This window comes from Nonomuraea dietziae (assembly GCF_014195505.1).
GTDB classification, from domain to species: Bacteria; Actinomycetota; Actinomycetes; order Streptosporangiales; family Streptosporangiaceae; genus Nonomuraea; species Nonomuraea roseola.
The window spans coordinates 994,005-1,049,048 of record NZ_JACIBV010000001.1; the positions used below are offsets into that span (position 1 = coordinate 994,005).

Annotated in this window: 56 protein-coding genes and 6 pseudogenes (2 of these 62 running past the window's edge); 29 read left to right on the top strand and 33 right to left on the bottom strand. The window is 69.9% G+C overall.

Annotated elements, in window-relative coordinates; translation table 11 throughout:
* Positions 1-120, bottom strand: the beginning of a protein-coding gene (locus FHR33_RS05050) for a YihY/virulence factor BrkB family protein (RefSeq protein ID WP_183644183.1). 954 nt of this gene lie to the left of the window's left edge; only the first 120 of its 1,074 coding nucleotides appear in the window; the start codon lies at positions 118-120; its stop codon lies beyond the left edge, outside the window.
* 237 nt (positions 121-357) lie between these two features.
* On the opposite strand from FHR33_RS05050, the gene FHR33_RS05055 reads away from it, so the two are divergent.
* The 3 genes from FHR33_RS05055 (at position 358) to FHR33_RS05065 (ending at position 2,523) form a co-directional block, all read left to right on the top strand.
* Positions 358-618, top strand: coding sequence for an AbrB/MazE/SpoVT family DNA-binding domain-containing protein (locus tag FHR33_RS05055; protein WP_246451664.1), 261 nt, complete (start codon positions 358-360; stop codon positions 616-618).
* Positions 615-1,658: an alpha/beta fold hydrolase gene (locus FHR33_RS05060; RefSeq protein ID WP_183644186.1), complete on the top strand. Its 1,044-nt coding sequence runs from the start codon at positions 615-617 to the stop codon at positions 1,656-1,658. The genes FHR33_RS05055 and FHR33_RS05060 overlap by 4 nt, the downstream gene beginning before the upstream one ends.
* Before the next feature lie 454 nt (positions 1,659-2,112).
* Positions 2,113-2,523 (top strand): DoxX family protein, encoded by a 411-nt coding sequence (locus FHR33_RS05065; RefSeq protein ID WP_183644188.1) that lies wholly within the window; start codon positions 2,113-2,115, stop codon positions 2,521-2,523.
* An 11-nt stretch (positions 2,524-2,534) separates the two neighbouring features.
* Here the strand turns inward: FHR33_RS05065 and FHR33_RS05070 are convergent, their stop codons facing one another.
* The 5 genes from FHR33_RS05070 to FHR33_RS05090 all read right to left on the bottom strand — a co-directional run bounded on the left by FHR33_RS05070 (position 2,535) and on the right by FHR33_RS05090 (position 5,982).
* The gene (locus FHR33_RS05070; RefSeq protein ID WP_183644191.1) at positions 2,535-3,305 is read right to left on the bottom strand and encodes an arylamine N-acetyltransferase family protein; all 771 of its coding nucleotides are present in this window, start codon (positions 3,303-3,305) and stop codon (positions 2,535-2,537) included.
* Positions 3,302-3,529, bottom strand: coding sequence for a hypothetical protein (locus tag FHR33_RS05075; protein WP_183644194.1), 228 nt, complete (start codon positions 3,527-3,529; stop codon positions 3,302-3,304). The genes FHR33_RS05070 and FHR33_RS05075 overlap by 4 nt, the downstream gene beginning before the upstream one ends.
* A gap of 142 nt (positions 3,530-3,671) precedes the next feature.
* Positions 3,672-4,223: an SIS domain-containing protein gene (locus tag FHR33_RS05080; RefSeq protein ID WP_183644197.1), complete on the bottom strand. Its 552-nt coding sequence runs from the start codon at positions 4,221-4,223 to the stop codon at positions 3,672-3,674.
* A 320-nt stretch (positions 4,224-4,543) separates the two neighbouring features.
* Complete coding sequence (locus FHR33_RS05085; RefSeq protein WP_183644199.1) at positions 4,544-5,149, bottom strand: CAP domain-containing protein; 606 nt, start codon at positions 5,147-5,149, stop codon at positions 4,544-4,546.
* A 269-nt stretch (positions 5,150-5,418) separates the two neighbouring features.
* Positions 5,419-5,982, bottom strand: a complete 564-nt coding sequence (locus FHR33_RS05090; RefSeq protein ID WP_221240942.1) for a hypothetical protein — start codon at positions 5,980-5,982, stop codon at positions 5,419-5,421.
* A 545-nt stretch (positions 5,983-6,527) separates the two neighbouring features.
* Between FHR33_RS05090 and FHR33_RS05095 the strand changes: the two genes are divergently transcribed.
* Together FHR33_RS05095 and FHR33_RS05100 are read left to right on the top strand one after the other, a co-directional pair.
* A complete protein-coding gene (locus FHR33_RS05095) occupies positions 6,528-7,082 on the top strand; it encodes a hypothetical protein (protein ID WP_183644203.1) in 555 nt (184 codons plus the stop codon).
* A gap of 49 nt (positions 7,083-7,131) precedes the next feature.
* A pseudogene (locus FHR33_RS05100) lies at positions 7,132-7,437 on the top strand (Tn3 family transposase); the annotation flags it as partial.
* Between the two features lie 153 nt (positions 7,438-7,590).
* Here the strand turns inward: FHR33_RS05100 and FHR33_RS05105 are convergent.
* The 5 genes from FHR33_RS05105 to FHR33_RS05125 all read right to left on the bottom strand — a co-directional run bounded on the left by FHR33_RS05105 (position 7,591) and on the right by FHR33_RS05125 (position 11,582).
* Positions 7,591-8,244 (bottom strand): response regulator transcription factor, encoded by a 654-nt coding sequence (locus FHR33_RS05105; RefSeq protein WP_183644206.1) that lies wholly within the window; start codon positions 8,242-8,244, stop codon positions 7,591-7,593.
* Positions 8,241-9,314 carry a sensor histidine kinase gene (locus tag FHR33_RS05110; RefSeq protein WP_183644209.1) on the bottom strand — a complete coding sequence of 358 codons (1,074 nt, stop codon included), beginning with the start codon at positions 9,312-9,314 and terminating at the stop codon, positions 8,241-8,243. Before FHR33_RS05110 ends, FHR33_RS05105 begins: the two co-directional genes overlap by 4 nt.
* A complete protein-coding gene (locus FHR33_RS05115) occupies positions 9,311-9,892 on the bottom strand; it encodes a DUF998 domain-containing protein (RefSeq protein WP_183644212.1) in 582 nt (193 codons plus the stop codon). The genes FHR33_RS05110 and FHR33_RS05115 overlap by 4 nt, the downstream gene beginning before the upstream one ends.
* 86 nt (positions 9,893-9,978) lie before the next feature.
* Positions 9,979-10,350: a hypothetical protein gene (locus FHR33_RS05120; protein ID WP_183644215.1), complete on the bottom strand. Its 372-nt coding sequence runs from the start codon at positions 10,348-10,350 to the stop codon at positions 9,979-9,981.
* Positions 10,347-11,582: an MFS transporter gene (locus FHR33_RS05125; protein ID WP_376773105.1), complete on the bottom strand. Its 1,236-nt coding sequence runs from the start codon at positions 11,580-11,582 to the stop codon at positions 10,347-10,349. The genes FHR33_RS05120 and FHR33_RS05125 overlap by 4 nt, the downstream gene beginning before the upstream one ends.
* An 85-nt stretch (positions 11,583-11,667) precedes the next feature.
* Between FHR33_RS05125 and FHR33_RS05130 the strand changes: the two genes are divergently transcribed.
* The 3 genes from FHR33_RS05130 to FHR33_RS05140 are packed head-to-tail and all read left to right on the top strand — an operon-like array spanning position 11,668 to position 14,577.
* Positions 11,668-12,693 carry an ABC transporter substrate-binding protein gene (locus FHR33_RS05130; RefSeq protein WP_183644218.1) on the top strand — a complete coding sequence of 342 codons (1,026 nt, stop codon included), beginning with the start codon at positions 11,668-11,670 and terminating at the stop codon, positions 12,691-12,693.
* A complete protein-coding gene (locus FHR33_RS05135; RefSeq protein WP_183644221.1) occupies positions 12,683-13,786 on the top strand; it encodes a FecCD family ABC transporter permease in 1,104 nt (367 codons plus the stop codon). The genes FHR33_RS05130 and FHR33_RS05135 overlap by 11 nt, the downstream gene beginning before the upstream one ends.
* Positions 13,783-14,577 carry an ABC transporter ATP-binding protein gene (locus FHR33_RS05140; protein WP_183644224.1) on the top strand — a complete coding sequence of 265 codons (795 nt, stop codon included), beginning with the start codon at positions 13,783-13,785 and terminating at the stop codon, positions 14,575-14,577. Before FHR33_RS05135 ends, FHR33_RS05140 begins: the two co-directional genes overlap by 4 nt.
* Before the next feature lie 678 nt (positions 14,578-15,255).
* On the opposite strand, the gene FHR33_RS51560 is transcribed toward FHR33_RS05140, so the two are convergent.
* Positions 15,256-15,381, bottom strand: coding sequence for a hypothetical protein (locus FHR33_RS51560; RefSeq protein ID WP_281388144.1), 126 nt, complete (start codon positions 15,379-15,381; stop codon positions 15,256-15,258).
* Between the two features lie 186 nt (positions 15,382-15,567).
* Between FHR33_RS51560 and FHR33_RS05145 the strand changes: the two genes are divergently transcribed.
* Positions 15,568-16,125 (top strand): carboxylesterase family protein, encoded by a 558-nt coding sequence (locus FHR33_RS05145; protein ID WP_183644225.1) that lies wholly within the window; start codon positions 15,568-15,570, stop codon positions 16,123-16,125.
* Entirely contained in the window at positions 16,122-17,009 is an 888-nt protein-coding gene (locus FHR33_RS05150) for a GNAT family N-acetyltransferase (RefSeq protein ID WP_312895370.1), read from the top strand. The genes FHR33_RS05145 and FHR33_RS05150 overlap by 4 nt, the downstream gene beginning before the upstream one ends.
* Positions 17,010-17,200: 191 nt before the next feature.
* On the opposite strand, the gene FHR33_RS05155 is transcribed toward FHR33_RS05150, so the two are convergent.
* From FHR33_RS05155 to FHR33_RS05170, 4 genes and pseudogenes are all read right to left on the bottom strand, one after another.
* Positions 17,201-17,887 (bottom strand): hypothetical protein, encoded by a 687-nt coding sequence (locus FHR33_RS05155; RefSeq protein WP_246451670.1) that lies wholly within the window; start codon positions 17,885-17,887, stop codon positions 17,201-17,203.
* Between the two features lie 169 nt (positions 17,888-18,056).
* Positions 18,057-18,560 (bottom strand): annotated as a pseudogene (locus FHR33_RS53175) (DUF4158 domain-containing protein); the annotation flags it as partial.
* A gap of 71 nt (positions 18,561-18,631) precedes the next feature.
* Complete coding sequence (locus FHR33_RS48965) at positions 18,632-18,775, bottom strand: hypothetical protein (protein WP_221240943.1); 144 nt, start codon at positions 18,773-18,775, stop codon at positions 18,632-18,634.
* A 96-nt stretch (positions 18,776-18,871) separates the two neighbouring features.
* Positions 18,872-19,279 (bottom strand): VOC family protein, encoded by a 408-nt coding sequence (locus tag FHR33_RS05170; protein ID WP_183644234.1) that lies wholly within the window; start codon positions 19,277-19,279, stop codon positions 18,872-18,874.
* Between the two features lie 227 nt (positions 19,280-19,506).
* Between FHR33_RS05170 and FHR33_RS05175 the strand changes: the two genes are divergently transcribed.
* Positions 19,507-20,466 carry an IS481 family transposase gene (locus FHR33_RS05175; RefSeq protein WP_183644237.1) on the top strand — a complete coding sequence of 320 codons (960 nt, stop codon included), beginning with the start codon at positions 19,507-19,509 and terminating at the stop codon, positions 20,464-20,466.
* A gap of 621 nt (positions 20,467-21,087) precedes the next feature.
* Complete coding sequence (locus FHR33_RS05180) at positions 21,088-21,318, top strand: hypothetical protein (protein WP_183644239.1); 231 nt, start codon at positions 21,088-21,090, stop codon at positions 21,316-21,318.
* A 180-nt stretch (positions 21,319-21,498) separates the two neighbouring features.
* Here FHR33_RS05180 and fxsT read toward each other — a convergent pair whose 3' ends face one another.
* Positions 21,499-24,027: an FxSxx-COOH system tetratricopeptide repeat protein gene (gene fxsT / locus FHR33_RS05185; protein WP_221240944.1), complete on the bottom strand. Its 2,529-nt coding sequence runs from the start codon at positions 24,025-24,027 to the stop codon at positions 21,499-21,501.
* 148 nt (positions 24,028-24,175) lie between these two features.
* Between fxsT and FHR33_RS05190 the strand changes: the two genes are divergently transcribed.
* Both FHR33_RS05190 and FHR33_RS05195 read left to right on the top strand, forming a co-directional pair.
* Positions 24,176-24,349 (top strand): hypothetical protein, encoded by a 174-nt coding sequence (locus FHR33_RS05190; protein ID WP_183644242.1) that lies wholly within the window; start codon positions 24,176-24,178, stop codon positions 24,347-24,349.
* Positions 24,350-24,528: 179 nt separating this feature from the next.
* Entirely contained in the window at positions 24,529-24,825 is a 297-nt protein-coding gene (locus tag FHR33_RS05195) for a relaxase domain-containing protein (protein ID WP_183644256.1), read from the top strand.
* Here the strand turns inward: FHR33_RS05195 and FHR33_RS05200 are convergent.
* Positions 24,822-25,635 (bottom strand): annotated as a pseudogene (locus FHR33_RS05200) (IS5 family transposase). The gene FHR33_RS05195 and the pseudogene FHR33_RS05200 overlap by 4 nt on opposite strands.
* Positions 25,636-25,734: 99 nt before the next feature.
* Here FHR33_RS05200 and FHR33_RS05205 point away from each other — a divergent pair.
* Together FHR33_RS05205 and FHR33_RS05210 are read left to right on the top strand one after the other, a co-directional pair.
* Positions 25,735-26,175: a hypothetical protein gene (locus FHR33_RS05205; RefSeq protein ID WP_183644259.1), complete on the top strand. Its 441-nt coding sequence runs from the start codon at positions 25,735-25,737 to the stop codon at positions 26,173-26,175.
* A complete protein-coding gene (locus FHR33_RS05210; protein ID WP_183644262.1) occupies positions 26,172-27,095 on the top strand; it encodes a hypothetical protein in 924 nt (307 codons plus the stop codon). Before FHR33_RS05205 ends, FHR33_RS05210 begins: the two co-directional genes overlap by 4 nt.
* Before the next feature lie 420 nt (positions 27,096-27,515).
* Here FHR33_RS05210 and FHR33_RS05215 read toward each other — a convergent pair whose 3' ends face one another.
* From FHR33_RS05215 to FHR33_RS05230, 4 genes are all read right to left on the bottom strand, one after another.
* Positions 27,516-27,917: a hypothetical protein gene (locus FHR33_RS05215; protein ID WP_183644264.1), complete on the bottom strand. Its 402-nt coding sequence runs from the start codon at positions 27,915-27,917 to the stop codon at positions 27,516-27,518.
* Positions 27,918-28,038: 121 nt separating this feature from the next.
* Positions 28,039-28,677 carry a hypothetical protein gene (locus FHR33_RS05220; protein WP_221240945.1) on the bottom strand — a complete coding sequence of 213 codons (639 nt, stop codon included), beginning with the start codon at positions 28,675-28,677 and terminating at the stop codon, positions 28,039-28,041.
* 516 nt (positions 28,678-29,193) lie between these two features.
* Positions 29,194-30,036, bottom strand: a complete 843-nt coding sequence (locus tag FHR33_RS05225) for a hypothetical protein (protein WP_183644267.1) — start codon at positions 30,034-30,036, stop codon at positions 29,194-29,196.
* A 176-nt stretch (positions 30,037-30,212) separates the two neighbouring features.
* Positions 30,213-30,686 carry a pyridoxamine 5'-phosphate oxidase family protein gene (locus FHR33_RS05230; protein WP_183644270.1) on the bottom strand — a complete coding sequence of 158 codons (474 nt, stop codon included), beginning with the start codon at positions 30,684-30,686 and terminating at the stop codon, positions 30,213-30,215.
* Between the two features lie 124 nt (positions 30,687-30,810).
* Between FHR33_RS05230 and FHR33_RS05235 the strand changes: the two genes are divergently transcribed.
* The 3 genes from FHR33_RS05235 to FHR33_RS05245 are packed head-to-tail and all read left to right on the top strand — an operon-like array spanning position 30,811 to position 33,324.
* Positions 30,811-31,197 carry a hypothetical protein gene (locus FHR33_RS05235; protein ID WP_312895996.1) on the top strand — a complete coding sequence of 129 codons (387 nt, stop codon included), beginning with the start codon at positions 30,811-30,813 and terminating at the stop codon, positions 31,195-31,197.
* Positions 31,198-31,221: 24 nt separating this feature from the next.
* Complete coding sequence (locus FHR33_RS05240; RefSeq protein ID WP_183644276.1) at positions 31,222-32,931, top strand: chondroitinase-B domain-containing protein; 1,710 nt, start codon at positions 31,222-31,224, stop codon at positions 32,929-32,931.
* 27 nt (positions 32,932-32,958) lie between these two features.
* A complete protein-coding gene (locus FHR33_RS05245; RefSeq protein WP_312895372.1) occupies positions 32,959-33,324 on the top strand; it encodes a recombinase family protein in 366 nt (121 codons plus the stop codon).
* A 242-nt stretch (positions 33,325-33,566) separates the two neighbouring features.
* On the opposite strand, the gene FHR33_RS05250 is transcribed toward FHR33_RS05245, so the two are convergent.
* Positions 33,567-34,496: a hypothetical protein gene (locus FHR33_RS05250; RefSeq protein ID WP_183644279.1), complete on the bottom strand. Its 930-nt coding sequence runs from the start codon at positions 34,494-34,496 to the stop codon at positions 33,567-33,569.
* A gap of 174 nt (positions 34,497-34,670) precedes the next feature.
* Positions 34,671-35,324 carry a hypothetical protein gene (locus tag FHR33_RS05255; protein WP_183644282.1) on the bottom strand — a complete coding sequence of 218 codons (654 nt, stop codon included), beginning with the start codon at positions 35,322-35,324 and terminating at the stop codon, positions 34,671-34,673.
* 131 nt (positions 35,325-35,455) lie between these two features.
* Between FHR33_RS05255 and FHR33_RS05260 the strand changes: the two genes are divergently transcribed.
* Together FHR33_RS05260 and FHR33_RS05265 are read left to right on the top strand one after the other, a co-directional pair.
* Positions 35,456-37,495: a sensor histidine kinase gene (locus FHR33_RS05260; protein ID WP_183644285.1), complete on the top strand. Its 2,040-nt coding sequence runs from the start codon at positions 35,456-35,458 to the stop codon at positions 37,493-37,495.
* Entirely contained in the window at positions 37,488-38,138 is a 651-nt protein-coding gene (locus FHR33_RS05265) for a response regulator (protein WP_183644288.1), read from the top strand. Before FHR33_RS05260 ends, FHR33_RS05265 begins: the two co-directional genes overlap by 8 nt.
* Before the next feature lie 217 nt (positions 38,139-38,355).
* Here FHR33_RS05265 and FHR33_RS05270 read toward each other — a convergent pair whose 3' ends face one another.
* A complete protein-coding gene (locus FHR33_RS05270) occupies positions 38,356-38,733 on the bottom strand; it encodes a FadR/GntR family transcriptional regulator (protein ID WP_183644291.1) in 378 nt (125 codons plus the stop codon).
* Between FHR33_RS05270 and FHR33_RS53650 the strand changes: the two are divergent.
* A pseudogene (locus FHR33_RS53650) lies at positions 38,709-38,762 on the top strand (hypothetical protein); the annotation flags it as partial. The gene FHR33_RS05270 and the pseudogene FHR33_RS53650 overlap by 25 nt on opposite strands.
* A gap of 380 nt (positions 38,763-39,142) precedes the next feature.
* Positions 39,143-40,900, top strand: coding sequence for a serine/threonine protein kinase (locus tag FHR33_RS05280; RefSeq protein ID WP_183644294.1), 1,758 nt, complete (start codon positions 39,143-39,145; stop codon positions 40,898-40,900).
* Positions 40,901-40,949: 49 nt separating this feature from the next.
* Here FHR33_RS05280 and FHR33_RS05285 read toward each other — a convergent pair.
* Together FHR33_RS05285 and FHR33_RS05290 are read right to left on the bottom strand one after the other, a co-directional pair.
* Positions 40,950-41,057: pseudogene (locus tag FHR33_RS05285) on the bottom strand (DinB family protein); the annotation flags it as partial.
* A gap of 149 nt (positions 41,058-41,206) precedes the next feature.
* Positions 41,207-41,833, bottom strand: a complete 627-nt coding sequence (locus FHR33_RS05290; RefSeq protein WP_312895373.1) for a DedA family protein — start codon at positions 41,831-41,833, stop codon at positions 41,207-41,209.
* A 543-nt stretch (positions 41,834-42,376) separates the two neighbouring features.
* On the opposite strand from FHR33_RS05290, the gene FHR33_RS05295 reads away from it, so the two are divergent.
* The gene (locus tag FHR33_RS05295) at positions 42,377-42,598 is read left to right on the top strand and encodes a hypothetical protein (RefSeq protein ID WP_183644296.1); all 222 of its coding nucleotides are present in this window, start codon (positions 42,377-42,379) and stop codon (positions 42,596-42,598) included.
* A 150-nt stretch (positions 42,599-42,748) separates the two neighbouring features.
* Here the strand turns inward: FHR33_RS05295 and FHR33_RS53185 are convergent.
* A pseudogene (locus tag FHR33_RS53185) lies at positions 42,749-43,608 on the bottom strand (SDR family NAD(P)-dependent oxidoreductase).
* A gap of 519 nt (positions 43,609-44,127) precedes the next feature.
* Entirely contained in the window at positions 44,128-44,370 is a 243-nt protein-coding gene (locus FHR33_RS05305) for a hypothetical protein (protein ID WP_183644299.1), read from the bottom strand.
* Between the two features lie 167 nt (positions 44,371-44,537).
* Between FHR33_RS05305 and FHR33_RS05310 the strand changes: the two genes are divergently transcribed.
* Entirely contained in the window at positions 44,538-45,203 is a 666-nt protein-coding gene (locus FHR33_RS05310; protein WP_183644302.1) for an AIM24 family protein, read from the top strand.
* Positions 45,204-45,287: 84 nt separating this feature from the next.
* On the opposite strand, the gene FHR33_RS05315 is transcribed toward FHR33_RS05310, so the two are convergent.
* Complete coding sequence (locus FHR33_RS05315; protein ID WP_183644305.1) at positions 45,288-45,641, bottom strand: VOC family protein; 354 nt, start codon at positions 45,639-45,641, stop codon at positions 45,288-45,290.
* Positions 45,642-45,765: 124 nt separating this feature from the next.
* Between FHR33_RS05315 and FHR33_RS05320 the strand changes: the two genes are divergently transcribed.
* Positions 45,766-46,440, top strand: a complete 675-nt coding sequence (locus FHR33_RS05320) for a DUF1345 domain-containing protein (RefSeq protein WP_183644308.1) — start codon at positions 45,766-45,768, stop codon at positions 46,438-46,440.
* A gap of 34 nt (positions 46,441-46,474) precedes the next feature.
* Here the strand turns inward: FHR33_RS05320 and FHR33_RS05325 are convergent, their stop codons facing one another.
* From FHR33_RS05325 to FHR33_RS05335, 3 genes are read right to left on the bottom strand one after another with little or no spacing between them, the layout of a single operon-like run.
* Complete coding sequence (locus FHR33_RS05325; protein ID WP_183644311.1) at positions 46,475-47,701, bottom strand: acyltransferase family protein; 1,227 nt, start codon at positions 47,699-47,701, stop codon at positions 46,475-46,477.
* A gap of 2 nt (positions 47,702-47,703) precedes the next feature.
* Positions 47,704-48,123 carry a DUF1707 SHOCT-like domain-containing protein gene (locus tag FHR33_RS05330; RefSeq protein WP_183644313.1) on the bottom strand — a complete coding sequence of 140 codons (420 nt, stop codon included), beginning with the start codon at positions 48,121-48,123 and terminating at the stop codon, positions 47,704-47,706.
* Positions 48,124-48,141: 18 nt separating this feature from the next.
* Positions 48,142-48,819: a phosphotransferase gene (locus FHR33_RS05335; RefSeq protein ID WP_183644315.1), complete on the bottom strand. Its 678-nt coding sequence runs from the start codon at positions 48,817-48,819 to the stop codon at positions 48,142-48,144.
* Between the two features lie 176 nt (positions 48,820-48,995).
* On the opposite strand from FHR33_RS05335, the gene FHR33_RS05340 reads away from it, so the two are divergent.
* The 3 genes from FHR33_RS05340 to FHR33_RS05350 all read left to right on the top strand — a co-directional run.
* Positions 48,996-49,826 (top strand): ABC transporter ATP-binding protein, encoded by an 831-nt coding sequence (locus FHR33_RS05340; protein WP_312895997.1) that lies wholly within the window; start codon positions 48,996-48,998, stop codon positions 49,824-49,826.
* Entirely contained in the window at positions 49,816-50,601 is a 786-nt protein-coding gene (locus FHR33_RS05345) for an ABC transporter permease (RefSeq protein ID WP_183644321.1), read from the top strand. The genes FHR33_RS05340 and FHR33_RS05345 overlap by 11 nt, the downstream gene beginning before the upstream one ends.
* A gap of 101 nt (positions 50,602-50,702) precedes the next feature.
* Positions 50,703-55,044 carry the 5' portion of a type I polyketide synthase gene (locus tag FHR33_RS05350; RefSeq protein ID WP_183644324.1) on the top strand. 362 nt of this gene lie beyond the right edge of the window, so the window shows 4,342 of its 4,704 coding nt (coding positions 1-4,342); its start codon is at positions 50,703-50,705; its stop codon lies off the right edge, out of view.

The window sequence follows — 55,044 nt, forward strand, 5'->3', positions numbered from 1 at the left end:
GAAACGCACGAACGAGTCATGGGCGAGGCGGCGCATGCCGTACTGCTTGAGGGTCGTCCACGCGTCGTCGGCGGAAAGCTCCATCGTGCGCGTCTGGGGGACGAGGGTTGCGGATCCCACGGGGTAAAGCTACCCATCCCCAACCGAACGTTACATTCCGGGTGGCCGGGCACCGCCGCGCGGTGCCCGGGACGATCGCTGATCACACCGACGCCGACCTCTTCGACGACTTGTGCCGGCCTTCCCCAGCTGAGATCTCTGGTCGTGAGCTCTCTCGAACGAGGGCCGCTGAGGTCGGGTGCGAAAAGTAGGAAAAGTAGGTAAAGTCGTACCCAGGATACTGGGAGGGGTGGGCGCATGGCGGGGAAGATGATCGAGGGGCCGGACGGCCGTTACATCGTGGGCACCGTGAAGATCGGCGAGAAGGGGCAGATCGTCATCCCGAAGGATGCGCGCGACCTGCTCGGCCTCCAACCGGGCGACACCCTGCTCGTGCTCGTGGACCGCGAGCAGGGCATCGCGCTGGTCGACAACGAGAGGTTCCGGAACTTCGCGACAGGTGTCCTCGCCGTGCAGGAGGAGGCGTCCGCCGATCCCGGCCGGGAGAAGGACCGGTGACCGGTTACCTCAACCCCTTCGAGGGGCAGCGAGAACCGTTGCCGTCCGAGCTGGTCGGAGCCGGCTTCCGCCAGGAGTTCGCCGAGTTCGACGGCGTGCTCATCAGCTACGTCCGCGGCCCCGAAGTGGGTGTGCCCCTCCTCCTCGTCCCCGGCCAGATGAGCTTGTGGAGCAGTTACCGCCTGGTCATGCCGAAGCTCGCGCGGCGGTTCACGGTGTACGCCGTCGATGTCCGCGGGCACGGGAACTCCTCCTGGACGCCAGGGGACTACTCATGGGACTCCGCGGGCACGGACGTGGCGCACTTCCTGCGGCAGGTCGTCGGGAGACCCGCGATCGTCAGCGGGAACTCCTCCGGCGGCATCCTGGCCCTGTGGTGTGCCGCCCGTGTCCCGGAACAGGTCGCAGCGATCGTTCTGGAGGACCCGCCGATCTTCTCGGCCGAGCTGCCGCGCTTCCGTGACCGGGACCGCTGGGTCCACAGCAGCCTCGCTCACGCCGTACAGGTGCTCGGTGACCTCGATCATCAGCGTGTGGCCGACATCCTTCGCCAGGAGATCCCCGTCTCCGAGACCAGGACCGTCCGGATGCCGGATCGCTTCATCGACTTCCTCGACCGCCTGGTGACCCGTCACCGACGGCAGCACCCCGGCCGCCCGGCCGGTCTCGGCGTTCGGTGGCTGCCACGGTCGCTGAGCGAGCCGATCCGGGCGGCGTCGATGTTCGACCCCGACTTCGCCAGGGCGTTCGTCGACGGCCGTTTCTACGGCGACTTCTCTCACGAGGCAGCCCTACGGGCGACGACCGTCCCCGTCCTGCTGTTGCACGCCAACTGGAACCGGTACGACAGGTACGGACTCGTCGGCGCCATGGATGATGATGACGCCCGCAGGGTACGTGAGCTCGTCCCTCAGACCGTTTACCGCCGGATCGACGCCAGGCATGTCATCCACGACGACGAACCTCGCGAGTTCATCGCCGCCGTGACCGGTTTCGCCGACACGCTCCCGTCCTTGATCGGGTCCCCTCCCAGGGGATGACGGCCCGCGCCGCATCACGCAGCCGATGAAATCCGCCGCGTGGTGAACCGCCTGCGCAAGCGAGGGCGCGCCGCCCGGCCTGAAGGTCCACGTTGACCACAGGCCCCGTCTCGCCGGCCTGCTCCCGCGGCGGCTGGAACCCGTTCCTTCGCCGGGCCGGTTGTCCCGACACGGTGGCGCCGTCGGCCCCAGGGAGCCGAGGCGCGTGAGAACCGCGGCTCGACGTCGTCCGCCCGCGTGGTCGCCGCGTTGCCCGCGCGTTCGAGTTCGAAGAGGCGCCCCGCCATGTCGCGCGCGGTCGAGTTCGAAGAGGTGCTCCCGCCATGTCGCACGCGGTCGAGTCGAAGAGTGCCCCGCCTTGTTTTCGCGGGTCGGTCAAATACCCGGCAAATGTCCTTTGGACTGCCAGAGCGCTTCTCGCCGAACGGGCAGGGCCACCTGAAGAGGAGCCATCATGAACTTTCTGGAGAAGGCCAAGCCGTACGTCCTGTCGATATTCCGCATCGTCGTCGGACTGCTCTTCGCCTGCCACGGCGCAGCCAAGCTGTTCGGCGTGCTCGGCGGCGAGGCGGTCCCCGTCGGCGTCTGGCCACAGTGGTACGCGGGCATCATCGAGTTTGTCGGAGGAGGCCTCGTCCTTCTCGGCCTCGCCACTCGAATCGCGGCGTTGATCTGCTCGGGTGAGATGGCCTACGCGTACTTCGTCGTCCATCAGCCGCGAGCCCTGTGGCCGCTGCAGAACGAGGGGGAGCTGGCCGCCGTCTACTCCTGGTCGTTCCTGCTGATCGCGGTGCTGGGCCCAGGGGTGTGGGCGCTCGACACGTTGCTGGGCCGTGCCCGCAAACGAGCTCCGGCCAGGACCTGAACCAACGACGTCTATCTTCCGATGGAGGGAAGGCGGTCGAGCGAGATCGCGAAGTGGTCGGCGTAGGCGGGAAGGAGGTCGCCTTCCCGCAGGACGCGTTCGGTGCGCTCACCCGAGGCGGTGTGGATCAGCTTGCTGCCGCTGATCGTGATCCGGCCCTCGTCGGTGCGCATCGAGCAGACCGGCGATCTGGTGAAGTGCGACTCCGGAGAGGTCGCCTGCCACCAACACATCGGGACGAAGTCCTCCAGCTCGTACGGCCGGGCGGTCAATCGGTAAGCCGGGTCGCCGTTGTGCACGACGTCGAGGTCGCCGTGGCCACTGGGGGCGGGCCCGATCTGAGACACACCAGCGTCGTCCTTCTGCTCCGCGCGCTCGTCGAGGCGCAGCGGAGCGTCGGCGAAATCCCCGAAGCCGACGTCGACCAGCCACGGCTCGTCGAGCTCGACGCGCAGCGCCAGGTGGTCGAACAGCGGGCCCGGTCGGCTGCCCTTGAAGACCCGTGCGGCCAGCAGCGTCACCCGGTAGCCGAGGGCGGTCAGCAACTCGGCGAACAACCCGTTCAACTCGTAGCAGAAGCCACCGCGGCGGCGCTCGACGATCTTGTCGAAGAGCGCCTCGGACTCGAGCGAGATCGGCTCGCCGAGATGGATGCTCAGATTCTCGAACGGCACGGCCTTCAGATGCGCGAGTTGCAGGGCCCGTAGGCTCTGCGCGTCCGGCACCGCGGGCCGAGCGACGCCGAGCCTGTCCAGATAGCCGGTGATCCGCGACTCGTTCATCGATACTCCTGAAGCGTGGCGACCCCTGGATCCATCCGCGGGGTACAGGCGACGACGACGGCGCGCTCGGTGCGGTACCGGCCGTCGACGATCCGGATCATGCCCCTGGCCGCGCGGCCGGCGAACGCGGCGCGCGCCACCTCGGCCAGGCTCTCACCGGACCGGCCCAGGTCGGAGCGCCGCTCGACCATCTCGCCGTCCCATCGGTCGATGATCTCCTCCATGAACGTCAAGCTGGTCCGTGTTCGCCCCGCGACCGCCGCGGCTTGATGAATCATAAGCTTTCCGGCTCACGCTGAGCCGTGTGCTCGCTCGCCTGTCCCCTGGCGCGGACGACGCCGTAGCCGTCATGCATGGACGGCCTGCTCACTCCATGTTGGTGTGTCTGGCGCGCATCGCCTCGCCCGTCGCGCCGGTCAGCGTCCTGAGCTTCAGCACCATCACCTCGAACAGCACGAACAGCGCGCCCTCGTAGACCGAACCCATCGGCAGGACCTGCCCTTCGCCCTGATCGCCGGCCATGGTCTGTGCCGGGATCACGAGCACGAAGTCGGCCAGCATTGCCGCGCCGCTCTCAGGCTCAGCCGTGAGCAGAAGGTTCGTCGTGCCCGCCGCTCTCGCCGTCCGCATCAGCGCCAGCACCGTGGATGTCTCGCCTGGACCGGAGGTGACGAGGAGCACATCACCGTGTCCCAGCGCCGGCATGGTCACGTCGCCGACCACCCCCACCGGCAGGCCGAGGTGGAACAGGCGCATCGCGAACCCTTTGATCTGCAGCGCCTCCCTGCCGCAGCCGTAGACCCCGATCCTTCTCGCGTCAGCGATCATCCGGCAGGCCGCGTCGATCAGCCTGTCGTCCACCTTCGCAAGCGCAGCGCCAAGCTCGTCGAGCGCGGCGCGCATGAGGGTGTCGCTCATGGCAGCTCCGCCATCAGGTCCTTGGTCTGGCGATGGTGATTCTTGGATACCCGGCGCTGTCGCTCCTAGACGGCATGGATCTGTCAGGCTTCTGCCGCAAGGTCCTTCCCCGTCACCGTCGGAGCATGGCGAGGCCCGTGGCCGGAGGCTCAACAGGTGCGGCGCTTGTCCCATGCCGGCGCCGTCGCTCGGGTGGCGCGGCGTTACGGATGGGCGGAGCCGACCACACACGACCGCTCGTGGGTGGGGCGGCACGCCGATGACGAGCCGTGGGCGGGTTGAGGAGCGGTGGGAGAGCCTTCTCGTCAGGTCCGCAGGGGTCAGCTGGGCCTCTTGCCGAGCCTCTTGCCGATGACCTTGTCGCCGAAGGTGACCGTCCAGTGGGTCTTGTCGCCGTTGACCGCCCGGCCGACACCGAACGACTTCAGGCCGGGGTCGAGCAGGATGTCGCGGTGACGGAGGCCGAGCTTGGGCGACTCCACCGTCCACCAGTGCATCGCGTCGGCGGGCCGGCTCGAGCCGCCCCACCCGTAGTAGTTGATCTCACTGACCCGGTTGAGGCCTGTGACCCCGCACTGCGTCAGCCGCGTGGGGATGTCGCGGCCCAGCGTGTCGACGTGATCCTTGGGTGAATGCCCGCGCGCCGCGCTGTCATGGCTCGCCCAGGCCGCGGCGCGTTGCAGGCTCGTCGCGGAGATCAGCTTCGGCACTCCGTTCGCGGCGCGGAACCGGTTGATCTGCGCGTGGAGTTCGCTCTCTACCTGGTCCAGGTACAACGCCCGCAGGTCCTGCAGAGAGTTGGTGCTCATCCTGCAGTTGGTGATCGGTGCGGCCGCCTGCGCAGGGCCTGCGACCAGAGCGCCGACGCCGAGGGCGATCGCTGGGGCGAGAACCGTGATCCGGGTCGTCCGGTGGCGCTGCTTCATCTCTACCTCGCTGATGGGCTCGGCTGGCGGTGATGCCACTGTGCGGCCGTCCACCTGCAGTGCGCCTGCTCCCCGCTTGCACGGACGCCACCGCGGAGGCGTCCCCCGGCATCGCCGCTTCGCCGAGAATCCGCAAAACGTGCCATCGTCGCCGCTTCACCGAGGATCCGAACGCGTCCGAGGTGTCCCCCTCGTCGCCGCTTCACCGAAGGTCCAGACAGCGGAAGGGGCCATCCCGCCGTGGCGGGATGGCCCCTTGTCAGGATGGGTCAGGCGTCGGCCTCGCAGGAGGTCTCCGCCTCCGCGTCGCAGAGATCGGTCCCTGCTCCGCCGAAGACCTGGTCGAAACCGCCGTCGTTGCCGAGAAGGATGTCACTGCCTCCGTTGCCGTCGATGATGTCGTTGTCGCCGTCCCCGGAGACGAAGTCGCGGGCCGAGCCGCCGGAGAAGACGTCGCCGCCGGGACCGAGGAAGCCCCTCAACGGCAGCGTGGTGTTGTTGCGCACCGTGTCGGCTCCGCCCTGCGTGTTGACGAGGATGTTGGTGATCCCCGCGCTGTTGCAGCGGACGGTGTTGGCGTCGAGATTCGCGCAGGTGAAGCTGCCGGCGAGGAGGGTGTCCTTGAAGTTCCTGACCACCAGGAACCCTCCCTCCACGCTGATGTTGATCTCGTCGCCGATGTTGCTCGAGTTCACTGAGAGCTTCCCGCTGATCGCCACCACATTGGTGGCGGCCATGGCGGGTGTGGCGCCGACGGTCGCGAGCGGGATGGCGAGCAGTGCCCCCGTCGCCAACGCGCGTAGACCGGTCCTGCGCCCGAGGTTGAGCTTCACTTCTACTCCTTTGAGTTATGGGCCCCCTGTCACGACGTGGAGTACATCGCGATTCCCGCCCAAGGAGTGCGTACGAATGCACACAACGAAGCGGTCCTTTTACCGGTTGACCGCTTCCGCAGGTCGGGGCGGCTCCAGGCGACGGAGCGCCGGGCAGGCCGGCCAGCCGTACCGGTCGGCCTGAGGAGGGGTTGAGCGGCGGCGCCCCCGGTCCCGTCATCCGCAGGAGTTCGGGACGGTTCGAGAGGACCACTAAGTAGCTCAACCTGACGATGCCCTCGGCAGCTCCCCGCTGCCGAGGGCATCTCTCTGCCCGCCGTGACCACCAACAGAGGAGACCTGCTGTGAAGACGCACCACCCTGCCGCTGCGTTCGGGGGTGAGCTGTGATGGGCATGCACACGATCACCTGCGACGCAGGCATCGTCGCCGTCGACCTGTTCTCGGCCAAGAGCCCGGCCCGACCTGTTCGACGGTGAGCACCTTGGCCAGGACGGCCCCACCCACGCGCTCGTCCTCGAGGTCGTCCGCGATGACGGCGAGCTGGTGGTGCTCGGCGACCACCGCACCATCGCGGCGCTGGTGCGCCGCATCATCGTTCGCGCCCGTACCGCGCTGGCCGGCAGCGGCGCCCGCGTCCTGCCGGACGTGCCGCTCCGGCTCGGGGTCATCGCTGCGGAACTGCAGCGGGCCGGGCTGGGCCTGGACGACGCCGCGGCGGTGATGCTGGCCGACCAGGTCGACGAGGCGCTGCACCGGGCGGGCCTGCACGTCACCGAGCGGGAGCATGAGCAGTCTGCCGCGACGGACGCCAGGCACCAGCTGCAGCCCGGGGCGGTGGTCCGTCGCTACACCGAGCCCTGCAGGGGCGGCCTGTGGGCGGACATGCCGTGCTGCGACCGGTGGGCCAAGCCGGTCGTCGGCCGCGACGAGCACTGCGACCTGGAGGAGATCGAGCAACTGGTGACGTGCCAGTCGTGCCCCTTGGCGTACAAGGTCCGGCTGGAGCGCGAGTACGACGGCGGCTACCTGGCCATCTTCACGGTCCTCGACGGCGCGTTGGCGGCGTCCCGCATGAGGCCACCCGGCGCAGGTAGTTAGATCACCGCCCGTAGAAATGTCTCCCACCAGAGCCCCCTGGACTGCGCCCGAGACCGAGTCCCGGCTGAACGTCGTCAGGTTCGGCAAGAGGGGCGAGCTGGCCTCCAATCGGCGCGAGGAGCAGGAACTGGGCACGCTCTGCCTGATGATCTTGAAAAGCAGCCTCGCCTACATCAACACCCTCATGATCCAAGACACCGTTGCCGAGCCCGCATGGGCCGACGTGCTGACCGACGTCGACCGGCGCGGCCTGACGCCGCTCTTCCACACCAACATGACGCCGTACGGGACGGTGCAGCTTCGACCCGACCGGCGGCTGGACTTGACTCCGCCACCGCCCGCCCCGGAAGGCTGATATGCGACAGGGAACTAACGATTCCCTGCGCACCTCTAGGGTCGAAGGCAACACCCCGTGACGAAGGGCGGCCATCATCCGGACGCCGAGGACATCGGCCCAGCCGAGAAACTCCGATCATGGGCACGCGCGAACTAACCGGGTCGCCCCCTCTCACCAGCCCGGCCGTACCAGCCCGCTCTCGTAGGCGAGGATCACCAGCTGCACCCGGTCACGGACGTTCAGCTTCATCAAGGCACGGGTGATGTGCGTCTTGGCGGTCAGCGGGCTGATCACGAGCTTTGCGGCGATCTGATCGTTGGACAGCCCTTCGGCCACCAAGCGGACGACCTCGCGTTCACGGGTGGTGAGTACGGTGAGCTTGTCGCCGCTCACCGGGGCGGGCCGGTGGGCGAACTGCTTGACGACTCGCCGTGTGACGCTCGGTGACAGCAGCGACTCTCCTGCCGCCACGACGGCGACGGCGCGGCGCAACTCGGCTGGTTCGACCTCTTTGGTGAGGAAGCCGCTGGCGCCGGCGCGCAGCGCGGCGAAGACGTGTTCGTCGGTGTCGAACGTGGTGAGGATGATGACCTTGGTCGCCGGGCGTTCGGCGAGGATCCGGCGCGTGGCCTCGATGCCGTCCATGCCGGGCATGCGGATGTCCATGAGGATCACGTCGGGCTGGGTGGCGCGGGCCTGCCGTACGGCTTCGTCGCCCGTGGCGGCCTCGCCGACCACAGTGAGCTCCTTGGAGCGGCGGAGCAGGCTGCGAAAGCCCGCCCGGACGAGGGCTTGGTCATCGGCGAGCAGCACTTTGATCGTCATGTCCGCAAAGGGATGCTCGCCCGTACGGCGAAGCCCCCGCTCCCTTCGATGCTCAGGGTGCCGCCCAGGGTGGTGACGCGCTCGCGCATGCCGGTCAGGCCGTGCCCCTCGGCGTGAGCCGTCACTCCATGGCCGTCGTCGACGACCTCGACCGTCAGGTCGGTGCTCGTGTAGCGCAGCCGTATCGACACGTGGGTGGCGTTCGCGTGCTTGATGGTGTTGGTCAGCGCCTCCTGCACGACCCGGTGGGCCGCGACGGCCTGGGGTCCGGTGACGGTCGTGGGATCGCCCTCCTCCTCCAGTGCGACATTCAGGCCGGCCCCTCTGGCGGCGGTGACGAGGGCGGTGATCGCGCCCAGGTCCGGCTGAGGGGCCGCGTCACCGTCGATGCGCAGCACGCCGATGAGGGAGCGCAGGTCGGCCATGGCCTTCCCGCGCACGTCCATCGCGGTGCGCAACGCCTGGTGCGCCTCCTCGGGTGACTCCTCGAGCGCGTCGGCGGCCACGTTGAGGTGGACGCCGACCACGGCCAGCGTGTGGGCGACGATGTCGTGCAGTTCGCGGGAGATCTCCAGCCGCTGTTCGGCAAGGCGGCGGCGGGCGTCCGCCTCGCGCGTTTCCTCCATCTGAGCGCGCCAGCGCGCCTGAAGATTGCGGCTGTTGCCGATCGCCAGCACAAACGCCAGCCAGAGCGCCTCAGCCCCACCCGCCGCGAGCGCCCGGGCCGGAGAACCACCCGTGACGACCCAGTCCCAGGCCAGCGCATATGCCAGCAGGAACACTCCCACACCGACCGCCCAGCGGGTTCGGCCCGCTGCGGCGACGGTGTAGCAGGCCACCGTCAGCGGCCACACCCAGCCGCCCTCGAACAGTCCCGCCCCCTGAAAGGCGATCAGCATGGCTGCCGACGCCAGCAGGACGCCGACCGGCCATCGCCGCCGTACTACCAACAGCCCGCCGAGCAGGAGCCCCAGCGTGACCACCGGCCAGCCGATCGGGGCCCCGACCGCCGCCAGCCCGGTCAAGACCGCGACGGTCGTGAGGATCGCGGGCACCAGGGTGACGATCATTTGCTGTTGCGGGGCAGGCGGAGGGCCGCCAAGGCCATCCAGCCAAGGTTGGCGGCGATGGCGATGCGTTCTGTCAGCCCTACCACCGGGGGCAGCGAACGGGCGACCATGACGTCGACGAGGGTGATCACGAACATAATCATCCCAGCCACCACGGCTACGGTGGCACCGGTGAGCAGGGCGTCGCGCGGCCACGCTCTGGTGAGCACCACGGCGGCCACCATGAAGGCCAGGAAGGCCGCCCAGGCGGACAAACCGTGGACGGTCTCGGAGACCGATGGGTTGTCCCAGCGCCCCGGCGGGTCGGCGGGAAAGATCGCGGCCACGAGGACACCCGCCGACCAGATGCCAAGCAGCCAGGTCCCCGCACGGCTCATGCCGGTGCGAGCCAGCGCCACCGTGAGGGCCGCCGCGGCGAGCGCGACGGCGACCAACCCGAGCGGGACCAACCAGCCTGCGCCCGCGTTGACGAACCTGCTGACCGTCTCGCCAACAGGGCTCAGTTCCCTGTTGACCATGTCCGAAATCGCGAAAGCCGCGGCGCCGACACCGACGCCGGCAAAAACTATCTTCTTCATGGCTCCGACGCTAGGGACCGAGCATGGTCCCCGGCGTCGTCCGTCCGCAGACACCTGCGGGTACACCAATCGATGTATGAGCTGTTCTAGATGGCCAAGGCGTTGGAGCGGGTGGAGGAGATCTCCGCATTCGGGCCGGGCAGTCTGAGGCTGGCGCATGTGCCGCCGAATCGGCTGGCGGCGTTGGCCCGCTGTGGGCTGGGCAGCAAGTCTCCGAACCTGGCTCGGGCGCCCGAGCCCAGATGCACCGGGCCCGAGTCGCGGGACGGCCTGCTGCGGTAGGGAAACACCTGACGCAGCCGGTGGCCCAATGCGAGCGCCGCGGCGACGGCCAGCGCGTCCGGCGTGGGCTCGAGCCCGGTGAGGATGACCGCGCCCGTCTCGGCAAGCAGGCGACCGGCTCGATCGGCGTTCTGGCTGCCGACACGGGCCGGGACGACGCCGAAGGACATCTTCACTTCCTCTCCTGACGGGAGAAGCCGCGGCTGCTGGGGACCAGAGCCGCCGCGGCGGGGGCCAGGAAACACACCAGCGCGCAGGCAGCCAGCACCGGCTGCCAGCCAAAGGCGTCGATAGCGGGGGCGAGGAAGGCCAGGCCGACGGGAGCCAGGCCGTAGGAGATGAGGAAGTCCAGCGACGACACCCGGGCGAGCAGGCGCGGCTCCACCTCGCGCTGGGTGGCGGTGAACCAGGGCACGTTGAACAGTTCGATGCCCAGGCCGGCCAGCGCATAGGCGGCGAACACCACCGCCGGGTGAACCGGTAGCAGGAGGCTGAGCGGCGCGAAACCGTACAGGGCCAAGCCGACCAGCGCGGCCCAGCCCTGAGCGCGTGGCTTCCACCGGGCCATGAGCACGGCTCCAATGAGCGCGCCGACGGTATAGGCCGTGAGCGCGCCCGCCAGCACGGCCTCGGTGCCGTAGCGGTCGCGGCTGATCAGCGGGAGCGCCACTCCGGTGGCGGAGTAGCCGGTGAAGATGACGGCGGCCAGCGCCGCCAGCCCGGCGAGAAACCACGGATGCCTACGCGCTTCGCGCACGCCCTCGCCGAACTCCTTCAGCGGCGGCGCCCGGTCGGCCGTAGGCGCGGGCGCGCGCAGGCCCTGGGGCGGTAGCAGCGCCGCGAGCAGCCACAGCAGGCCGGTGCCGACCAGCAGCGTCCACGTGTTTAGCACGACCGCCAGCAGCGCGGTGGCCGTCGGCGCGGCCAACGTCGTAACGCGCACCGCCAGCGTGATGGCGGCATTGGCGGGCTGGCGCCGGTCGGCGTCGACCACCTCGGCGGTCAGCGCTTGGAACGCCGGGCGGCAGGCGCCCTGACCAGCCCCTACGACCGCCGCAGCCAGGCTCATGAGCAGGACCGAACGGCCGAGCCCGAGCGCGATCACCGGAGAGGCGAGCGCCCCGGCCAGGCCGGCCCACAGCACGACGGCCCGGCGCGAGTACCGGTCTGCCAGAACTCCGCTGATCGGCACAGCGACGAGGAAACCCGCGGTCCGGGTGGCCAGGACGACCCCCAGGCCGGCGGCGGTGAGCGTGCGGTCCAGGACGGCGAGCCCGAGGATGAAGGGCAGCGCCCAGGTCGCCAGGCCGGAGGCGGTGGTACCGCACCACAGCCGGATGAATCGCCTCTCGCGCAGGATGGACCGAGGGTGGGGGGTGTCCGAGGCGGTGGGCGTCGGGGCGGTCACAGGGGATGTCCTCCGTACGGACCTAGGTCGGGTATTGAGACGGGCTCGCCAGAATGTTAGTGATAACCACTATCATTCCTGAACTATGAGGATCTCCCCCAAATCCCGCAGCGCCGCCGTTTTCGCCGGGCTCGTGCTGTTGCTCGAGACGACCGGCTGCGGCGGCAGCGCCGATTCCGCATCCCCCTCGTCGGCTGCTCCCGCCGCGGCGGTGAAGGTGGGGAGCTGCGGTCAGGAACTCTCATTCACCAGCACTCCGCAGCGCGTGGTCACGCTGGACCAGTCCTCGACCGAGACTCTGCTGGCGCTCGGGCTCCAGGACCGCATGGTCGGAACCTCCAATCTGAAGACCAAGGTGGCGCCGCAGTACAAGACCGCCTACGACAAGATCCCCGTGCTCAACCCCAAGATCCTCACCGCCGAGCAGCTCCGCGCGGCAACCCCGGACCTGGTCGTCTCCTCCTTCACCGCGCTGTACACCAAGGACCGAGTCGGCACCCGCGACGAGCTGAGCCAGCTCGGGCTCCCGTCCTACGTGAGCGCGGTCGACTGCCCGGAGGCCGGCGAGTCCGGCCTTACCCCGTTCGACTTGCTGCTGCGGGACTACGAGCACATGGGGCGGATCTTCCGGGCCGAGGACCGGGCCGCGAAGCTGATCGCCGACCAGCGCCAGGCCATCGACCAGGCCGCCAAAGTCCGCTCCAGCGTGACCGGCGAGCCCACGGTCGTCTGGCTGTACTCGGTGTACGCCGGTCTGCCGTACGTCGCGGGCAACGGCGGCATGCCCAGCGCGATGAGCAAGCTGGTCGGCGTCCGCAACGCCTTCGACGACGTGAACGAGGACTGGCCCGAGGTGTCCTGGGAGGAGATCGCCAAGCGCGACCCGGACATCCTAGTGATCGGCGACCTGTCCGAGCGCGGAGCACCCGGCGACAGCGCGGCGGAGAAACTGGACATGATGCGCAAGGAGCCGACGATGTCGAAGCTCACCGCTGTGAAGGAGAACCGCATCGTGCAGGTTCCCGGCATCGAGATGGACCCATCGGTCCGGACGGTGCACACGCTCGGCCTCTTCGTCGAAGGGCTACGGAAACTCGGCCATGTCCGCTAGCGGCGTCGACCTATCGGTTCTCCACCCCACCGCCAGGGACCGCACGCCGCCCGCCGACCTGCCCCCTGCCCCTCCGGACCGGTCGGGGACGCCCGTACCGGTGTTGCTCCTGGCCGAGCTGGTGCTACTGATCGCCTCCGTGGCGGCCTCGGTGCTGATCGGCACCTCTGAGGTCGGCGTCGCTGATCTGGGCCGCGTCCTCGGCACCCGCCTCGGCTTGCCGGTGGAACCGCTGCCCGGCCTGCTCGACTCGCTCATCTGGGACCTGCGCGTGCCGCGCGTGCTCCTGGCGGCGCTGGTGGGCGCCTCGCTTGCGCTGTGCGGCGCGGTGCTGCAGGCGGTGACCCGCAACGGGCTGGCCGACCCCTACCTGCTGGGCATCTCCTCCGGCGCGTCCACCGGCGCGGTGGCCGTCGTCGTCCTCGGCCTCGGCGCGGGCTCGTTCTCCGTGACCGGCGGCGCGTTCGCCGGGGCGCTGCTGTCGTTCGGCCTGCTCATGCTGTTGCTGAGGCGCAGCGGCCTGGGCTCCATGAGGATCGTGCTGACCGGCGTCATCGTCGCGGAGCTCTTCGCCGCGATCACCGCACTCGTGATGATCGCCTCTGGCGACGCCGACACCACCCGCGCGATCCTCCACTGGCTGCTCGGCTCGATGGCCTCCGCCCGATGGGACGCGGTGATCGCCAGCGTGGTCGTCACCGTCGCGGGACTGTGCGTCATCTGGCCGTACGCCACCGCCCTGGACGGGTTCTCCTTCGGCACCGACACCGCCTCTTCCCTCGGCATCGATGTGCGAACGACCCGCATCGTGCTGCTGGGCGTCACGGCGCTGCTCACAGCGGTGGCTGTGGCCAGCGTGGGCGCCGTCGGCTTCGTCGGCCTGATCGTGCCCCACGGCGTGCGTTTCCTGGTCGGGCCGCTGCACCGGGTGCTGCTTCCCTTCAGCGCCCTGGCCGGGGCGATCTTCCTAGTGTGGACGGACGCGCTGGCCCGCGTCACCTTCGCCCCGCAGGAAGTCCCGGTCGGCGTGTTCACCGCGCTTCTCGGCGTTCCACTGTTCCTCCTGATCCTGCGCAAGCGAGGTGAGCTGTGAACATCGAAGTCGACCACCTCGAGTGGGGCATCCCAGGCAAGACCATCGTCCGGGACGTCACCTTGCGCATCCGGTCAGGGGAGACCGTAGGCCTGATCGGGCCGAATGGCTCCGGCAAATCCTCCCTGCTCCGCTGCATCGCCGGACTTCGCAAACCCACCTCAGGCGTGATCCGCTACGACGGCCAGGACATCCAGGGCTGGAACTCCCGGCAGATCGCGCAGCAGGCCGCCTTCGTCGAACAGTCCGCCGACTCCGACAGCGACCTGCGGGTCGCCGACGTCGTCGCACTCGGCCGCACCCCCTTCCGAAGCCCGTGGAAGGCCCTCGACCGGACCGACCAGATCGTCATCGACGCCGCGCTGGAACGCCTCGAACTGACCGAACTACGATCCAGAGAGTGGAAGACCCTCTCGGGCGGCGAACGCCAGCGCGCCCACATCGCACGAGCACTCGCCCAGCAGCCCTGGTGCATCCTGCTCGACGAGCCCACCAACCACCTGGACATCAAACACCAGCTCGCGCTGATGGACCTGCTGGCCACCACGGACCAAACCATCCTGGTGGCGCTGCACGATCTCTCCCTGGCAGCCCGCTACTGCGATCGCCTGGTCCTGATGAGCGGCGGCACTGTCATCGCCGACGGCACCCCGGGTGAGGTCCTCACCGCAGAACGGCTGCGCAACGTCTTCGACGTCGAGGCCCACATCACTTCTGACCCGCTGGGCAACCTGACGATCTCTTACTCCCGTCCTGGTGTGACGATTGCCACTCCTGGGCCGACCGGCTGAGGGCAACCATGTGCCAGAAGAAAGGCCGGACTACGGTCACCGCGGAGGCAATCAGGGAGACCACGGGCCGGCTCATGCCGTGGCTGTACGCGACCTGTTGATCCATATGCACTATTTCACGACCGCATGCCACTATGACCAGATGCATATCGGTCGGCCCTTCTTGCGCACGATGTGCCGCGGGGGTCGCGGCGGCATGCGTGCTGTCTCGGCCGCCTTGCATGGGCTGGCCGGAGGCGAGCCAGTGCGTACCTTTATCGCGTACATCGCGGTTGGTCGAGGCGCCCGAGAAGGTCCACCTCGTCCGCGGCGATCGTCCTGCGAGGGAGTCCCCACAAGAAGGCTTGGTTAGGGCACTATGCGCTCGATAGGCAGGCTTCCAAGATCTTGGATCCCTGGTGATGAGCGCCAGTGTTCCTACCAGGGACTCCCGCCAGGCCGCCAACCGGTCGACGATCTGAGGCAGCGGCCGAACAGCGCCACCTCATCCAGCAGCGCGTCCGGAACGGCGGCGATCGCCTCCGCGGCGTTACGCCCGGCCCGCTTGAGGCCTTCGTCCAGTGGTGTGGTGATGGCCGCCTCGCGCTCGGGCGGGAGTTTGCCGTCGCCAGCGTTGACTCCGTCGACGGCAGCGCCGGTGGCGACCGGTATTGGGGCTGGGCCGCCGCCCGCCGCGGATCACGGTGTGGTGGTGAGGACGGGCATCCAGTTCGGAAGGCTGAGGGCGCCGGTCCAGCCGGTGAGCGGGGCGACCTCCTGCTTGTGGCAGGCCGGGGCCGCCTGCTCAGAGATGGTGCGGGGCATGGTCGCCGTCAACGGCGCCTTCGGCGTCGGGGGGTCGGTGGGACTGCTGTCAAACCCGGTTCACGCGATTCCGTTGGCCCTGGCCGGCGGTTACGCCGCTCAGCCGTTCGGGAGACAACCATCGGTCGGTGAACCGCAACCTCTGGCCGTACCGGCGGAGGGTGAGCCGTATCCAACGTGCCAGACATGAGTGCGCTACCAAACGTGATCACCAGAGGTGCGGCCTGCTTGAGCGCCATGGCGCTGCTGTTCGTCCAGGGATGCGGCGCGGCGAAGGCCCGGGAGGAGCCAGCGACGGTCCCGGGCCTCGAGGTCGCACTGGACAGTGGGATGATTCGAGGGGTCGACGACGGAGATGTCCTGAGGTATCGCGGCATCCGCTATGCGCGTCCGCCGGTCGGCGAGCTGCGCTGGCGGCCACCCGAGCCGGTGGCCAGGTGGCGGGGTGTCGTGCCCGCGACGGCGTCAGGTCCCGCCTGCCCGCAGGACAACGTCAATCAGAAGGAGCGCAGCGACGCCGAGGACTGCCTGACGCTCGACGTCACCGTCCCCAAGAAGGCGGGCGCGAAGCGCAAGCCGGTGATGGTCTGGCTGCCCGGCGGCGGGTTCGTCGCGGGCAGGGGCGCCGACTACGACCAAGAGTGCGGGTCCGCGTGCCTGTCAGCGTTGGATCTCGGCAAGGTCGTCGAGCCTGGAGTCCTTGCTGGTGAGCGTGCGTTAAACCATTCGACACGTCGGACGTGACCGTGTTTGATCTCAGGATGTCAATTTTGTTGAGCACACCGGGCGCCGACGACCTGGACGAGATCGTAGGCGCCCTCATGGAGTGGCGACACGAAGGCGCCCCGATGCAACTGCATGCGGGCGACGTCGGGTTCCTCTGGCAGTTCGGCCCGGAGCGGACCGCCGCCGCGTTGCGAACGTGGAGTCGTGAAGGCCGAATCCTCGGGGTCGGCATGGTCGACGGCCCCGATCTGGTGCGGCTGGCCATCGCACCGGAAATGCACAACGACGAAGACCTCGCCCGGCAGATGGCCGACGACGTGACGCGGCCCGAACGCGGCGTACTGTCGGCGGGCAAGGCGCACGTCGAGGCGCTCTGGGGCGGGCGATTCCGGGAGTTGCTGCAAGAGGGCAGCTGGGAACTTGACGAACCGTGGATCCCGATGGTGCGTGACCTGAGCGAACCCGTGGTGGACAGCGGTCTACGGGTCGAGGTGGTCGGCCCCGACCGGGTCGACGACCGGGTCGCGGTTCACCGGGCAGCATTCACCGGGTCGAAGTTCAGCGCGGAGCGATGGCACGCCATGGCCGCCGGGACACCATACGCCAATGCCCGATGCCTTGTCGGGTACAACGGCCAGGGCGACGCGGTCGCGGCCACGACTGTCTGGTCAGCGGGCCCGGGGAAACCCGGCCTGCTTGAGCCCCTTGGCGTCCACAGCGACCATCAGGGGCACGGTTACGGCAAGGCGATCGCGGTCGCCGCTGCCGGAGCCCTGCGTGAGATGGGTGCGTCCAGCGCGACCGTGTGCGCCGAAGCCTCCAACACCGGAGCGGTCGGCACCTATCGCTCGGCGGGATTCCAACCGCAACCCGAGGTGCGGGACCTGCGCCGGATCGACTAGGGCCTCGCGGTGCCTCTCGACGCTGCCGTCCTGCGGACCAGTGATCGTCACGCCGTTCCACATGCGCCAGGTGATCGGAGAGAACGCGCAGCGCGACCTCGCCGCCATACATGCCCAGATGGGAAGCCGCAGGAACAGGTTCTCAGGGACATCGGGGTTGCGGTAGACCAGCGGCCGCCACGACCCAGTGATCAGCGTCTCATGCGCGGCGATGTCGCCGGGGCCATAGCGGCGGCGGCTCTTGGCCATCGCCGCGGAGGTGCGCACCATCGCAGCACCGCGGTGCCGGCCTCGACCGCGCGGAAACGGATCACCTCCAGCAGCAGCTCGATGAAGCCCTGCACCGTGCGGTAGCGCTTGACCAGCTCGGCCCGCCATTCGGCGGCCGCGTCATCGTCGGTGGTGGGCACGAAGGCCGCGACCGTCTGCACCGCCGAGGCCAACTTCTCGCGAGGCACCACCTCCTCGATCGCCTTCCACACCTCCACCAGCGACACCAGCCGATCCTCGGTCGCCTCCCGCGCCGACATCAGCACCTCCACCGCCGAGGCCATCGTGCGCGCCGCCTTACGCAGCTTCGGGAACGTGCGCAACTGCTCGGCCTTGCCCGCCCGCTCCGCCCGGGCCAGCAAATTCGAGGTGATCAGCAGGTCCAGCACGTCCAGAGCGTCGTCGACCGAAGAGGTCTCCAGATGCCGCACGGTGGCCAGCAGCGTGGCCGCCTGCCGATCGCCTTCCAGATCCCGCAGCGTCGGCGCCTTGGACGCCAGGCCGTACCGGGCCAGCGCGGCCAGCTTCACCGCCGACACCGGCTCGGTGACCACCGCCCCGGCACCCAGCCCACCGATCTCGGCCACCCGATGCAGTTCCGCCACCATCACCCGGCCCGAGGCCCGCGTCGGCGCGGGGCGCACCCTCTCCAGCTCCGAGACTCGCCGATCGGCAGGCACCTGCAGCAGCTCGGCCAGCCGCCCGCAGCTCCGGACCGGCGCGCTCGGCCAGCGTGCGATACAGCCGTGCGTGCTCGGCTCGGCGCACCTCGCTGATCAGCCGGGTCAGCGTGGTGATCCCTGCGGGCAGCAGGATGCCCTCGCGCAGCATGTGCACCACAGCGCGGTCGAACAGCGCCCGCGGTCCCTCGATCGTCCACCACACCCGGGCGGCCAGGTAGTCGCGCACCTCCTGCTCGCGTTTGGAGAACTCCGTCAGCTCCAGCAGGTCCCGGATCTCCCAGGCGTGCTCGTAGGCGGGCTTCGGCCGGGCCACGTACTCCGGCGCGCACGCCGGGTCGATGTCGAGTTGTTCGGCGACGAATTCCAGCACCTGCATCGGCACGTCCAAAGGATCTTCGGCCAGGAAAGTGCCGAGCATCCACACGGTGCCCCACTGCACCGCCCACCCCAACCTCGTCGCCGGACGGCGCTTGCCCGCCAGTGCTTCCAGCGCCTTGGCATCCAGCCGAAAGAACTGCTCCAGATCGGCTACCGACACCTCAAGCCGGAACCGGCGATAGCGGGCTACTTGCTCGTCTGAGAGGAAATCCACAGGCATGAGCAGGCACGTTAGAGCGCTCAACCAGGGCAAACAGCCGTCGTCACCGAATCGTCGTCAAGATCGACTCTCTAGCGCCAAAATCCGGTCCGATCCTCCCCGGAGGCCTCGTTGCGCGGTTCGGCCGGGGCCAGCCTGCGCTCGACCCGTTCCTTGGCGTGTCTGCGGACGGTGGTGATGCCGCGCAGGTCGACCACCGCGCGGGTCCCGGCCACGGAGCCGGAACTTTGCGCGGAAGTGGTGCTGCGCGATCCGGTGCAGCCTGGCATCCAACTCGTCCATCACCGGTTCGGGGCTACTTCCATGGTCGATCAGGTCTGCTCCTGGCTGATGTTGACCATCCAGGTGATGCCGAACTGGTCCACGAGCGAGCCGGCCTCGTCACCCCACAACTGCTTCTCCAAGGGCAACGTCACGGTGCCGCCGACGGACAGCCTCTCGAAGTAGCCGCGGAGTTCGGCGTCGTCACCGCCCAGGAAGACCGCAACGTTGTTGCCCGGGGCGTGCGGCATCTCTTCCCGGACGTCCCAACCCATCAGCGTGTAGCCGTCCCGGGTGCGGAGCGTGGCATGCATGATCTTGTCGGCGGATGCGTCCGGCGAGCCGAACTCGGCGTACGTGCCCATCTCCAGCTTGCCGCCCAAGACGTCGTGGTAGAACTCCATCGCCTGCCGCGCGTTCCCGTTGAAAGCCAGGCACGGGTTGAGTTGAGACCCCATCTGATGCTCCTTCGTGTGAGTGCATTTCGAACGGCCAGGACCGCAGCAGCAGGCACCGACGGTTAGCCGAACCTGGCAGTGCTCGACCGTCCGAGGTTCGGGCCCCGCAGGAACTGCTTCAGCGCCTAGATGTAATGACCACGAGCGTTGTTAACAGTGGTACTTGATCAACAAAGAGACCTCCGGTGTGGTGTAGGTGTCGAATCTGCAGCACACACGGAGGCCTCGTGTCCCACCGTAACGCCCGGCTGACCGTTCATGGCCGCCGTCTGCTCGTTGATCGCATCCTGTCCGGCCGGCCGGTCGCTCATGTGGCCGCCGAGATGGGCATCTCCCGCTCCACAGCGCACAAGTGGCTACGGCGATGGCGCCAGCACGGCGAAGCGGGACTGCACGATCGGCCCAGCCGGCCACACACCACCCCGCACCGTACCCCCGCCCACATCGAAGCCGAGGTATGCCGGCTACGCACCGTACGCAAGCTCGGCCCGGCCCGCATCGGCCCGATCCTCGGCCTGCCCGCCTCCACCGTGCACCGCATCCTGACCCGCCACCACCTGCACCGCCTGGCCCATCTGGACCGGCCCACCGGCCAGCTCATCCGCCGCTACGAACGCGACCGGCCCGGCGAACTGGTGCACGTCGACGTCAAAAAGCTCGGCCGCATCCCCGACGGCGGCGGCTGGCGCGTCCACGGCCGCGACCAGCGCAGCCACGACCGCACCCGCACCGTCGGCTACGACTACATCCACTCGGCCGTCGACGACCACACCCGCCTGGCCTACAGCGAGATCCACCCCGACGAGAAGGCCACCACCTGCGCCGCCTTCCTCGGCCGCGCCGCCGCCTACTTCACCGGCCGTGGCATCCCCACCATCGAGCGCGTGCTGACCGACAACGCCTGGAGCTACCGCAAAGCGGCCGCCTGGCGGCAAGCCCTGGCCGACCTCGGCGCGACCGGCAAGCACACCCGCGCCTACCGGCCACAGACCAACGGCAAGGTCGAACGCTTCAACCGCACCCTGCTCGACGAATGGGCCTACGTCCGCCCGTACGCCAGCAACGACGAACGCAGCGCGGCTCTGCAAGACTTCCTGCACACCTACAACCACCACCGCTGCCACACCGCACTCGGAGGGCACCCACCGATCAGCCGCGTCAACAACCTTGCGGGTCAATACACCTAGACCCCGTATGAGTGACCGCTCAGGGTGTCTGAGGGGTCACTCCGTTAAGCCTCCCAACGAATCACGACATCCTGTGTCGTGTATTCCCGCGGAATCTTCGTATGCGCGCTCGGGTTGCCAAGTCAGCCTTGACAAGAAGTGTCTGTCAAGATTCTCATGACACATGACTGCGGAAGATTCCAGCATGCCCTCGGAGTCGAGCTTTGCTCGTCTTGCTCTTGCGGAGCACGCCAGCATGCTCGCCGACGCCGCCTACCATCTGCTACCAACCACACGAGATAGCGACGCTCGCCCAGGTGAGTACGTCGCAGCGACTGCTCCATTGGTAGCAGCTGCACGCCGCCTGCTGGAGCTCGCCGTGATGTTCGAGCGCATCAAGGAACAAGCTGGGAGCAGGTCGGCATCGACTTGAGCATCAGTCGCCAAGCTGCTCATGAACGTTTCGGGCAGGCGGAGCGAGACTTCCGCGAAAGGTTCCTCCGTGCATGGCTACAACCGGCACGCGCGGACGAACTGCTGACCAGCACGGACCGGCTCACTCACATGGCCGAGAGACTGAGAACTTACATCGCATCTCGGCGAGATGCCGACGGTCAGCTGGCCACTATTCAGCTCGCACCAATGAGCGACCTCGAGCGCTCGACACTGATTGCTCGAGCAAGCGCCATGCTGAAGACCTTGGCAACCGATCAACAGGTCAGCGATAGCGACCGCCACGAGCTGGAGCTTGGCCTATGTCGTCGCAAAATCGAGCTATACGAAGATCTGGCCGCCCAAGACTCGGAGAACACCGAGCTGCGCGAGGCACTCGCCGGAGCCAGAGCACGCCTGGCGGAGCTGCAGAGCTCATAAACAAACACAAGAAGATGGTGTGCGCGGCCAAGGCCAAGTAGCAGGAAAGGACACGAAGGCCACCGGCAAGGACAGCCACCATGGCCGTTCTCCCCAGATCGAAGTCCGTCCCGAAAACGGTGTTTCCGGGAGGGGGACCGAAGGGGTCGATGGGGAAGCATGTTTCTCCAGGAACGGCCGTCATGCCCCGGCCAACCGTTCCCGCCACGCCGCCAGGTTGCGGCGGATGGTCAGGGTGTCGGGGTGGTCGCTGCCCAGCACCCGCTCATAGTCGGCCAGCGTCTCCTCGTACGCAGCGACCGCGCCCGCCGCATCCCCCGCCCGACCCCGCCCGGCCGCCAGATTGCCGCGGGTGATCAGGGTGCCGGGGTGGTCGCCGCCCAGCACCCGCTCACAGTCGGCCAGCAGCTCCTCAAATGCGGCGACCGCGCCCACCGCATCCCCCGCCTCGCCCCGGAAATCGGCCAAGTTGCCGCGGGTGATCAGGGTAGCGGGGTGGTCGGGGCCCAACACCCGTTTCTGGTCGGCCAGCAGCTCCTCAAGTGCGGCAGCCGCGCCCGCCGCATCCCCCGCCCGACCCCCCAGACCGTAACGAGTGGCCAAGGTGTCGGGGTGGTCGGGGCCCAGCACCCGCTCATGGTCGGCCAGCAGCTCCTCGCACGCGGCGACCGCGCCCGCCGCATCCCCCGCCCGGCCCCGCCCGGCTGCCCGGTTGGCGCGGGTGATCAGGGTGTGGGGGTGGTCGGGGCCCAGCACCCGCTCACAGTCGGCCAGCAGCTCCTCAAATGCGGCGGCCGCGCCCGCCGCATCCCCCGCCTGGCCCCGCTCGTACGCCCAACTGCCGCGGGTGATCAGGGTGTGGGGGTGGTCGGGGCCCAGCACCCGCTCACAGTCGGCCAGCAGCTCCTCAAATGCGGCGGCCGCACCCGCCACATCCCCCGCCCGACCCCGCCACCGCGCCACATTGTGGCGGCTGGCCAGAGTGTCTGGGTGGTCGGAGCCGAAGTGCTGCAGGCAGGTGGCGTGCAGGTCGGTGCAGGCGGTGATGGCAGCGGTGACCTGCCCGGTATCTCCGAGGCTGGGGGCGGCGTGAAACAGCGCGCGATGGGCGCCGGTGTCGGGGCTGTACAGGGCGGTGCCACTGGCCTTATGCAAAGCGGAGGTGTTGGCGCGCAGGACCTGGCCGAGCTGGTCGCGTTCGACCGGCGGCCAGATGCGAAGTAGGGCATCGGCGGCGGTGTGGGCCACTTCAGTGAACAGATGCGGGCCGAGTTCGGGCAGGGCGATTAGATTTTCGCGGGTGGCGCGGTGGATGAGCTGATGGACGCGGATTTCCCGGTGGGTGGCGGTGCGGTCATGGTCGATGAGACTGTGCCGATGCAGCACCCGCAACACCTCGTCCACCACGGCCTCGTCCACCACGCGGGCATCCTCGCCCGAGGCGTCGGCTGCAGGTTCGGGCAGATAGCTGGTCAGATACTCCAGGGCGGGCGGGCTGGTCAGCACCGATTGAGGAATGCCAGCCGGATCCAGCACGCTGACCAGGCACAGCACCGCGCGGGCGAGCCCGGCAGGCGCGACCCGGCCAGCGTGATCGATGGACAGCTCCCAGGCGACGGTGACGATCCGCCGATGGCCGTCAGGCAGGTAATCCTCGCCCGGCACGGAGTGGGCCAGCAGCCTCGTGGCCAGCCGCTGCCGGTAGGCGGCACACGAGATGGCCGCGTTGCTGATGTAGGCCGCCGCCTGGGCCAGCGCCAACGGCAGCAACCCCAGATCGGCGGCCAGGCCATCCAGCTCGGCGACCGGGACCTGGCCGCCGAGCTTGGCCGCCAGATAGGAACGGGCCTCAGCTTCGGTGAAGGCGCCGATGCCGACCGTGGCCCGGTCCGCCCCGGCCAAGGCCGCTTCCCGCAGCCGGGTGGTGACCAGCACCCGACCGCCCGCCGCCGAGACCGCCGCCGGCGGCCACAGCCCACTCAGATCCTTGGGACGCTGCACATCGTCCAAGACCACCAGCCAGGGCCAGCCGGTGGTCTCGGCCCAGACCAGGAACTCCCGCGCCGCCTGCTCGGGATCGTCCCGATCGGCCAGCGGCAGCCCCAGGCGTGCCGCGGTGTCGGCGTAGGCGGACACGATGCCGTCGCGGGTGGCGGCGTTCACCCACACCAGCACCTGCACCCCCTGCTGCCAGACGCGGCGGGCGTAGGCGGCGGCCAACTGGGTCTTGCCGACCCCGCCCATCCCGGCCAGCACCTGGGTCAGCACAACCGTTTCGCCGGCACCGGCCGCCACCCGCACGCGTTCGGCGACCTGGCGGTCCTGGAAGCAATCGGCCGGCTGCGGGATCGCCCCCACCCGGACCCGCTCCGCCACGGCGGTCTGCCCGGACCGGTCGGCATCGGCCGGGGTCGCAGGAGCCGGGCGGGCTTGGTCGGCGGCCATCAGCCGACCCCATTCACGCGCCGACAGGGCAGGCTCGTTCGCCCACGTGGCCAAGGCCGCGCCGACCTGGACCAGTTGATCCAGATCACGAGGCGCTGCGGCACCGGTCGCCCATCCGTTCACCGTCGAATGCGGCACACGGGAGACCTTCGCGAGTTCTTTCTGTGTCACCCGGCCTGGGCTGTGGACCCGGGCCTGGTCCCACAGCCGGGCCAGCTCCGCCAGGACCTGGGAGGTCGAGCCCTCCGGCCGGAACTGCGCCACGCCGCCCCGCCTCCTCACTTGCCAGGGACCGTCATCCGGATCCGGGACGGACCGGCCCGGATCCCCGCTCACCGGCAGCGTAGCCTCGCAAATCCAGGCCCATCCGGCATACCTTCAACATCGTCGGCGGGCTGGATGTGATGCGGGCATGACCAACACCGACACCCCGGCGCCCAACAGGGTCGCCTCATCGCCGCCACGCCGCTCCCCCGGCATCCGCCGCCTCCGCCGCACCATCGCTCTCGCCCTCGTCCGCGGTGCCGCCCACGCCACCGGCGCCAGCCTCGTCGGCCTGCTGTTCTGGTGGATCACCCACCGCTGAGCCGCACATCACCACGGATGATCTGTACGCCCGTTTCGGGCGTACAGACCACTCGCACATCCGTCCGTGCACTCGACTTCGGAAACTGACAGTCGTCCCGAAACTTCCCCTTCACTTCTTGAGTTTCGGGACCGTTTTCGGGACGATGGGCGAGTGGATGCCTCCACTGAGGGTGGGTGATGTGGCACCGCACGGCCCGCCCTGTCGACGGCCAGGCTCCCGACCCGCATCTGCACGCGCACGTGGCGATCGCCAACATGGTGCGCGGCCTGGACGGCCGGTGGTCGGCCATCGGCGCCGGCGGCCGCGACATCCACCGGCACGCCCACGCCGCCGACGCCTTGTTGAAGGCGCGCATGCGGCGGGTGCTGACCCAGCGCTACGGCATCGCCTGGAAGCGCGATCCGGTGACGGGTGCGCGGGAGATCGCCGCCATCCCGGAGCAGACACGCGTGCTGTTCTCCAAGAGCTGCTAACGCAATGAGGTGAGGCGTCGCCAGCAGATGAGTGCGCAGGCCAGCTTGAGGAAGGCCTCGTGGATGTCGGCGCGGACCTCCCAACGGATGCGCAGGCGACGAAAGGCATGCAGCAGGGCGAATGTCTGCTCCACGACCCAGCGGTGTTTGCCGAGGCCGGAGCCGTGTTCGGTACCGCGGCGAGCGATCAGCGAGCGGATCTGCAGCTCGCGCACCAGGCGGCGGTACCTGTCGTGGTCGTAGCCCCGGTCGGCGAGCACCACGTCGGAGCGCTGGCGGGGGCGGCCGCGCTTGCCACGCACCTTCGGAACCGCGTCCAGCAGCGGACGAAGCTGAGTGACGTCGTTGCGGTTCGCGCCGGTCACGATCACAGCAAGCGGGACGCCGGTGGCCTCGGTGATCAGGTGGTGCTTGCTACCGGCCCGCCCTCGATCGACCGGGGACGGCCCGGTCTGCGGCCCCCTTTTAACGCCCTGATCTGCGAGGAGTCCACCACCGCCCGGGAGAAGTCGAGCGCGTCGGCCGCACGCAGCCGATCAAGCAGCACCTCGTGCAGCCGCTGCCACACCCCGGCCTCGTTCCACTCGGCCAGCCGCCGCCAGCACGTCATGCCCGAGCCGTAACCCAGCTCCTGCGGCAGGTGCTCCCAAGCGACCCGGTGTGCAGCACGAACAAGATGCCCTGCAACGCCAGCCGATCATCGAGCCGCTTACGTCCCGGATGCCGGAACCGCCGCTGCCGCTGGGGCAGCAACGGCTCGATCACCGCCCACAGCTCGTCGCTGACCTCCCACGGCTTCGCCCGCGCCACCCGTACTCCTCTCACGACCGCTACAGCGAGAGATCAAAGCACAGCGGAGATCATTCTGTTAGGCGCTTCAAGCGCAGCGGCCAGCCGAAGACGGAGTTGGTGAAGCGGGGCATCAACCCGGAGTCGGTCTCGCGCGAGGCGCAGAAGACGGCCGCCGCCGAGAGCCGCCAGCCCAAGACGGGCGAGGTGGCCGAGGCCGATCTGCGCGCCGACTGGCACCGCCAGGCCGACGCATCAGCCCGTCGCGGCGATGACGAAGAGGCTGTCGCCGGGTACGGCCAGGCCCTCGCCGAGGCATGCCGCCACGGCCGCGAGGTGCTGTCGCGACGGCCCAGCGCGGAAGAGATCGCGGACTGGATCTGGCGGCCTGAGTATGGGCTGACCGCGCACACCAAGGTCGTCAGCCGCGCCGATGTGCTGGCCGCCGTCATCGACGCCTGCCCCGACGGGGTGGCGGACCTGGCGGACGCCGAAGCCCTCACCGACCAGGTGCTGGCCTGCGGGCCGGTCGTGCGGCTGGCAGCTACGGCACCGCGATGACGGTGGCGGCCGCGCAAGGGCTGACCGCCGACCACGCGCTGATCTACGGCGCCAGCCTGGACCCGCACACCTTGTATGCGGCGATGACCCGCGACCGGCAGACCGCGCGGCTGTATCTGCCGCGTGAGCTGATGGAAAGCGACGCCGACCGCGTCCGCCGCGGCCAGGTCCGTGGCGAGGCCGACGCGCTGCAGCGCGCCCTGGCCGCCTACGCCGCCACCTTGGAAGGCGATCGCGCTGACCGGCTTCTCACCCCTGAGCCGGACCCGATCGCGCATGAGGACCCGGCACGCCTACTGGCCGCCGTCGACGCCGAGCGCCAGCAGGACGATCACGAGGCTGTCCGGGCCATGCTCGACAAGGCTCAGGCCGATATCCGGCTGGCCAGCGCCCGCCTGGCCCTGTCGCGCAGCGCCTACGGCGTCGCCCTGCTATCGGACCAGGCGCTCGCCGAGCGCTTGCTCGCCCTCACTGCGCAGGTCGAGGCCGCCGGCGCCGAGCTGGCGGCCGCCGAGCACGACCGGCAGCGCTTCGCCCGCGACGGCGGCGGCCCCGCCGAGCTCGCCCTGCGGGCCGAACGCGACAAGCTGGCCGCCGAGCTGCGCAGGATCGAGACGGCCGAGCGCGCCGAGCGGCGGCTGCAGCAGGCCCGCCAGCAGATCCTCGAAGGCCGCGCCGACGCTGAACGGCTCCGTCGGCGTGAACGCGAGCTCGCCGCCGAACTGGAGAAGCTGGGCAGCTGGCGGCCCTCCCACCGCGCCCGCCGCCGCGAGCTGGTCGAGGTCGAGCTGCCCGGTGTGCGCGAGCGCCTGCAGCAGCTGCGCGAGCGCCTGGCCCCGGTCCGCGCGCAACGTCCGGCGATGGAGGAGGCCGCCCGGAAAGCCTCGCGCAGGCCCCGCGACGCGTGGTGTGGCCGATGATCCGCCGCCGCCACGACGACCTGGTCGGGGACTTCGCGGCCGCCCAGCGCGGTGCCCGCAGCGCCGACGTCAGCGGCGCCGACGGCCGCGCCGCCGCCGCGCGGCTGACTCGCGAGCATGCCCGGCAGGAGCTGGCCGCCGCCCCGATGAGAGCGAGCGCCGCGCCGATCTGCCGCCTGACCAGCGCGCCATCGAGCACCGGGTCCGCAGCGAGGAGGGCACCCGGCTATGCGCCGAACGCGAGAAGGCCGAGCGTGAGCGGGAGCGCGGGTCACGCAAGGCCGAACGCGAGCGGTCTCGTCACCGCCAGCTCGACCTCGGACACGAGCGGCCGCCCCCGACGCAGGGCCGCGGCGGCCCCAGCCGGGGCGGGTTCGGCCGCTGATGGCCCGGGACTCGGGCCGCGCCAGGAACGGTCGCTCAGACAAATGGCCAGTAGAGCGCATAGACCAACACCGCTCCCGCCGCGATCGATAGAGGCCAGAGTGGTATGAGCCAAAGCGCTGTCAGACGAGCGCTGCGGCGCCGTGGAGGCACCAGCGAGGTCAACGCGCCGAGCAATGCACATCCGAGCGGCGCGGAGAGCCATGCGTAGAAGAGGAAGCTGCCCCATGCGCTGACCGGTCCACATTCCCTGGTCTCGTGTTCAGTCATCGGATCAAGACCGCACGCCTTGTTCTCCAGGACGGACACCGCCATCCAGGCGAAGAAATCCATCGTCCAGAGAACGCCAGATACAACTGCCACCCCCACTATCGCGGCACCCAAAGATCGCGGTTTGGAAGGTCTTGGCGAGATTAGTGCGCCATGCGGGTTGGCCATGGCTGGACTGTACGGTGTGGATCTTCAGCTGATCAATGACCGTTCGAGCCTCCGGCAGGGGCGCTCTGGCTCTGACCGGGGCCGGCACGGCTGCTGGCCAGCAGCCGGGGGCGCGGAGGTGTCAGGACAGCACCAGCCAGGTAGCCGCCCACGCGACAGCGCTGCCGACGACGACGCCCGCCACCACCTGAGCGAGCGTGTGATGGGCGATGCGGACTCGGGCCCAGCCGATGCCGACCACGATCAGGCCGCACGCCAGCAGGACCGGCTCCCAGTGCGTCACGGCGGCCACGACGACGCTCGCGCCGGCGAAGACCCCGGTGTGGAAGGAGATCTTCCACCACACGGTGATCAGCCCCATGACCAGGACCCAGCCGAGCATCACGGCGGCCGTCGCGATCGCCACCCGGGAAGCGTCCAGGGCGATCAGCAGCGCCAGGCCGCCGACGACCGCGACCAGTCCGGCCAGCATCGGCACCTTGCGACCCGAGCGCTGCACCAGGTGCTTGGAGTCCAGGCGGCCGCGTCGCACCCCGATGGCGATCACCACGGCCGGGACGCCGGCGCACAGCAGGGCGGTCAGCACACCCCAGGCCAGGCCCGGCCACCCTTCGGCCAGCACGCCCGCCACCAGCGGCAAGGCGAGCGCGACGTGCTGGGGCGCGAACAGCTCGGTTATGGCCCACGCAAGGCGGCCCGGCCATCCGAGCCGCTGGTCGCTTCCAGCCGCTGCCACGCCTTCCACATGCTGATCAGTCATCGAGCCTCCACTACATCGTCGCCAGCCGCGGCTGGCGCTCCGTCGACCATGCTGCGCCACGAGCCGGTCGACGACGACGCCGCGCTCGAGCAACTGGCGCGCACCTTCCTGCCCGACCTTCCGGAGTTCAGCGGACTGGACCTGATCAAACAGCTCGGCGCCGAATAGCTCAGGGTTCGCTGCTGCGGCGGTCCCTGCTCGAACGTGGTCGGTCGACCGGCCACGTTCGAGCGGGAAGGCACTCGGCGCGGGCCACGAGGGCTGGCGACTCTTCAGGCCTTCGATCGCCAGCTGCTGGCTGGCGTCCGTGCGGATTGGGGGCGATCGACGGTCCGGTACCTCCTTCGTCGGCACCGGCCCACCGAAACCACGGCTGACGCAGTCGAGGGATCCGCACGTCATGATCGAATGCATATTTCCTCTACGACTATCAAGGGCTCCCGCTGCGCGGCCGCCGGGCCGGTTCACCGGAGTGAATGTGTGGGAGTTCGAGCGCCGTTCGCCCGTCTCCGCGATCTAGCTGGCCGCTGCGATCTCCACCGCGGTGATGGGCCGGAAGGTCGGCAGCACGGAGAGAAGGAAGTCCTCGGTTATGGCGTCGTAGCCGCCCACCTGTACCAGGGCTTCACCATGCCTGGCATACACGGGGGTGTAGCCGTTCTCCAGGCGTGTCGTCCAGACGCCGGGGGCGATCTGCCGGCACGGCGTGACCGTCTTCCAGCTCCAGTCCGGCATGGGGTCGGCGCACGCCGCCTCAGGGGAGGCCGCGCCGCCTGGCCTGACGTACACCTCGACCCACCGGCCGCTCCCGTGGTCGTCCGTGGGGTGGTAGGTGAAGCCGATCATCTCCGGCAGCCAGGTCGGGTCCACGGAGTCGAGCCGATAGTTCGGAATGGCCGGCGCGACCAGCGGAATTCCCGAGCTCTTCATATCCCCGATGACTTCCGCCGCCTGGATGGCTTTGGACACCAGCGGAGCCGCGCATAAGGCGAGAAGGACCGTCCCCGCCGCGGCAATGCGGGCCATCCTGTTGCCCGGAGCGCACAGCCACGCCGTGAACGGGAATCCGATCACGGCGGGGATGGCGAGGCTGACAGGCGAGTCGGGCAGCCACTGCATGCCCGCGCCCATGACCATGGCGAACACGAGCATGACGAACGGCGTGGACAGTCCCACGATCGGCCAACGCGGCATCCTTGCGGCCCAGCTCAACAGGAACGCGAGTGGAAAGGGCGCGAACATCATCACCGCCACCCCGGTGAATTCGTTGTCCACATCATGAGGCCAGAAGACCAGGATGAGGACCTGGGAGGCCCCGATCGCGGCGCCCGCTAGAACCGCCTTGAGCAGCATCGGCATTGTGTGATTCTTTCCCACAGACCGCGGCGAAGGCCGAGCAGGCCGTGAACGGCGAGCGAGAACCAGTTGGCGAAACACGCGACAAGTCGCGGCCAGGAAGCCCCTCAGAACGCCTCTACGGGCATCTCCGCTGCGAAAGACGGGGTGCCGGTAAGAAACCCCCAATTCGCGGGCACTCAGTCGACTGGGGTGTCGAGCCAGGAGCCCTTGAGCATGAGAGTGCGGCCGCTGAACTCGGCCAGAGAGTTCCACGCGAGGATCCGCTCGGGGACGAGGCGGACGTACAGGAACATGTCGGGGGCGTTGCGGGGATCGGTCGACACCTTCGCGAAGGCCTCGGCCGAGGCGGCGTCGATGTCGGGCACGCCGAGCAGGGTCGCGCGGGCGTCGATCATGATGACGTCGGCGGTGTCCCCGATCGCCAGCCGCGCCTTCGGCCTGGCCCGCAGGTTCGAGATCGTGCGGCTGCGCCGGAAGGTCGCGGTGGTCAGCGTCGAATCGTCCCATACGTAGGCGACCGGGATCAGGTGCGCCCCGTGACCATCACTCCCGGTCGCCAGCCACATCTGGAAGCCGCCGAACAGGCGATCTACGGTATCGGCTCGCCGCCGCGCCAAATCGCGTGGTGCAGGGAGGGGTACTGAGGACATGCGTGCTCCTTCATAAGGACTCATACCCTCAAGACGAACGGGCGGGGCACCGATTCGACACCGCAAGTCACAACAAGATCAACGCCGTTTGGGGCTCATGACACGTTTCTTACCGGCACCCCTGATGGTGACGTCGTCCCCGTGGCGGCGTGCGGCCGGGAGCGTTCCAGCGCTGGGGGCGCTCCAGCGGCGCCTGCTCGCCTCCGCGCTCGACGCCGTCCGGCCAGGCGGTGTCGTCGCCTACGTGACCTGCTCGCCGCACCTGGCCGAGACCGGCGTCGTGGTCGCCGACGTGCTCAAGGGCCGGGACGACATCGAGACCCTCGACGCCCGCGCGTATCTGCCAGAGATCGGAGGACTGGGCGTCGGCTCTTATGTGCAGCTCTTGCCCCACCGGCACAATACCCACGCCATTTTCCTGGAATTTCTCCAGAAAGGTTCTAGTGCAGGGGGCCCTTGCCCTCACAGGCGTTTACCTCTAGCCTCCGTGAGCGTCGGGCGGATTACGTAATCCTCCTATGTCTAGGGAGTGCGTGTGCGACGTTTACTGGCTCTGTGCGTCCTGTCCACCATGCTCGTGGCGGCCCCGGCCCACGCGGAGGCGCAGACGCTGTACGAGGCAGAGGACGCGACGCTGGTCAAGGCGGTCGTCTCCAACGGGTCGCCCGGCTACAGCGGCTCGGGCTTCGCCGACTACGACTCCGCGACGGGCGCCTACGTCGAGTTCGCCGTCCCCGCCGACGCGCCCGCCGAGGTCGACCTGATCTTCAGGTACTCCAACGGCAGCACCGTCGATCGCCCGCTGGACGTCGCGGTGAACGGCGTCAAGATCGCCACCCGGCCCTTCTCGCCCTCCACCGACTGGGCCACCTGGCGCTCCACGACCGTGCGCGCCACCCTGAAGGCTGGCGCCAACACCGTACGCCTGACCACCACCATCGCGAACGGGCCCAACCTCGACAAGGTGACGGTGCGCCCAGTGGTGGAGGAGCCGGGCGACACCGTGGTCACCTCGATGGCCGCCCTCACCGAGGCCATCAGGACCGCGCAGCCCGGACAGCGCATCGTGCTGGCCAACGGAACCTACGCCGTCGACGCCGCCATCCCGATCGCCGGCAAGAGCGGCGTCACCATCGCCGCCCAGTCCGTCGGCGGCGTCACCCTCACCGGGTCCAGAACCTTCACCTTCAACAGCTCCGCGAACGTGGCCGTCGAGGGCTTCGTCTTCAAGCAGCGGACCGGCATCGTGGTCCCGTCGAACTCCACCGGCATCCGCATCGCCAGGAACACCTTCCAGCTCGCCGAGGTCGACGGCGCCGAGACCCACTTCCTGGACGTCCAGGGAGACGACGCGGAGGTGGCCAACAACCTGTTCGCGGGCAAGACAGAGCACGGCGTCTTCCTGCAGGTCGGCGGCGCGACGATGCCGCTGCGCGTGGCGATCAGGCGCAACCACTTCCGCGACAACACCTCCACCGTCAACGGCAGCGAGGGCATCAGGCTCGGCCTCGGCGCCCTCGGGCAGGTCTCGGCGCGCGCGGTGGTGGAGCACAACCTGTTCGAGAACGTCGTGGGCGACGACGAGGTGATCTCGGTGAAGGCCTCGGACTCCGTCGTACGGCACAACACCATCCGAGGCGGTGCCAAGGGTGTGCTGACGCTGCGCTTCGGCTCGCGCAACACCGTCGAGGGCAACCACATCATCGGCGGCGACAGGGGGATGCGCGTCTACGGCGCCGAGCACACCATCGTCAACAACCACATCCAGGGCGTGCGGCGGGACGGTGTCTACCTCGGAGCCGGTTACGACGCCATCCACGACGCGGCCGTCAGGGTCAAGGTGCTGCTCAACACCGTCGTGAACGCCGGTGGCGCGGCCATCTCCGCGCAGGGCGGCTCCAACCCCGCCACCTCCCCGCTGGTCGCCGACAACCTGTTCGCCCGCGCCTCCCAGGGAACGCTGATCTCGCTCGGCAACGCCGTCACCCCCACCGTGCGCGGCAACCTGTCGTGGGACACCGTCTCGGGCACCAACCCCAAGCTGGTCCAGGACGCCAACGGGATCCTTCGTCTCAGCTCCGGCAGCCCGGCCGTCAACGCGGCCAAGGGGGGCTACCCGGCCGTCTCGCGCGACCTGGACGGCCAGACCCGCCAGGGCGCCGCCGACGTGGGTTCCGACGAGTACGCGCCGGAGATCGGCCCCGGCCCGCTGACCGCCGCCCAGGTCGGCCCCAAGGCGGGCTAGCAAGCCGCCCTCAGCCTGCTCGGCGAGGTGCCCACCGGCAAGATCCGAACCACCACCCCCGACGGACGACTCGTCTTCCACATCTTCGCCGCCCTGGCCGAGTTCATCCGCGAGCTCATCGCCGCCGGCACTCACGAGGGCCTGGCCGCCGCGAAAGCCCGCGGCCGCACTGGGGGCCGCCCGACAGTGGTCAACGCCGAGTTGCTGAAGGCGGCCCGTGATCTGCTACCTGATCCCGGCCGGTCGGTCACCTCGATCGCCAAGCTGCTCGGCGTCAGCGTGGGAACGCTGTACAACCACATCCCCAACCTGCAAGAGCTCCGCTCAGGACAGCAGTCGAGTCTCAAGTGGAGGGCCTGGCCTCGACAAAGGGCGCTCCTTTGGGGCTGGTGACACGTTCGTTAACGGCACCCCGCGTTGGGGGTTGACGGCGATGCGTTCCTCGCGCGGCGGGTGCCGTGGAAGGTGGTGGCGTACGCCTCGACGATCCCGCGTGCTTTGGTCTCGTCATGCTGACTCCCGGCCTGCAACGCCAGCCGATCATCGAGCCGCTTGCGACCCGGATGCCGGAACCGCCGCTGACGCTTGGGTGGCGCGGCGGCGGGCACGAGCCCGCGCTCGAGCAGCTTGAAAACTCAGAGATCGTCCTTCGTCAGGCAGCTCACGATGAAACTGGTCTGCCCCAGTCCTTGGTAGGGGGAGGTGAGCTCCACCTTGAAGTAGCCGGTCTCCGACCGGGTCGTGCTGTACCAGCTGGTGATGGTCTTGTCCTGGGCTCCCGATGAGGTGAACGAAGTGTTGCCGCCGCCGAGGTACACCCACTGGTTGCTGGTCGCGTTGCTCCTGCGGTACCACCGGTAGCCGACCGAGGCAGGGCCGTTGGTCACCGTGAGCTTCGCGCTGAGCGCGAACACGGCGGGCTGGTTGATGGCGCATTCCCCTTCGTCCGCGCGTTCCTTGCTCACATCGGACACCGACGACTTCACGCAGACTGTGTCATACGCCGCGGCGTGGGTCTCGGCGATGTTGGCGGGCTCGACGACCCTCAGACGCATCGTGCCCTTCAGACTGGTCGTGCTGAAGAAGTTGTTGGTGACCGTCCTGCTGCCGGGCGCGTCGAACGTCACGGAGACGGGCTCAGGACCGGGCCAGGGCACATTCTGGCTGTTGACCCACACGTACTTCACGGTCGTCGGTTCGGAGACCGTGATCATCGCTGAGACCGTGTGCCGCAGCCCGTACGCCGTCTCGTCACACGGACCGGTGTAGGCCGCCGGAGCAAGCTGCATCTGCGACGCGATCACCTCCGGGTTCACCGTCGGGGTCACCGTCGGGGTCACCGTCGGGGTCACCGTCGGGTTCACCGTCGGGGTCACCGTCGGGGTCACGGTCGGACTCGCGGTCGGGGTCACCGTCGGGCTCGGCGTCGGACTCGCGGTCGGGGTCACGGGGCGGATGACCATGCCCGATTGTTGCGTGATCGCCGCCTGTACAGACCCGGGCAGCAGTGCCGCCAGCAGCACGGCGGCCGCCACCAGCGGCAGGAGAAATGCTGAAGACCTCACATCACGCCTTTCGTGATCGGAAGAGGCGCATGGTTCCCGACCCAAGTGGGAAGCGACCTGTGGTTTGCTGCAATGGCTGCTGGGAGCCCTCGACGGTCGGGTCGGCTCCCATGGCGCTGGGACAGCGCCCAAATACTGCCGTTGCCCGCTGTCCGGGCGGCGAACAGGCGGGCTTCAGCGGCGTGGTAGGGCCAGACCGGGGCGGAGGGCGAGCAGCACGCCGAGCGTGGCGTAACCGAGGAGAAGGTGTCCGCCGCCGACCCAGCGCGCCCCGTCCTCGCCGCCCAGTATGAGCGCCGGCATGGTCACCACGAACCAGCTTTCTGCGATCAGCGGCCACCAGCGCAGCGGTCCGCTCCATCGCCCGGCCACCGCCAGCTTCACGCCGATGACCATCATGCCGAGCATGGACAGCGGCCAGAACACATCGAGGATGCCCATGGCCAGGTGATCCTGGGCGGACTCGGGCAGCAGGCCGTTCAGCAGCGACCACAAGGTGGCCAGCCCGAGCAGCACAAGCTCGACTTTGAGTATGGCCAGCGAGACGCGCGAGTCGCCCGTGGCCCGGGTCCGGATCTGGACGGCGATCAGGGCGAAGACGCCGAGTTGGAAGGCGACCCCGGTCAGGCTGCCGATGCGCTCCTCCACTCCGTCGTTGACGGTGCCGAAGAGAAAGATGCTGGTGGCCCAGGCGAGGGTGCCCGCGGTGAGCGCGAGGCCAAGCCGGCGCACGGTGGCGGGCGTGATGAGCTCGCTGGCGATCGGCCGGTCGTGCTGAGAGACGTCGGTCCTGGCCGTGGCCGGGGTTGTGGTGAGCTGTGGATCCATGGGGTTCCTTTCTGCGTGCTGGCATCAGGGTCCTGGCCGGCAGACCCGGGCGGGCAGAGTCAGGTGTCCCGGTTCGTCCCGGGACTGGTATCCCAGGCTCATAGGGACACTTCTGGGATGTAATACGTGGCATGACAGGAAGGGGACGCGCCGGGCTGCCGCTCGTGCTGGCCGTCGCAGCACTGGCCATCGCCCTGGTGACGGCGGCTTTGGACGCGCGGGCGGCCGGCGTGCCGATCCCGGAGGCGGCGCAGCTGGACCCGGGATGGCCCGCGGCGCTGTCGGGGCTGGCGATGCTCGTGCCCGGCGTTCTGCTGTTGCGCATGCTGCCGCGCCATGCGGTGGCGTGGGTGCTGACCGGCTTCGGGTTGCTGGTGCTGGCCGACGGGATGGCGTCCAGCTGGGCGGCCTACGCCCTCTACGTCGCGCCTGGGGCGCCGGGTGCCTCGGCCGCCTACTGGTTCTACGCGCGTTTCGGTGCGACGCTGCTGCTTGCCCTGCCGGTGCTGATCCTGCTGTTCCCTGATGGGCGGCTGCCTTCGGGCCGGGTCTGGCGGCCGCTGGCGATGACGAGTCTGGCGTTGACGGGGCTGCTGCCGGCGCTGCTGGTCATCGCGCCCATGGAGGCGATGACACGCTTTCACGGTGTTGCGTTGCCACCCGAGATCGCCCGCCTGAGCCTGGACCCGCTGGCGGTGCGGCTGCCGTACACCTTCTGGGAGAGCGCGCTGCAGGTGGCCTACGCCTCGATCCTGGTGAGCATGCTCGTGCCGTTCGCGGTGGCCGTGCGGCGGTACCGGGCGGCCGATCCGGAGGGGCGGGCCCAGATCAAGTGGCTGATGTGGGCGGCGCTGGTGGACACGGCCGTGCTGCTGTTGCCGCTGCGCGTGCCGCCGCAGGTGCCGTCGGTGCTGATGGGCCTGACGATCGCGCTCACTTCGGCGGCGGTCGTCGTGGCGGTCGCCAAGTACCGGCTCTACGATGTCGACCGGCTGCTGTCGGCCACGGTGGCCTACGGCGTGCTGGCCGTGCTGGTGGTGGCGGTGGACGTGGCGGTGTTCGCGGCGGCGGGCAGTGTGCTGGGCGAGCGTGACTCGGCGCTGGCGGCGATCGGGATTGTCGCGGTGCTGTACGCGCCGTTGCGCGGCTGGTTGTGGCGCGGGGCGCGGCGGCTCGCCCGCGGCGGCGGGCACGACCCCTACGCCGCGGTCTCGACGCTGGCCGAGCGGCTGGAGCTGGCCACCGACCCCGGTGAGCAACTGCTCGCGGTCGCCTCGACGCTCTCCGAGGCGTTCCGGCTGGCCTACGTGCGGGTGGAGATCGAACGCCCGAACGGCGAGCGCGCCGTGGTCGAGCGCGGCACGCCGCGCGGCCCGTCGGTGTCGCTGCCGGTGGCCTACCGGGGCGAGGTGGTAGGGCGGCTGATGCTATGCCGCGCCGATTTGAGCGAGCGCGACCAGCGGCTGCTGGGCGACCTCGTACGGCAGGCCGCCGCGGCGGCGCGGGCCACCGAGCTCAGCGCCGACCTGCAGCGCATCCGCGCCCGCCTGGTGCTGGCCCGCGAGGAGGAACGCCGTCGGCTCCGCCGTGACCTGCACGACGGGTTCGGCCCGAGCCTCGGCGCGCTGCGGCTGCGCATCGAGGCGGCACGCAACCTGGCGGCCACCGCGCCCGCCCAGGCCGACCGGCTGCTGGAACAGACGGCCGCCGACATCGGCGACGTACTGGCGGACGTGCGCAGGCTGGTGCACGATCTGCGCCCACCCGCCCTCGACGAGCTCGGCATCCTGCGCGCCATCGAGCAGCAGGCCGGTCGATTCCGCTCGGCCGCGCTCGACATCCGCGTCAGCGGCGACGGCCCGCTGGACGCGCTGCCGGCGGCGGTGGAGGTGGCGGCCTACCGTATCGTGTCCGAGGCGTTGGCCAACGTGGTCAAGCATGCGGGCGCGGCGCGCTGCGACATCACCCTCAGCGTGCGGGACAGGAGACTCGAGGTGGCGGTACGCGACGACGGCGGCGGCATCGGCCCCGACGTGCCGGCCGGAGTCGGCATGCTGTCGCTCCGCGAACGCGCGGCCGAGCTCGGCGGCGACTGCCAGGTCAGCTGCCCGCCCGGAGCCGGTACCCTCATCGCCGCGCGACTGCCGATCCAGGAAGCAGACAGTGCCTGAAAAGACGATCCGCGTGCTGGTGGCCGACGATCATCCCGTCTACCGCGAGGGGCTCGCGGTGCTGCTCGGCTCGATCCCCGGCATCGAGGTGGCCGGGACGGCCGCCGACGGCGGGCGGGCCGTCGAACGTGCCGCGGACCTGCAGCCCGATGTGGCGGTGATGGACGTGCGGATGCCGGGGCTCGACGGCATCGAGGCCACCAGGCGGATCGTCGCCGACAGCCCCCACATCAGCGTCGTGGTGCTGACCATGTCGGAGGAGGACGCCACACTGTTCGCCGCCGTGCAGGCGGGCGCCCGCGGCTACCTGCTCAAGGGTGCGGGGCAGGATGAGATCGTGCGCGCCATCACGGCTGTGGCCCACGGCGAGGCGATCTTCGGGCCGGCCATCGCGCTGCGCGTGGCCGAGTTCTTCCAGGGTGCCGCGTCCGCCGACGACCCAGTGTTCCCACAGCTGACACCGCGCGAACGGGAGATCCTGTCCATGGTGGCGGCTGGCAGGTCCAACACGCAGATCGCCTCGGCCCTGCAGCTGTCGCCGAAGACAGTACGCAACAACGTCTCCAACATCTTCGCCAAGCTGCACGTCGCCGACCGCGCCGAGGCCATCGTCCGCGCCCGCGACGCCGGCCTCGGCCGCTGACCTCACCCGGGGCGGCGCGGTGCGACCAGCCCGGATTCGCGCTGGGGCCCCTCGGGGCTCGCGCGAGCAGCCGGAAGTAACCGCTGTGATCACTGCACTGTGCGTGTTCGCGGCACCTGGGGTGAGGTGTAGTCCGCGGGCGCTTGTCCGTCTTGGGGTCGGGGTCGGTCGCGGCGGGCCGCGCGCCTTCGTAAGAGTGGGCGGCGGCGGGCTGCCGTCAGGACGTGGCCAGGCGGGCTCGCACCTGGTCGATCAGCGGAGCCAGGTGCCGGCCCGCGGCCTGCGCTGCTTGCTCGCCATCACCGCCGGCGATGGCGGCGAGCAGTTCCTCATGCTCGCGCGTGCCGACGTCGGACAACCGGGGGTCCGCGGTGGCCTGGCTCATCCCGGCGGCGACCACAGAGGAGATAGCCCGGTACAGGTCGATGAGCAACTTGTTGTGGGAAGCGTCCACCAGGGCGAGGTGGAAGTCGATCGCCCGCGCGACGCGGTCCTGGATGGTGCCCTCGTCGGGACCGCCGGCCAGGTCCGCCAGCCGTACCAGGTCGTCCGGCGTGTGCCGGGATCCGCTGGCGCGTACGGGTCGGGGCGCCATGGCGGGATGTACCGGAGTGCTACGGCTCCTGGCAGGCGGTCTACAGCCTGTTTCGCCGCTGGCAACGGGCCGGCCTCTGGCAGCAGGTCCTCCCCCGGCTGCCGTCCAGGATCCTCGCGCTGACCACCGTGATCTGGCACAACGACAAGACCAGCCAGCCGATCACACGATCCCTGATCGCCTACGACCGCTGAACGTGGCCAGACCGCTGGACTCATTCATCCAGGCGGCGGTACTTGTCGTGGTCGTAGCCGCGGTCGGCGAGCACCGCATCAGGCCGTCGGAGGCGTCGCCCTTACCGCGTCAGGTGCGCCGAGATCCCTGCCAACGGCCACAAAGGCTTCGCAGTGACTTGACCCATTGTGTGACATTAAGGAGATCTTGCCAGCAAACGCTAAGGTAAGATCTTGTGCAATCGCTCACGCCGGAAGATTTACGTCAGATCGGCCCCTATCGGCTCGCTGGTGTACTGGGGCGGGGTGGTCAGGGAACGGTTTACCTGGGCCAGGGGCCGTCCAACGAACAGGTCGCGGTCAAGGTGTTACACGCTGGAGCCGCGACGGATGAGAACGCGCGCCGCCGGTTCCTACGCGAAGCCGAGGCGGCTCGCCAGGTTGCTCCGTTCTGCACGGCGCGCGTGCTGGACACGGGTCTGGTGGGCGGCCGGCCATACATCGTCAGTGAACACATCCCAGGCCCTTCGCTCGACCTGCTGGTCAGGACCGAGGGTCCGCGTTCGGGCAGCGGGCTGGAGCGGCTCGCGGTGACCACGCTCACCGCGCTGGCGGCCATCCACCGGGCCGGGATAGTCCACCGTGACTTCAAGCCGCACAACGTGATCATGGGGCCTGAGGGACCCGTGGTGATCGATTTCGGGATTGCCAGGGTGACCGCCCAGACGGCCACGCACAGCGTGGTGGGCACCCCCGTCTACATGGCGCCGGAGCAGTTCGGCGGGGCGCCGATCACCCCGGCGGCCGACCTGTTCAGCTGGGCGACCTCCATGATCTACGCGGCCACCGGGCAGCAGGTCTTCAGCGGAGACACCTTTCCGGTGATCATGCACGCCATCCTGACTCGCGAACCCGACCTGTCGGCTGTTCCGCAGGAGCTACGCCCGGCGCTGGGGGCCTGTCTGGCCAAGGACCCCGCGGCCCGGCCGAGCGCCGCCGCCCTGCTGCGCCGCCTGACGGGCGACGAGGCTCCCGCCCCACTCGCGCGGTGGCCCACGGCGCACGCCACGATGGGCATGTCAGAGGCCGAGCAACTCACTCTCCGCCCGCACCTGTCGACGCAGGAGAATCGGCCTGCCGGCTGGGCGCAGCCGCCTGGGCAGCCTGGATGGGGCGTCCCTCCCCAGCCTCCGCCCAGCGGCCGCGGCCGGTCGAAGAAGATCGGCCTCGCCGTCGGCGCTGGAGCAGTTGCCCTGGTGCTGGCCGTGGTGGGCGTGCGGGCCGTAGTCAAGAACGCGGTCCGGGGAGCGCTGTCGAGCGGTCAGTCCTCCACCTCCCAGCCCGTCTCCACCTACTCCCCCGAACCGAGCCCTTCCGACACACCTTCGCAGACGCCTTCTCAGACAGCTTCGGAGGAGCCGACCGAGGAGTCGTTCAATCCCGCGGACCTCAACAAGGAGAGCACCGACCCGACCCCGATCACGGCCGACGCCCTGCTTCCGCAGTCCTTCACGAGCGCCAAGGGGGTGCGTTTCAGCCGCAAGGCGTTTGGGGTGGAGGACTGCCCGAGCCCGTGGCCCGACGCCAGAGTCAAGTCCGCCCTCCGCAAGGCACGCTGCGACGACATGGCGGTGGGTGCCTATATCAGCTCGGGCGCTCCGAACGGGCGCATCATGGTAACCGTCTGGGTCGTTCCGCTGAAGGACTCGGGCAGGGCCGGCACCGCGTACTCGAGGCTCAAGAACGTCTATGTGCAGGACTGGGGGATCCGGTGCCCCCAGACTGGGCCGGGATCGACCGGCATCTGCTTCACCTCGAACTGGTGGAACGTGCAGTTGTACTCGTGGACCGGGCAGACCGGCCGATATGTGATCCGTACCCTGGCCGTCTACACGAACCTCACCAGAGACTCCAGCGCGACGAAGTGGCTCAAGGACGCCTCGCATGCGGCGTTCAAGGAGTCAGGCCCCATGGTCTACCAGGACGGACAGTGATCGGACGGCGTGGGGCCGGAACCCGGCCAGCGCCTCACGTCCCACCGGTGTCGATGGCCACGCTCCACCACCAACCGATATGCCAGCTCAACCAGCCGATGGTGGGAACCGGGACGGGATCGGGCTCGGTCTCCGTCCAGTCGGGCACCCATGTTCCGCGGGCCACGTTGGAGGAGTGGGACAGCCGCGCCGCCGGAAAGGCGCATGAGCCGATTCTGGTGATGATCTCGCCGATACGGTGACCGTCGTGGGCGCTGCGGGCACCGTTCACCAGATCAAGGTCACCCTGCGCGAGGTTCACCCTGGTTACGGCGATGTCTTCGCTTTCGCGCGCCTGCGCCGTATCAGGCTCACCACCACGACGAGCACGGCCAGGGCGCCGAGCAGGATCCATGACGCGCGTCCCAGCAGCCGCTCCAGGTGGGCGGCGGAGGCACCCGCGAACGCGCCCAGGCTCACGTATAACGCCGACCACAGCAGCGATCCCGCCAGCGAGGCGGGCAGGAAGCGCCCGTACCGTACCTGGGCGGCGCCGGCCGCGGCCGGCGTGAGTGTGCGCACTATGGGGATCAGCCGGGTGATGAACACGGCCGCCGCGCCGTACCGGTGCAGTGCCGCTGTGGCGCGGTCCCAGTGCCGCACGCCGAGCCGCCGCACCACCGCCAGCTCGCGCATCCGCTCGCCGTAGCGGCGGCCCAGCAGGTAGCCGACGTGATCACCTGCTGTGACGCCCAGGGCGACGAGCAGGAGCATGACGGCGAACCGCACGGGCGTGGCGGCGGCGGCTCCGAGTAGCAGCACGCCCGTTTCCCCGGGAAAGATCGACCCGACGCCCAGGCCGGACTCGGCGAACGCCATGAGCCCGGCCACCGCCCCCACCACAGGGAAGGGTACATCGCTGATCGCCCGAACGACCTCCGTAATGAAGTCCACCCCGCCACCCCCGTTGATTCGCCGAACATCCTTGATCGCCGCTGTCGGGCACCACTCGAGCCAGGTTGCGATCAAGAAATGGCCGCTGGCGCATCCGCGGTTCCACCTTGACTTCCCCCGACCAGCAGAACCCGGTGGAACGCTGGTTCACCGAGCTGACGACCAAGCAGATACGACGCGGAGTCCACAAGACGGTACACGTGCTAGAAAAGGACGTCCGCACCTGGATGCTCTTGACACGGGGACCCAAGCCCTTCGTCTGGACCAAAAACCGCCGAAGAGATCCTCGACGCTCTCGCGTCTTGTGTCGACGTATTTCCGACTAAGGACACGAGCAGCCCGGCGAACGTCGGCGTCGGCTTCCCTCACTGTGCCGGGAGTGCCCGTCGCAGCGGCTCGTCCGGCAGCGCCGTGCGGTCGATACCGATGGTGTCGAGGGCCTGAACGTCTGGCCCGGTCAAGCTCCCCGTACGTGGCGATCTTGTATTCGACCGCTGTGAGGGAAAGGGTCAGCTCACGGATCCGGCGGCGGGTGGTGTCGCGATGGTCGACCAGCACATCGAGCCGCTCGGGCACCGTGTCCCCTCCGGCGTCGACGAGCGAGATGTAGTGCTGCAGGTCACGCATCGGCATACCGGACAGCAGAATCCGGGTAAGGAACACCGGTCGCCGAACCGCTTCGGCGTCGTGGACGTGATGACCGTTGCCGTCGCGGGCCACCTCGACCAGCCCGGCCCGCACGTATTAGCGCAGCGTGTGGGGTGAGATGTCGAGGAGAGCGGCGACCTCGGCGATCGTCATCGTCCCGGGTAGGTCGGCCAGATCGGCGAGGCGGGCCTCGACCGACTCGGACCGTCGTCCCCAAGCGCTTCGAGCGCCCTGGTCATCAGATCGTCGGTGGCCATGACCACGAGCCTAGATGGGCCGGACCGAGGCGGGGACGCCCTCGAAGTCGGCGCGGCGGGCGGTCTCGGCCCACCGCTCGACCTCGTCCAGGCCGCGCCGGTAGGCGCCCGAGATACGCTCGACCGCCTCGCGTCCGAGCGGCAGCCGCAGCGGCACCTCGGCACTGTGCGCCAGGGACACGATGATCTCGGCCGCTCGCGCCGGGTCGCCCTCCTGGCGGCCGTCGGTCCCGGCCATGTCCGCACGAACGCCGGCGAGCAGGTCACGGTAGGTCTCGGACGGCTCGGCGAACTCGAGCACGTCGCCCCCGTTGAAGCCGGTACGGAACCGGCTGGGCTCGACGATCATCACGCGGATCCCGAACGGCGCGACCTCCCCTGCCAGGGCCTCGGACCAGCCTTCCAGGGCGAACTTCGACGCGGAGTACGCCGACACGCCGGGGAACGACGCCCGCCCGCCCTGGCTGCTCATCTGCACGATCGTCCCGGCGCCTTGCGCGCGCATCGCGGGCAGCGCCGCGCGGACGAGCGCGGCAGGGCCGAACAGGTGCAGATCCATCAGCTCACGCGCTGCGCGTCGCTGACCTCCTCGACCGCTCCGACCACGGCCCGGCCCGCGTTGTTGACGAGCACGTCGAGCCGGCCGAAGCGGTCGAGGGTGTCGTGCACGAGGCCCGCGGCCGCGGAGATGTCCCGGGCGTCGAACTTCGCGACCAGGCAGCGGTCCGGGTGGGCGGCCTCCAGGTCGGCCACACTCTCGGGCCGGCGCACCGCCGCCACCACGTGGTGGCCCCCCGCGAGCGCCGACTCCGCCAGTGCGCGCCCGAAGCCGCGGGACGCGCCGGTGATGATCCAGGTCTGTGTCGTCATGGCGGGAACGCTATGGCTTCGAGCGCGCTCAAACGCAAAACGGACGTGACCACCACAACGGAAGATCGCGACCGGAAGGGCGGTAAGCAACGCCTCAACGCCTACTTTCTGGGTGTTCGCGAGTAGGTCTGAGCTGCGCAATCACCTCGGCGGTCGTCCTACTCCAATGTCGGCACCCGCCGGTCTCGCCATGTCCAGCGCCGCGCTTGCCATGCTCCACCAGCCGCCTGACACCACCCGAGCCCGAAGCACCCCTTCCACAAGAAAGGCTCACCGCTACTACGACGCGGAGCCGTCGGGCGGCTGGGCGCCTGCCCGGCAGGCGCCGTCTCCCAAGTCCGCCGAACGCCAGGCCGTCGCCGTACGCCCGCCGCGCCGCCCGTACCTCGCGGCCCGCCCGTGGTCACACCGCCGCCCAGCTGCGGCACGATGATCGCCACGGGGCCGATTGCCGTCGTCGGGGCGATCGGTGAGAGCCGGGTCGTTCCTCACCCCGGCTCACCGAGGAACGTGGCTGGCCTATAGCTCCTCCTCCACGGCGGCGAGGCCCTCCTCGCTCGCGGGTTCGGGAAGCTCCTCCTCGTACCCGAGGATCTGCGCCATCAGCCGCCGGTAGTGGTGGAAGAGCCGCACCGCCTCGTCCGGATCACCGGCGGGAACCGCGGACTCCGGACCTTCCTGCTCGTCACCCCGATCGGGCGGTACGAACTCTTCATCGATCACGTGAAGGATCGGCGGCTTCTGCCGGAAGGATGCCGCCATGCCGCCGCAACCTGGCACCGGGCTCCGACGATACCGACTGCGCGCCGTGTCGTGCGGAACGTGCACGGGCCGTCCTCCCTGACGAGCCCGGTGGGCGGGCGAAGGAACCGCGGCACTGGCCCGTTCGTCATCACCCATGTCGACGACGCCCGCCGAAAGGGGCCCTCATGCGCAGCGCGCTCTTCAGGAACCTGGACACCCAACAGGTTCCCGCCAACTTCGCCCTGCAGAACTCCAAGATGCTCCGCATCCAGCTGCCCGACGAGGTGCTCGCCAGGCAGGGCTCGATGGTCGCCTTCCAGGGGCAGATGGACTTCGACTACGAGGGGGCGGGCGGGGTCGGCAAGCTGTTCAAGAAGATGATGACCGGCGAGGGCGCGCCGCTCATGCGGGTCAGAGGGCAGGGCCTGCTGTTCCTGGCCGACAACGCCGACGACATCCATCTGTTCTACCTCGAGAACGAGGCCCTGACCGTCAACGGCCGCAACCTGCTGGCCTTCGACGCCCCGCTCACCTGGGAGATCAAGCGCGTGCAGGGCGCGGGCGTCGCCGCGGGCGGACTGTTCAACATGACGATCAGGGGCACCGGCTGGGTCGCGGTCACCGCCCACGGCACCCCCGTGCTCCTCGACACCTCGCAGATGCCCACCTTCGCCGACGGACAGTCCGCCGTGTGCTGGAGCGCCGACCTGCACGTGGGTGTCAACCGCACGATGAAGGCCGGGGCGTTGATCGGCCGTGGCAGCGGTGAGGCCATGCAGCTCGCGTTCCAGGGGCAGGGCTTCGTTCTGGTCCAGGCGAGCGAGGGTCCGCCGGTGGTCCAGGCGCAGTAGCGTTCCCTGGAGCGTCAGGAGGGGTGGGCGAACCGCCGTGGCTTCCGTCGTCCCTGTCGGCTGCGAAGCTGTTGGCTGTCCGTTCTAGGGAAGCGGTTCGAGGAACTCCAGACGGTTTCCGTAGGGGTCTTCGCTGTAGAAGCGGCGCATCCCGGGAAAGTCGTCGTCGAAGGCGACGGGGTAGCCGGCCTCGCCCAGCCTCCGGGCCCAGTCGTCGAGGTCACGGACCAGGATGCCAGGGTGCGCCTTCCGCGCAGGACGGAAGTCGGCCTCGACACCGAGGTGCAGCTCGATGCCGTGGCCGCGGAACCAGCAGCCGCCACGGGCGGCGAGGACGGGAGGCTTGGGAATCTCGGCCAAGCCGAGCACGCCCGCGTAGAACTCCCGCAGGACGGGCTCGCTGCCGGGCGGACAGGCCAGCTGGATGTGATGCAGCACCCACGACTCCTCACGCCTATCTTGATGGGAAGGTACCTCGATCGCTCTCCAGTCGACGAGAGCGTGCCCGGGGGTACCTCACCGGGCCCGTGTGCTGCCTGGGGCGAGTGGGGACGATGGGAGTATGCCGAGACGTGTCGATCAGCCACGCGAGCCGCGAGCACGCCGCGGAGTGTCCGCCCAGGTAGAGGTGCTGGTGTCCGCGTTGTGCGGCGTGGCGGTCGCTGTCCCCCTTATCTGGGTCAGCTCTCCGGCGCTGGGCGTGCTGGTGGGCTGGGACACCGCATGCGTGGTCTACATGACCTGGATCTGGACCGGGATCCTACGGCGTGACGCCGCGGAGACCGCACGACGGGCGACCACGACCGATCCCGACCGCGCCGTCACCGACATCGTGCTGCTGACGGCGGCCGTCGCGAGCCTGGTCGCGGTCGGCATCGTCATCGTGCGGGCCACGCACAGCGAAGGGGCCGCCGAACTGGTCGGAGTCGCGCTGGGCCTGGCCTCGGTCGTCCTGTCCTGGGCGGTGGTCCACACGGTGTTCACCCTGCGGTACGCGCATCTGTACTACGCGGGGCCCGATGGCGGCATCGACTTCAACGGATCGGGCCCGCCCTCCTACAGCGACTTCGCCTACCTGGCCTTCACCATCGGCATGACCTTCCAGGTGTCCGACACCGCGCTTCGCTCCACGCTGATACGTCGTGCCGCCCTGCGCCATGCGCTGCTGTCCTATCTGTTCGGCACAGGCATCCTGGCCACCACGATCAATCTGGTGGCCAGTCTCAGCAGCAGGTAGCGCTCGGCTGCTGGGACGATCGTGGTCGTCCCGGCTACGACGCCCCGCGTTCCGGCCGCTCCCCCGCACCCGCCTTCGCGGGCCGCAGCCCGAACAGGAAGCGGGTCAGCCTGGTCCGCCGCACCAGCAGGTCATAGGCGAGCACGGTCAGGATGAGCGAGCCGGCCGCGATGACGGCGTACTTGACCGCGATCGGCGCCTCCCAGCGCACCACCTGGTAGGCGACGGCGACCACGATGGGCTGGTGCAGCACGTACAGGGGCAGCACGGCCTCGGACAGATAGCCGCGCAGAGCGCCCCCGCGCGGGGGACGGGATGCCGGACCGGCGGCTGGACGGGTGGGTGCCCTGTCGAGGAAGCCGAGGATCGCCAGCAGCCAGCACCATCCGGCCGCGCCGTACAGCGCCCGCCCGAGGACGGCGAGCGGCGCGGAGGCGGTGAAGGCGTCGTCTCCCGCGGACAGGAGCACGGGCACCCCGGCCGCGAACAGCGCCAGCCCACACACGGCGACCAGGCGCAGGTCCCGGCGCACCGCCTGGCGGAAGCGCTCGTCGGCGGCGAACGCGAACCCGTAGCAGAAGAAGATCAGGTACGCCCACCGGCTCCACCCGGCGTACTCCTCCTCCAGCCCGAGGATCATGCTGGTCAGGGCCAGCGGCAGGGCGGGCAGGAGCACCGCGCCGCGCCTGCGGGTGAGCTCGGCCATCCGCTCCCCGAGGCGCGGAGGCGTCCGCCACCGGGCCGCGAGCGCCAGCAGCAGGGAGAAGGTCAGCAGGAGGACGAGGAACCACAGGTGCCCGGTCTCGAAGTACTCGCCCTGCAGGACGAAGGGGAACTCGGCGAGGTCCAGCTCGACCTGGAAGAACCGGGGCAGGAACTCCAGGTACGACTCCTGGTGGGCGGGGTCGGCACGCCAGCGCAGCCACTGCGGCACAGGGACGATGGCCACCGTGGCGAACACCAGGGGCACCGCGATCCTGCGTAAGCGCTCCGCGGCGTAGCCGGCAGGGCCGCGGCGGCTCAGCGAGTGGCGGGCGGCCAGGCCTGCGACGTAGAAGAGCAGCGGCATCGCCCACAGCACGCCCAGCACGGTGACGACCATGGTGACGCCGGTGGTCTCGGCGTTCTTGACGTAGAAGTCGTCGCGCGCGTCGAACACCAGCGCCGAGTGGAAGAGCACAAGCCCGGCCACCACCACGACGCGCAGCAGGTCCACATCCGTCCGCCGCTCGGCCGCGGGCGCGGTCTGTGAGGAGGTCACGGTCAGCCGCCGGAGGGGAGGGAGGCGCGCCTGCGGGCCGCGTGCGCCGCGGTGACCACGGCCAGCACGACGGCGGGAGCGAGCAGGTCCTTGGGCCAGAAGTCCAGCGGGCACGCCTCCGCCACGCTGACCGCGGCCCACACCACGACGTTGACCGCCAGCACCGCACCCCAGACGGCCCACAGCGTCTTCAGCCACCGGGGCGCGCCCCCGCGCACCGGCGGCAGGCTCTGCCGGCGTTCGGTGGGCAGGTCGGCGAGCAGCCCCGCCAGCTCGCCGCGGGTGGTGGCGCCCAGCGCCCGGCCCACCCGGTCGTCGAACTCCTGGAGATCGAGGCAGCCCTCCTCGACGGCCAGCCGCAGCCGCCGGGTGGCGGCCTCGCGATCGTCGTCCGATGCCCGCACGTCGCGGTGCTCGGCCATCTCTACCTCCTGTGGGGGCTACAGGGACGCCTCGCCGGCCTCGCGGGCCAGGAAGCGGTCGATCTCGGCCTGCTCCTCTGCCGTGAGATCGCGTTCCGCGCGCCGCCGCCGCGCCTCCGCCCTCAGGTGGGGGCGGGCCGCCGCCGGGTCGACGCCGTCGAGGAAGGCGGCGAGCAGGCCGGCCCGTCCCTCCTCCAGGGACGGCTGCGTGACGGTGGCGGTGGCCAGGATGAGCCAGGTGCACGCGACGTCCGCGCCCGGCGCGCCCCTCGCGGCGTTGGCCCAGTCGACGACCCTGGGGCCGTCGCCGGTGAGCAGCACGTTGCCGGGATGCAGGTCCAGGTGGAGCAGCCGGTTCCCTGGACGGCCGGCGGCGGCCTGCAGCCAGCCGGGCGACCGCACGGTCGACAGCCGCCGCAGCAGGCCGGCCAGGAGCTCACCGTGCTCGGCGGCCCGTCCGGGGGCGCGGGCCGTCTCCTCGAGCAGGCTCGGCCCCGCCACGTGCTCCATGAGGATGTCGGGCCCGTCGGCGTCGAAGACCTCGGGGGCGGGGAATCCGTGCCGCCGGGCGTGCCGCATCACCGCGGCCTCGCGTTCGAGGCTGCGGCCGTCACGCGAGCGGCGGACGACCCGGCCGGGCCCCGCCTCGAAGATCTCGCAGTCATAGCCGGCGGCGATCAACGATCCAACCTGCATATCTGTCAGATTAGGCGGTAAAGCCGGAAAAACAGTACCTCAGCGCGGTGACCGTTATTTCCGGCAACTTCCTGCCAGCGGGCGGGCCGGTATTTATCGCTAGCGTGAGACGAACATGGATTCGACCCTCATTCACCTGCTTATTCCATTGAATATGGGGAGGTGACACGTTGCTGGTGGCAACCGACCTCGTCAAACGTTATGGCGAAATCCAGGCGCTCGACGGATTCACTCTGAGCGTGGCAGCCGGAGAAATCGTCGGGCTTCTCGGGCACAACGGCGCGGGCAAGACGACCTTCGTCGAGATCGTGTCGCACCTGATCCGCCCGGACGGCGGCAGGGTGACCATCGACGGCAAGCCGCCCGCCGCCGTACGCGGCCAGGTCGGCGTGGCTCCCCAGCACATCGCCCTGTACCCGTCGGCGACCGTCCGGGAGCATCTGGAGCTGTACGGCAGGCTCTCGGGGCTCCGGCGGGCCGCGCTGCGCTCGGCGATCGAGGACCTGGCCGCCGTGCTACGGCTCACCGAGCTCATGGACAGGCGGACCGGCAAGCTCTCGGGCGGCCAGCAGCGCCGCGCGCAGGCCGCGACGGCGCTCGTGCACCGGCCTGGCCTGCTGCTCCTCGACGAGCCCACCGCCGGCGCCGACCTGGAGACCCGGCAGGCGATGCTCGACGTCGTCAAGCAGCGCGCGGGCGAGGGCGCCGCCGTCGTCTACACCACTCACTACCTGCCCGAGCTCACCGAGCTGCAGGCCACGATCGCGGTGGCGCGCGACGGCCGGGTCATCGCCAGGGGCAGCTACGAGGAGCTGGCCAAGGATCTGCCGGGCGAGGTGCGGGTGACGCTGGAGGGCGAGGAGGAGCTCAGGATCTCCACCTCGGATCCGGCCGCGACGCTCATCGACCTCCTGCACCACGCCAAGCGCCCGATCAGCTCGGTGGACGTGCGCAACCCGTCCCTGGACGACCTCTATCGATCCCTGGCGGTCCACGATGCTCCTTGACGCCCCACGGCCCGGCCTCGGCGTGCTCGGCTCCGTGCACCGGATCGCCGCCCTGGCCAGGCTCAACCTGCTCCTCCGGCTGCGCGACCCCGGGCAGATGATCAGCTACGTGGCCATGCCGATGGTGCTCATGCTGGTGCTCAGGCCCCTGTACGTCAGGGCGCTGGACGCCGGCGCCACCCAGGTGGCCACCGGCCTGATGGTCATGTTCTCCGTCTTCGCGATCTCGCTGGCGGGCAACGCGATCCTGTCCGAGCGCACCTGGCGCACCTGGGACCGGCTGCGGGTGAGCCGCGCCCCTGCGGCCGAGCTGCTCATCGGCAAGACCCTGCCGTTGTTCGTGGTGATGGTCGCCCAGCAGTCGATCCTGCTCGTGTACGGCTGCCTGGCGATCGGGCTGCCCGTTCCGCCCAATCCCGCCATCGTGCTCATGTCCATCGTGATCTGGGCGTTCGCCCTGCTGGCGATCGGGGCGGCGCTCGCCACGATCGTGCGCAGCCATGGCGAGCTCAGCGTCATCTCCGACGTGGGCGCGCTCACGCTCAGCTCGCTGGGCGGGGCCCTGGTGCCGCTGAGCCTCATGCCCGAATGGGCGCAGGTGGCCGCGCCCGCCTCGCCCGGTTACTGGGCCCTGACCATGATGCAGTCCGCGGTCGCCGGGGACGTGGCGGGCACCCTGCGCCCGGCGGCCGTCCTGCTGGCGATCGGCGTCATGGCCGGCGCGTTCGCCGCCCGCAGGCTCGCGCGCGGCTGGGGCCGCGGCGGGCTGATGTGAGCACCTGATGCGGGCTCCTGGCGTGAGCACGGACGTGAACGTCGTGAGCGCTTCGTGTGCGCTGCGGTGAGCACCGCAAGCCAACTCCAGTGAATAGAGGCATGTTGATGGATCACGGACATTCACCGGGCGACAACGACATCGCGATCATCGGCATGGCCGGTCGATTCCCCGGTGCGACCGACATCGGGACGTTCTGGCGCAACATCAGCACCGGCGTCGAGTCGTTCACGCGGTTCTCCGACGAGGACCTGACCGGCGCGGGCGTCGACCCGGCCACCTTCCAGCAGCCGAACTACGTCAGGTCCCGGCCGATCCTCGATGACATCCGGGGGTTCGACGCCGGCTTCTTCGGCTACAACCCGCGCGAGGCCACTCTCGCAGACCCGCAGCAGCGCATCTTCCTGGAGTGCGTGTGGGAGGCCCTGGAGTCCGCCGGCTACGCGGCGCCCCAGGGCAGGGGCAGCGTCGGCGTGTTCGCCGGCATGAACATCAGCGGCTACCTGCTGACCCGGCTCAGGGCGTTCGAGATGGGCATCGACACCTCCGCCCTGATGATCGGCAACGACAAGGACTCGCTGGCCACGAACGTCTCCTTCCGGCTCGACCTGAACGGCCCCAGCGTGTCGGTGCAGACGTTCTGCTCCACGTCGCTGGTCGCGGTGCACCTGGCGAGCGAGAGCCTGCGCAGGGGCGAGTGCGACATGGCGCTGGCCGGTGGTGTGTCGGTGCGCATCCCGGACCGGATCGGCTATCTGTGGGAGGAGGGCGGCCAGGAGTCACCCGACGGGCACGTGCGCACCTTCGACGCCGAGGGCCGGGGCAGCATGTTCGGCGACGGGGCGGCCGTGGTGACGCTCAAGCGCCTGTCGGACGCGGTCAAAGACCGGGACACCGTGCTCGCCGTCATCCGCGCTTCGGCGATCAACAACGACGGCGCGATGAAGTTCAGCTATCTGGCGCCCAGCATCGACGGCCAGCGCCGCTGCGTGTCGGCGGCCCTGGCCAGGGCGGGCGTCGATCCGGCCGACGTCTCCTACGTCGAGGCGCACGGCACCGCCACCGAGGTCGGCGACCCGATGGAGGTGGCCGCGCTGACCCGCGCCTTCGGGGCGACCGAGCGCAGGCAGTACTGCGTGCTCGGCTCGATCAAACCGAACGTCGGCCACCTCGACAGGGCCTCCGGCGTGACCGGGCTGATCAAGGTGGTCCAGTCGCTGCGCCATGAGCTGATCCCCGGCACGCTGCATTACCGCTCCCCCAACCCGGAGATCGACTTCGAGGCCAGCCCCTTCCGCGTCACCGCCGAGCCGACGCCGTGGCCGCGCACCGGCGACCGGCCCCGCATCGCGGGCATCAGCTCCCTCGGCATGGGCGGCACGAACGCGCACGCGATCATCACCGAGGCCCCACAGCCCGCCGAGCGCCCGGCCCGCCCGCGCCGCTGGCAGATCCTGCCCGTGTCGGCGCGCTCGGCGGCGGCCGCCGAGCGTTCCTGCGCCCGGCTGGCCGAGCATCTGGAGAGCTCCGCCGACGACCTGGGAGACGTGGCCTACACGCTGCAGGCCGGGCGCAAGGTGTTCAACCATCGAAAGGTCGTCGTCGCCGACTCGACCGGCCAGGCCGCCGCCCTGCTCGCCGACCCCGCGGGGCCGCTGGGCCGTACGGACGCCACCGTGGGACGCCAGGTCGGCTTCCTGATCGCCGGGGTCGGCGAGCAGTATCCGGGCATGGTGGCCGGGCTCTACGCCGAGGACCCCGGCTTCAGGGCGGACGTCGACGAGTGCCTCGCCGTTCTCGGACTCACCGAGCCAGGGCAGCTGTCCGACGTGTTCACCCCCGCCGAGCGGACCTCGGACGGGGCGGGCGACCTGGCCAGGCTGATGGGGCGGGCCTGCGGGCAGGCGCCGCGCTCCATGACCGAGGCCCACCTGGTGCAGCCCGCCGTCTTCGTCGCCGAGTACGCGCTGGCGCGCCGGCTCATGCGGTGGGGCCTGCGGCCCGAGGTCATGATCGGTTACAGCCTGGGCGAGTACGTGGCGGCCTGCCTGGCGGGCGTGCTGTCGCTGCCCGACGCGCTGCGGCTGGTCGCCTACCGGGCCAAGCTCATCACCTCCCAGCCCGAGGGCGCGATGCTGGCCGTCTCCGCCAACGAGCGGCGGCTGACCGCGGTGCTGGGAGAGGAGGGCAGCCGTGACCTGGACGTCGCCGTCAGGACCGGCTCCCAGGTGGTGCTCGCGGGACCGGTGGCCGCGGTCGAGGCGGCGGCGGCCCGGCTGCTGGAAGCCAAGATCGGCCATCGGCGGCTGGAGACGACGCACGCCTTCCACTCGCGGATGCTCGCGCCGGTCGCCGGCGAGCTGACCACGTGGATCGCCGACAACATCACCCTGCGCCCGCCGTCCCTGCCGTACTTGAGCAACGTGACAGGGGCGCCCGCTACCGAGGAGCTCGTCACCGACCCCGGGTACTGGGCCAGGCACATGTGCGAGACCGTCGAGTTCGGCGCAGGGCTCGACCACGTGCTCGGCATCCCCGAGCTGGCCCTCGCCGAGATCGGCCCCGGCCAGTCGCTGGGCGCGCTGACCCGCGGGCACCCGGCCTGTGAGCGCGGCCGGTGGCCGCTCATCGTGACCACGCTGCCCGCTGCAGGCGACCCTCAGGACGCGGGCGCCGCGCTGGCGACGGCGGTGGCCAAGCTCTGGCTGACCGGCGTGCCGGTGGACTGGACGGCGCTGCACGACGACGGCGTCGGCTGGGCGCCCGGCCGCGTGCCGCTGCCCTCCTACCCGTTCGAGCACCAGGAGTACTGGCTGGAGATCGACGAGTCCGCGCTGGGCGGCGGAACGCCCGCCTTCGACGAGAGCGATCCCAAGAGCATCGCCAAGGCCTACCCCCGGCTGCCCGACACCCGCTGGATCCACGCGCCGCTCTGGCGCGAGACCACCCCGCGAGCGCCGATGCCGCAGGAGGCGGCCCGCTGGCTGGTCTACACCGACGCCGGGCTCGCCGACGAGCTGGCCGCGCCGCTGCTGGCGCACCTGGCGGCCACCGGCGGGGAGGCGGTGCTGATACGGCCAGGCGAGGCGTTCGCCAGCGGCCCCGACGGCATCCAGGTGCGGCCAGGCTCGCCGGAGGACGCCGTCGCGGCGCTGCGCGAGCTGACCGGCCGCGACTGGGTCCCCGAGCGGATCGTGCACCTGTGGAACGCCGACGGCGACCGGCCCGTCGAGGAGTGCCTGCGGCGCGGCCTGCACACGCTGGTCGCGTTCGCCCGCGCCTGCGGCGACCTGGGGTTGCACGGCTGGACCCTCGACATCGTCACCAGCGGCGCCCACCGCGTGCACCCCGGCGACCGCGTGCACGCCGCGAGCGGCACCCTGCTCGGCCCCACCCGCCTCATCCCCGTCGAGTACCCGAGGACGCGCACCCGGCTGATCGACCTCGGTCCCGGCTCCGTGACCCGCGGGCTGCTCGCCGAGCTGCGCGCGGAGCCCGCCGACCAGGTCGTCGCCCTGCGCGCCGGTCGGCGCTGGATCCCCGACTACGAGACGCTCGACGCCGCCGTCATCGAGCAGGCGCCGCCGGCGGCCCGGGTCCGCCAGGGCGGCGTCTACCTGGTGACCGGCGGGCTCGGCGGCATCGGGCTCGCGATGGCCGAGAGGCTGGCCGAGCAGTACCGGGCGCGGCTGGTGCTGCTCGGCCGCACGCCGGTGCCCGCCCGCGAGGAGTGGGCGTCGATCCTGGCCGGCGGGAACGCCGCGGGCGAGGTCCGCAGACGGCTGGAAGGGCTGCGCCGCCTGGAGGCGGCCGGTTCGGGCGTGGTCACCGTCGCGGGGGACGTCTCCCGCGCCGAGGACGTACGGCGAGCCGTGAACGCCGCGCTCGAGCACTTCGGCGAGCTCGACGGCGTCCTCCACTGCGCCGGTGTGCCGGCGGTGGGCCTCATGCAGTTCAAGACCGTCGCCGACATGGAGCGCGTGCTGGCGCCCAAGGTGGCCGGCACGCTGGCGCTGGCCGAGGTGCTGCGTGAGGTGCCGGTCGACTTCCTCGCCCTGTTCTCCTCCACGACGTCGGCGACGGGCGGCGGCGCGGGCCAGGTGGATTACTGCGCGGCCAACGCCTTCCTGGACTCCTTCGCGCTCAGCGACCCGCTGCCCGGCGTGACCGTCACCTCGATCGACTGGTGCGAGTGGACGTGGAACGGCTGGACCGACGGGCTCGACAACTACGACGAGGGCTCCCGGCAGTACTTCGAGTGGTACAGGGAGAACTTCGGCCTCACCTTCGACCAGGGCTGGCAGACGCTGCTGCGGGTGCTGGCCAGCGGCGAGCCGCACGTGGTGGCCTCCACCCAAGACTTCGCGCCGATGGTGGCGATGAGCCGCCGGTCGTCCATCGAGAGCCACCAGGCGACGGTGAAGAAGATCCGCGACGCCTTCG

Bases quoted from the DNA above. Each gene is read 5' to 3' on its own strand.
- FHR33_RS05070 (WP_183644191.1), bottom strand. From the start codon at position 3,305: ATGAACGAGTCGCGGATCACCGGCTATCTGGACAGGCTCGGCGTCGCT.
- FHR33_RS05110 (WP_183644209.1), bottom strand. From the start codon at position 9,314: ATGATCGTCACCCTGGTGCCCGCGATCCTCACGACCGTCGCGGTCTTG.
- FHR33_RS05345 (WP_183644321.1), top strand. From the start codon at position 49,816: ATGCTCCTTGACGCCCCACGGCCCGGCCTCGGCGTGCTCGGCTCCGTG.
- FHR33_RS05330 (WP_183644313.1), bottom strand. From the start codon at position 48,123: ATGGCCGAGCACCGCGACGTGCGGGCATCGGACGACGATCGCGAGGCC.
- FHR33_RS05190 (WP_183644242.1), top strand. From the start codon at position 24,176: ATGACCAACACCGACACCCCGGCGCCCAACAGGGTCGCCTCATCGCCG.
- FHR33_RS05170 (WP_183644234.1), bottom strand. From the start codon at position 19,279: ATGGGGTCTCAACTCAACCCGTGCCTGGCTTTCAACGGGAACGCGCGG.
- FHR33_RS05320 (WP_183644308.1), top strand. From the start codon at position 45,766: ATGCCGAGACGTGTCGATCAGCCACGCGAGCCGCGAGCACGCCGCGGA.
- FHR33_RS05305 (WP_183644299.1), bottom strand. From the start codon at position 44,370: ATGGCGGCATCCTTCCGGCAGAAGCCGCCGATCCTTCACGTGATCGAT.
- FHR33_RS05145 (WP_183644225.1), top strand. From the start codon at position 15,568: ATGAGTGCGCTACCAAACGTGATCACCAGAGGTGCGGCCTGCTTGAGC.
- FHR33_RS05225 (WP_183644267.1), bottom strand. From the start codon at position 30,036: ATGCCGATGCTGCTCAAGGCGGTTCTAGCGGGCGCCGCGATCGGGGCC.
- FHR33_RS05295 (WP_183644296.1), top strand. From the start codon at position 42,377: ATGGTCGACCAGCACATCGAGCCGCTCGGGCACCGTGTCCCCTCCGGC.
- FHR33_RS05065 (WP_183644188.1), top strand. From the start codon at position 2,113: ATGAACTTTCTGGAGAAGGCCAAGCCGTACGTCCTGTCGATATTCCGC.
- FHR33_RS05235 (WP_312895996.1), top strand. From the start codon at position 30,811: ATGGTGACGTCGTCCCCGTGGCGGCGTGCGGCCGGGAGCGTTCCAGCG.
- FHR33_RS05220 (WP_221240945.1), bottom strand. From the start codon at position 28,677: ATGACTGATCAGCATGTGGAAGGCGTGGCAGCGGCTGGAAGCGACCAG.
- FHR33_RS05115 (WP_183644212.1), bottom strand. From the start codon at position 9,892: ATGAAGAAGATAGTTTTTGCCGGCGTCGGTGTCGGCGCCGCGGCTTTC.
- FHR33_RS05310 (WP_183644302.1), top strand. From the start codon at position 44,538: ATGCGCAGCGCGCTCTTCAGGAACCTGGACACCCAACAGGTTCCCGCC.
- FHR33_RS05155 (WP_246451670.1), bottom strand. From the start codon at position 17,887: ATGGTGGCGGAACTGCATCGGGTGGCCGAGATCGGTGGGCTGGGTGCC.
- FHR33_RS05210 (WP_183644262.1), top strand. From the start codon at position 26,172: ATGACGGTGGCGGCCGCGCAAGGGCTGACCGCCGACCACGCGCTGATC.
- FHR33_RS05270 (WP_183644291.1), bottom strand. From the start codon at position 38,733: ATGGCGCCCCGACCCGTACGCGCCAGCGGATCCCGGCACACGCCGGAC.
- FHR33_RS05075 (WP_183644194.1), bottom strand. From the start codon at position 3,529: ATGGAGGAGATCATCGACCGATGGGACGGCGAGATGGTCGAGCGGCGC.
- FHR33_RS05255 (WP_183644282.1), bottom strand. From the start codon at position 35,324: ATGGATCCACAGCTCACCACAACCCCGGCCACGGCCAGGACCGACGTC.
- FHR33_RS05230 (WP_183644270.1), bottom strand. From the start codon at position 30,686: ATGTCCTCAGTACCCCTCCCTGCACCACGCGATTTGGCGCGGCGGCGA.
- FHR33_RS05130 (WP_183644218.1), top strand. From the start codon at position 11,668: ATGAGGATCTCCCCCAAATCCCGCAGCGCCGCCGTTTTCGCCGGGCTC.
- FHR33_RS05335 (WP_183644315.1), bottom strand. From the start codon at position 48,819: ATGCAGGTTGGATCGTTGATCGCCGCCGGCTATGACTGCGAGATCTTC.
- FHR33_RS05195 (WP_183644256.1), top strand. From the start codon at position 24,529: ATGTGGCACCGCACGGCCCGCCCTGTCGACGGCCAGGCTCCCGACCCG.
- FHR33_RS05215 (WP_183644264.1), bottom strand. From the start codon at position 27,917: ATGGCCAACCCGCATGGCGCACTAATCTCGCCAAGACCTTCCAAACCG.
- FHR33_RS05180 (WP_183644239.1), top strand. From the start codon at position 21,088: ATGAGCGACCTCGAGCGCTCGACACTGATTGCTCGAGCAAGCGCCATG.
- FHR33_RS05080 (WP_183644197.1), bottom strand. From the start codon at position 4,223: ATGAGCGACACCCTCATGCGCGCCGCGCTCGACGAGCTTGGCGCTGCG.
- FHR33_RS51560 (WP_281388144.1), bottom strand. From the start codon at position 15,381: ATGCCCCGCACCATCTCTGAGCAGGCGGCCCCGGCCTGCCACAAGCAG.
- FHR33_RS05135 (WP_183644221.1), top strand. From the start codon at position 12,683: ATGTCCGCTAGCGGCGTCGACCTATCGGTTCTCCACCCCACCGCCAGG.
- FHR33_RS05055 (WP_246451664.1), top strand. From the start codon at position 358: ATGGCGGGGAAGATGATCGAGGGGCCGGACGGCCGTTACATCGTGGGC.
- FHR33_RS05105 (WP_183644206.1), bottom strand. From the start codon at position 8,244: ATGACGATCAAAGTGCTGCTCGCCGATGACCAAGCCCTCGTCCGGGCG.
- FHR33_RS05085 (WP_183644199.1), bottom strand. From the start codon at position 5,149: ATGAAGCAGCGCCACCGGACGACCCGGATCACGGTTCTCGCCCCAGCG.
- FHR33_RS05260 (WP_183644285.1), top strand. From the start codon at position 35,456: ATGACAGGAAGGGGACGCGCCGGGCTGCCGCTCGTGCTGGCCGTCGCA.